At 64.0% G+C, this 50864-nt stretch carries 48 protein-coding genes and 2 pseudogenes; 21 read left to right on the top strand and 29 right to left on the bottom strand.

Annotated elements, in window-relative coordinates; all coding sequences use genetic code 11:
• On the bottom strand, positions 1-1049 hold a 1049-nt coding region (locus ACHQ4I_RS09455), incomplete at its 3' end, for a helix-turn-helix domain-containing protein (protein WP_420771304.1).
• A gap of 283 nt (positions 1050-1332) precedes the next feature.
• Here ACHQ4I_RS09455 and ACHQ4I_RS09450 point away from each other — a divergent pair.
• A complete protein-coding gene (locus ACHQ4I_RS09450; RefSeq protein WP_420771303.1) occupies positions 1333-1896 on the top strand; it encodes a peptide deformylase in 564 nt (187 codons plus the stop codon).
• Positions 1897-2377: 481 nt separating this feature from the next.
• Here the strand turns inward: ACHQ4I_RS09450 and ACHQ4I_RS09445 are convergent, their stop codons facing one another.
• The 4 genes and pseudogenes from ACHQ4I_RS09445 to ACHQ4I_RS09430 form a co-directional block, all read right to left on the bottom strand.
• Positions 2378-2503 (bottom strand): hypothetical protein, encoded by a 126-nt coding sequence (locus tag ACHQ4I_RS09445; RefSeq protein ID WP_420771308.1) that lies wholly within the window; start codon positions 2501-2503, stop codon positions 2378-2380.
• 34 nt (positions 2504-2537) lie between these two features.
• Positions 2538-2870: pseudogene (locus ACHQ4I_RS09440) on the bottom strand (GNAT family N-acetyltransferase); the annotation flags it as partial.
• A gap of 303 nt (positions 2871-3173) precedes the next feature.
• Complete coding sequence (locus ACHQ4I_RS09435; RefSeq protein ID WP_420771302.1) at positions 3174-4520, bottom strand: phosphotransferase; 1347 nt, start codon at positions 4518-4520, stop codon at positions 3174-3176.
• 231 nt (positions 4521-4751) lie between these two features.
• Complete coding sequence (locus ACHQ4I_RS09430; RefSeq protein WP_420771301.1) at positions 4752-5375, bottom strand: P-loop nucleotide/nucleoside kinase family protein; 624 nt, start codon at positions 5373-5375, stop codon at positions 4752-4754.
• 82 nt (positions 5376-5457) lie between these two features.
• Here ACHQ4I_RS09430 and ACHQ4I_RS09425 point away from each other — a divergent pair, with 82 nt between their 5' ends.
• From ACHQ4I_RS09425 to ACHQ4I_RS09410, 4 genes and pseudogenes are all read left to right on the top strand, one after another.
• Positions 5458-6105, top strand: coding sequence for a cysteine hydrolase family protein (locus ACHQ4I_RS09425; protein WP_420771300.1), 648 nt, complete (start codon positions 5458-5460; stop codon positions 6103-6105).
• Between the two features lie 1017 nt (positions 6106-7122).
• Positions 7123-7727: pseudogene (locus ACHQ4I_RS09420) on the top strand (GrpB family protein).
• 17 nt (positions 7728-7744) lie between these two features.
• Complete coding sequence (locus ACHQ4I_RS09415; RefSeq protein ID WP_420771299.1) at positions 7745-8260, top strand: NUDIX domain-containing protein; 516 nt, start codon at positions 7745-7747, stop codon at positions 8258-8260.
• 470 nt (positions 8261-8730) lie between these two features.
• On the top strand, positions 8731-9549 hold the full coding sequence (locus tag ACHQ4I_RS09410; RefSeq protein ID WP_420771298.1) for an inositol monophosphatase family protein: 819 nt from the start codon (positions 8731-8733) through the stop codon (positions 9547-9549).
• 218 nt (positions 9550-9767) lie between these two features.
• Here ACHQ4I_RS09410 and ACHQ4I_RS09405 read toward each other — a convergent pair whose 3' ends face one another.
• The 6 genes from ACHQ4I_RS09405 to ACHQ4I_RS09380 form a co-directional block, all read right to left on the bottom strand.
• A complete protein-coding gene (locus ACHQ4I_RS09405) occupies positions 9768-9926 on the bottom strand; it encodes a hypothetical protein (RefSeq protein ID WP_420771297.1) in 159 nt (52 codons plus the stop codon).
• Between the two features lie 225 nt (positions 9927-10151).
• Positions 10152-11240, bottom strand: coding sequence for a DUF4238 domain-containing protein (locus ACHQ4I_RS09400; RefSeq protein ID WP_420771296.1), 1089 nt, complete (start codon positions 11238-11240; stop codon positions 10152-10154).
• Positions 11233-11700, bottom strand: coding sequence for an LbetaH domain-containing protein (locus tag ACHQ4I_RS09395; RefSeq protein WP_420771295.1), 468 nt, complete (start codon positions 11698-11700; stop codon positions 11233-11235). Before ACHQ4I_RS09395 ends, ACHQ4I_RS09400 begins: the two co-directional genes overlap by 8 nt.
• A gap of 209 nt (positions 11701-11909) precedes the next feature.
• A complete protein-coding gene (locus ACHQ4I_RS09390) occupies positions 11910-12104 on the bottom strand; it encodes a hypothetical protein (protein WP_420771294.1) in 195 nt (64 codons plus the stop codon).
• 16 nt (positions 12105-12120) lie between these two features.
• Positions 12121-12702, bottom strand: a complete 582-nt coding sequence (locus ACHQ4I_RS09385; RefSeq protein ID WP_420771293.1) for a GNAT family N-acetyltransferase — start codon at positions 12700-12702, stop codon at positions 12121-12123.
• Positions 12703-12712: 10 nt separating this feature from the next.
• Positions 12713-14011: an NsdA family TPR-like regulatory protein gene (locus ACHQ4I_RS09380; RefSeq protein ID WP_420771292.1), complete on the bottom strand. Its 1299-nt coding sequence runs from the start codon at positions 14009-14011 to the stop codon at positions 12713-12715.
• A 599-nt stretch (positions 14012-14610) separates the two neighbouring features.
• Here ACHQ4I_RS09380 and ACHQ4I_RS09375 point away from each other — a divergent pair.
• The 7 genes from ACHQ4I_RS09375 (at position 14611) to ACHQ4I_RS09345 (ending at position 20733) form a co-directional block, all read left to right on the top strand.
• Positions 14611-15915, top strand: coding sequence for a JmjC domain-containing protein (locus tag ACHQ4I_RS09375; protein WP_420771291.1), 1305 nt, complete (start codon positions 14611-14613; stop codon positions 15913-15915).
• 2 nt (positions 15916-15917) lie between these two features.
• Positions 15918-16736, top strand: a complete 819-nt coding sequence (locus ACHQ4I_RS09370) for a DUF3865 domain-containing protein (protein WP_420771307.1) — start codon at positions 15918-15920, stop codon at positions 16734-16736.
• A gap of 42 nt (positions 16737-16778) precedes the next feature.
• Complete coding sequence (locus ACHQ4I_RS09365; protein WP_420771290.1) at positions 16779-16934, top strand: hypothetical protein; 156 nt, start codon at positions 16779-16781, stop codon at positions 16932-16934.
• Between the two features lie 164 nt (positions 16935-17098).
• Positions 17099-18130 (top strand): fatty acid desaturase family protein, encoded by a 1032-nt coding sequence (locus ACHQ4I_RS09360; protein ID WP_420771289.1) that lies wholly within the window; start codon positions 17099-17101, stop codon positions 18128-18130.
• Between the two features lie 59 nt (positions 18131-18189).
• Positions 18190-19293 (top strand): inosamine-phosphate amidinotransferase 1, encoded by a 1104-nt coding sequence (locus ACHQ4I_RS09355; RefSeq protein ID WP_420771288.1) that lies wholly within the window; start codon positions 18190-18192, stop codon positions 19291-19293.
• A complete protein-coding gene (locus ACHQ4I_RS09350) occupies positions 19290-20207 on the top strand; it encodes an amino acid--tRNA ligase-related protein (protein ID WP_420771287.1) in 918 nt (305 codons plus the stop codon). The genes ACHQ4I_RS09355 and ACHQ4I_RS09350 overlap by 4 nt, the downstream gene beginning before the upstream one ends.
• 142 nt (positions 20208-20349) lie before the next feature.
• Positions 20350-20733 carry a GFA family protein gene (locus tag ACHQ4I_RS09345; RefSeq protein ID WP_420771286.1) on the top strand — a complete coding sequence of 128 codons (384 nt, stop codon included), beginning with the start codon at positions 20350-20352 and terminating at the stop codon, positions 20731-20733.
• A gap of 51 nt (positions 20734-20784) precedes the next feature.
• On the opposite strand, the gene ACHQ4I_RS09340 is transcribed toward ACHQ4I_RS09345, so the two are convergent.
• The gene (locus tag ACHQ4I_RS09340) at positions 20785-21633 is read right to left on the bottom strand and encodes a TauD/TfdA dioxygenase family protein (protein WP_420771285.1); all 849 of its coding nucleotides are present in this window, start codon (positions 21631-21633) and stop codon (positions 20785-20787) included.
• 150 nt (positions 21634-21783) lie between these two features.
• Between ACHQ4I_RS09340 and ACHQ4I_RS09335 the strand changes: the two genes are divergently transcribed.
• Positions 21784-22920 (top strand): hypothetical protein, encoded by a 1137-nt coding sequence (locus ACHQ4I_RS09335; RefSeq protein WP_420771284.1) that lies wholly within the window; start codon positions 21784-21786, stop codon positions 22918-22920.
• Here ACHQ4I_RS09335 and ACHQ4I_RS09330 read toward each other — a convergent pair.
• Positions 22917-23810, bottom strand: coding sequence for a dimethylarginine dimethylaminohydrolase family protein (locus ACHQ4I_RS09330; RefSeq protein ID WP_420771283.1), 894 nt, complete (start codon positions 23808-23810; stop codon positions 22917-22919). The genes ACHQ4I_RS09335 and ACHQ4I_RS09330 overlap by 4 nt on opposite strands.
• A gap of 648 nt (positions 23811-24458) precedes the next feature.
• Here ACHQ4I_RS09330 and ACHQ4I_RS09325 point away from each other — a divergent pair.
• Together ACHQ4I_RS09325 and ACHQ4I_RS09320 are read left to right on the top strand one after the other, a co-directional pair.
• Positions 24459-24857 carry a VOC family protein gene (locus ACHQ4I_RS09325; RefSeq protein WP_420771282.1) on the top strand — a complete coding sequence of 133 codons (399 nt, stop codon included), beginning with the start codon at positions 24459-24461 and terminating at the stop codon, positions 24855-24857.
• Between the two features lie 209 nt (positions 24858-25066).
• Positions 25067-25606 carry a hypothetical protein gene (locus tag ACHQ4I_RS09320; protein WP_420771281.1) on the top strand — a complete coding sequence of 180 codons (540 nt, stop codon included), beginning with the start codon at positions 25067-25069 and terminating at the stop codon, positions 25604-25606.
• Positions 25607-25732: 126 nt separating this feature from the next.
• Here the strand turns inward: ACHQ4I_RS09320 and ACHQ4I_RS09315 are convergent, their stop codons facing one another.
• Positions 25733-26026, bottom strand: a complete 294-nt coding sequence (locus tag ACHQ4I_RS09315) for an ATP dependent DNA ligase (protein WP_420771306.1) — start codon at positions 26024-26026, stop codon at positions 25733-25735.
• 19 nt (positions 26027-26045) lie between these two features.
• Here ACHQ4I_RS09315 and ACHQ4I_RS09310 point away from each other — a divergent pair, with 19 nt between their 5' ends.
• Positions 26046-26240: a hypothetical protein gene (locus ACHQ4I_RS09310; RefSeq protein ID WP_420771280.1), complete on the top strand. Its 195-nt coding sequence runs from the start codon at positions 26046-26048 to the stop codon at positions 26238-26240.
• Positions 26241-26425: 185 nt separating this feature from the next.
• Here the strand turns inward: ACHQ4I_RS09310 and ACHQ4I_RS09305 are convergent, their stop codons facing one another.
• Positions 26426-27295 carry a hypothetical protein gene (locus ACHQ4I_RS09305; protein WP_420771279.1) on the bottom strand — a complete coding sequence of 290 codons (870 nt, stop codon included), beginning with the start codon at positions 27293-27295 and terminating at the stop codon, positions 26426-26428.
• A gap of 356 nt (positions 27296-27651) precedes the next feature.
• Here ACHQ4I_RS09305 and ACHQ4I_RS09300 point away from each other — a divergent pair, with 356 nt between their 5' ends.
• The 3 genes from ACHQ4I_RS09300 to ACHQ4I_RS09290 all read left to right on the top strand — a co-directional run bounded on the left by ACHQ4I_RS09300 (position 27652) and on the right by ACHQ4I_RS09290 (position 31649).
• Positions 27652-28182 carry a GNAT family N-acetyltransferase gene (locus ACHQ4I_RS09300; protein ID WP_420771278.1) on the top strand — a complete coding sequence of 177 codons (531 nt, stop codon included), beginning with the start codon at positions 27652-27654 and terminating at the stop codon, positions 28180-28182.
• Between the two features lie 84 nt (positions 28183-28266).
• A complete protein-coding gene (locus ACHQ4I_RS09295) occupies positions 28267-31431 on the top strand; it encodes a GNAT family N-acetyltransferase (protein WP_420771277.1) in 3165 nt (1054 codons plus the stop codon).
• A 56-nt stretch (positions 31432-31487) separates the two neighbouring features.
• Positions 31488-31649, top strand: a complete 162-nt coding sequence (locus tag ACHQ4I_RS09290) for a hypothetical protein (RefSeq protein ID WP_420771276.1) — start codon at positions 31488-31490, stop codon at positions 31647-31649.
• Between the two features lie 59 nt (positions 31650-31708).
• On the opposite strand, the gene ACHQ4I_RS09285 is transcribed toward ACHQ4I_RS09290, so the two are convergent.
• The 12 genes from ACHQ4I_RS09285 to ACHQ4I_RS09230 all read right to left on the bottom strand — a co-directional run bounded on the left by ACHQ4I_RS09285 (position 31709) and on the right by ACHQ4I_RS09230 (position 41538).
• Positions 31709-32137: a hypothetical protein gene (locus tag ACHQ4I_RS09285; RefSeq protein ID WP_420771275.1), complete on the bottom strand. Its 429-nt coding sequence runs from the start codon at positions 32135-32137 to the stop codon at positions 31709-31711.
• Between the two features lie 395 nt (positions 32138-32532).
• Entirely contained in the window at positions 32533-32979 is a 447-nt protein-coding gene (locus tag ACHQ4I_RS09280; RefSeq protein WP_420771274.1) for an NUDIX domain-containing protein, read from the bottom strand.
• A 282-nt stretch (positions 32980-33261) separates the two neighbouring features.
• Positions 33262-34068, bottom strand: a complete 807-nt coding sequence (locus ACHQ4I_RS09275; RefSeq protein ID WP_420771273.1) for a GNAT family N-acetyltransferase — start codon at positions 34066-34068, stop codon at positions 33262-33264.
• Between the two features lie 239 nt (positions 34069-34307).
• A complete protein-coding gene (locus ACHQ4I_RS09270; protein ID WP_420771272.1) occupies positions 34308-35240 on the bottom strand; it encodes an aKG-HExxH-type peptide beta-hydroxylase in 933 nt (310 codons plus the stop codon).
• 94 nt (positions 35241-35334) lie between these two features.
• Positions 35335-35460: a hypothetical protein gene (locus ACHQ4I_RS09265; protein WP_420771271.1), complete on the bottom strand. Its 126-nt coding sequence runs from the start codon at positions 35458-35460 to the stop codon at positions 35335-35337.
• Between the two features lie 97 nt (positions 35461-35557).
• A complete protein-coding gene (locus tag ACHQ4I_RS09260) occupies positions 35558-36448 on the bottom strand; it encodes a protein kinase domain-containing protein (protein WP_420771270.1) in 891 nt (296 codons plus the stop codon).
• Complete coding sequence (locus ACHQ4I_RS09255; protein WP_420771269.1) at positions 36448-37077, bottom strand: nucleoside/nucleotide kinase family protein; 630 nt, start codon at positions 37075-37077, stop codon at positions 36448-36450. Before ACHQ4I_RS09255 ends, ACHQ4I_RS09260 begins: the two co-directional genes overlap by 1 nt.
• A 20-nt stretch (positions 37078-37097) precedes the next feature.
• Entirely contained in the window at positions 37098-37835 is a 738-nt protein-coding gene (locus ACHQ4I_RS09250) for a hypothetical protein (protein ID WP_420771268.1), read from the bottom strand.
• Positions 37804-38451 (bottom strand): hypothetical protein, encoded by a 648-nt coding sequence (locus tag ACHQ4I_RS09245; protein ID WP_420771267.1) that lies wholly within the window; start codon positions 38449-38451, stop codon positions 37804-37806. The genes ACHQ4I_RS09250 and ACHQ4I_RS09245 overlap by 32 nt, the downstream gene beginning before the upstream one ends.
• Positions 38448-40307, bottom strand: coding sequence for a radical SAM protein (locus ACHQ4I_RS09240; protein WP_420771266.1), 1860 nt, complete (start codon positions 40305-40307; stop codon positions 38448-38450). Before ACHQ4I_RS09240 ends, ACHQ4I_RS09245 begins: the two co-directional genes overlap by 4 nt.
• Before the next feature lie 40 nt (positions 40308-40347).
• Positions 40348-40782 carry an NUDIX hydrolase gene (locus ACHQ4I_RS09235; protein WP_420771265.1) on the bottom strand — a complete coding sequence of 145 codons (435 nt, stop codon included), beginning with the start codon at positions 40780-40782 and terminating at the stop codon, positions 40348-40350.
• A 132-nt stretch (positions 40783-40914) separates the two neighbouring features.
• Positions 40915-41538 carry a hypothetical protein gene (locus ACHQ4I_RS09230; RefSeq protein WP_420771264.1) on the bottom strand — a complete coding sequence of 208 codons (624 nt, stop codon included), beginning with the start codon at positions 41536-41538 and terminating at the stop codon, positions 40915-40917.
• A gap of 384 nt (positions 41539-41922) precedes the next feature.
• Here ACHQ4I_RS09230 and ACHQ4I_RS09225 point away from each other — a divergent pair, with 384 nt between their 5' ends.
• Both ACHQ4I_RS09225 and ACHQ4I_RS09220 read left to right on the top strand, forming a co-directional pair.
• Positions 41923-45072, top strand: a complete 3150-nt coding sequence (locus ACHQ4I_RS09225) for an orotidine 5'-phosphate decarboxylase / HUMPS family protein (protein ID WP_420771263.1) — start codon at positions 41923-41925, stop codon at positions 45070-45072.
• Positions 45069-45554: a GNAT family N-acetyltransferase gene (locus ACHQ4I_RS09220; protein WP_420771262.1), complete on the top strand. Its 486-nt coding sequence runs from the start codon at positions 45069-45071 to the stop codon at positions 45552-45554. Before ACHQ4I_RS09225 ends, ACHQ4I_RS09220 begins: the two co-directional genes overlap by 4 nt.
• A 732-nt stretch (positions 45555-46286) precedes the next feature.
• Here ACHQ4I_RS09220 and ACHQ4I_RS09215 read toward each other — a convergent pair.
• On the bottom strand, positions 46287-49463 hold the full coding sequence (locus tag ACHQ4I_RS09215) for an AAA family ATPase (RefSeq protein ID WP_420771261.1): 3177 nt from the start codon (positions 49461-49463) through the stop codon (positions 46287-46289).
• The gene (locus ACHQ4I_RS09210) at positions 49460-50770 is read right to left on the bottom strand and encodes a metallophosphoesterase family protein (protein WP_420771305.1); all 1311 of its coding nucleotides are present in this window, start codon (positions 50768-50770) and stop codon (positions 49460-49462) included. Before ACHQ4I_RS09210 ends, ACHQ4I_RS09215 begins: the two co-directional genes overlap by 4 nt.
• Positions 50771-50864: the final 94 nt, after the last annotated feature.

Raw genomic sequence — 50864 nt, 5'->3', positions numbered from 1 at the left:
TCCCTGGGTTGATGGTGCTTCTGAATAGCTGTGCCGATGAGCCGCAACGCGGGCTCCAGAACATCTAGTATCACGACCGATCTTTGCGGTTCGAGCGTGTCACCGTCCCCGACGGGGTTTTCGAACCTGAAGTTGAGATTGAGAACGCCGACCGCATCAGACGATCCAGGTTCCGGAGATCGGATCGCCGCAGCGAGCAACGCCCCGAAGTAGCACTCCTCGCGCCAATAGTCGTACCTCGCTTGGATTTCCGACACGACCTTCGGGGCCAGACCGTACTCGGATGCGGTGTAAAGCCCACGGAACGATCCGACATAGTCGATACCCCGCGACAGGAACGCATTCCCGCTTCCACGCCACGGGGTCCCGTTCACCTGGATCGGAATCAGAGTCGGCCGCGTGGTCCGCCGGACGCCGCTGGCCCACACCTGCAGCCACCCGAGCTCGCTCACCAATCCCTCCACAAGCGGGACTGCTGCGGCGGACCCCAACGCGCCTACCGGCACCACAACGTCGAGCCATGCAGCGTCCTGGCACACCAGCGCGGCGATAACCCGGTTCAATACCGCCAGCAGCTCGTCGATCTCTTCGCAGTAGTACGTTCCGCGTTCCACGATAGCCACACAGCAGTTCACGTAGGCCACCCAGCCGCTCATGGTGTCTGCGGTTGCACCCGTGATCGCCGCCCCCGGCAGGGCCCCGTCCGCCGTGTTGTCGTCGCGTGCACGAAGCGCGACCCGCTCAGTGCGAGTCATCGCTTCGTAGTCCGCAAAATCCACAAGCAGGTGCGGCTGCGTGCCGAAAAGCTGCGCCAGCACCGACAGCGTGTGCAGCGTCGGCTTAACCCCACCCATCGGCCACGCCTCGAAGTCCGATATCCGCTTGCCGCTCATCGGCGCTTGAGGATCGCCGATCAACGCGTTGTATTCAGCAGCGACCTCATCCTGTGTCATCCCGTGCCCGTGGCGCCACGCCTGGCGCGGACGAAATCCCCACCGCACAGCGAACTCAACGACGATCTGCTCCAGCGAAAAATCCTCCCGCTGCATCGCGCGCCGAAGACGCTCGCGCGCCGCCCGACCACCTGTCTCGTGCCTCACACTAGGTCACCCCCAACACACGACCACCTCACGACACCATACCCAGCCGTCAACCTCCCGACAGCAGCACACCAGATCCACTGTGCGCCAACGACTCATCCAGGACGAAGTCGACCACCTCTTATATGGCGCTGCAACGGATTTCGAGTATGTTTGCGCAGTTCAGACGTCGCCGGTATGCCGCTGACGTGGTCGATCTGAACCCCTTGTCCACTACTTCCAGGAGGTGCCAGTGGCGGAGCCGACCATTACTGAGCTGATGCGGCATGCCGGCATCGTGCAGGAGGGCGATCCGCGGCTTTCACGAATGGCTCGCCGGTTCGAACTGCCTGCGGACCGAGAGGAAGCGCTGTCGGTGATCGACGCGCTCGATGCCGCCGCGGACCGGGTGAGCGCTGTCCACGAGTTCGCGAAAGGGGTTGGCGTTGCGGCGCCGCAGATCGGGATCGACAGGGCGGCCGCGATCGTCCGGCTCCCGGGCGGCCACTCGCTGATCCTGCTCAATCCGGTGGTCGTCGAGGAGTCGAAGGAGACCGACGAGCAGTTCGAGGGCTGCCTCAGTTTCTTCGATGTGCGCGGTCGCGTTCCTCGGCCGCTGATGATGCGCGTCGCTCACGATCGGTTCGACGGATCACAGCAGGTGTCGACGTTCGAGCACGGAACCGCGCGGCTCGTGGCCCATGAGATCGATCATCTGGCTGGAAGGTTGTTCAGGGAGAAAATGCGGCCGGGTGCGGTACCGATCCCGCTGTCGGAGTATCGGGGAACCGGATCCGCGTGGCAGTACTCAAAATAGGGAGGCGCTTGGCGGTTTTCGGACCGGCGGTGAGGTTCACTGATTGCCATGGCTCTCCTGCGCAGAAGCAATAGTTCTCCGTGCGCGGTTTCGAGCGCCGCGCGTAGTTCGGCGACTTGCTGTTGATGTTGGCTAGGCGGACGGTGGCCAGCTGCTGCGTGAGCCTCCTGACCAGGTGCTCTCGACGGCGTGGGCGTCCGCCGGGAAGTCGACGCCGGTTCGAGTCGGGGTTCTTGCTCGACGCAATGCGTCGACCCGGGGTCGCAGCGCTGGGTGCCGGAAGATGAAATCGGGTGACACGCCAGCGGACGGCGGCGTTTCGGGCCTGAGCGAGGGCCTTTTCGACTGCCTTCACGGTGCTCTGCGGCATCGGGCATGACGGCTATCGATGACGAGTGCGGCTCGAATCCCGCCCATTGCAGCAGATTGATGTTTTCACAAGAATTTTCGCGACGGTCGCGCTCGTGGTTCCGTGCCGGACCTAGATGATCGGCCGGACCATGACCAGCGATGTCACGCCCAGCTCGGGATGACGGCTGTGCGCGACCACGCGGAAGTCCTGACGGCGGTACAGCTGGATCCGCTTGGGTGTTGGAATCGCGGACATGCAAACCGAGCCAGTGGACACCGGCTTCCTCAGCGGCCCACTTGTATAGCTCGGCGCACAAGCCATCGGCCACGCCCTGTCCGCGGCGGGTCGGATCAACATAGGTCCCCCACACCATTGCCCACCGATCACCAGGAGAGACAGGCGGATTCGGAAGATCGAACTCGTCGCTGTCGCGCTCGGAATCCAGGAACGCGCCCGCCATGCCTACCCACGTGTGGTCCCTTATGTCCTCCGCGACCACAAGAACCTGACGCCCGCGCCGGCTGCTGCGGGCTATCCGCGCTTCCCAGGCAGCAGCATCGATCGTTGCCGCCTCGTCGATTGTTTCCAGGAACGCATACCCAGCATCACGCAGCGCCTGCATGCGCAGTGCACGCAGCCGCGGCCCATCACCTGCACGCGCATGCCGGACAGTCCACATCGGTCGACTCATGCCCGCCTCGTGTCGTTGGCGCGTTGGTTGTATTTGGTTTCCAGGCGAGCGCACGAGTTGCCGAAAGCCCGTGCACAGGCGGTCGCAACTCGGTGCGGCCCCGCGCACTCCCTGCACGAAGGGCTGCCACTATTGCCACTGGTGATGACCAGGATCGAAACCATGTGCAGATTTCCCATCCGGTGGTTCGGTCGTCGATGACCGCGGCCGATTAGGAACATATCCAGTACTGGTTCATCGCTGCCAACGACTTTCATGACGGAGGGCGGCTTCGATTTCCGGTTCGTCCAGCGGTGTGTCCAGGTTCCACAGTGGCGCCGTGTCTTGAAGCTTTTTCGTCAGGCTTGTCACCAGAACCTGCTCGTTCTCGGGTGTGCGACTACGGTCGGCGATGACCTTGGCGTAGCGAACGGTGTCGAGGACCGCAGACTTTATCTGCTCGTGAACCAGGTAGATACGCAGGTCGTGTTCCCAGTCTCCTTCGGCGGCTTCCGGTTCGGCTGCTGTCCAGGCGGTGATGAATCGCTGCTGCTCGTCGGGGAGGTAACTCATTTTGTGCAGGTGGATCGCGACATCGCAGACCGGGTCGCCGTAGAGGGCCAGTTCCCAGTCCAGGAACACTGTCTCGTGTCCGCGGATGATCATATTCTTGCGATGCAGATCGCAGTGGATGAGTCGAAATGATCTGGGCTCCAACCCCTTCCACGCACCGTCCAGAGGCGCGAAAGGGTCATCCGGGACACGCAGTTGCCGGTAGAGGCGGTCGAACGATTCGCGGCACTCGAGATAGGCCCGTCGAGTGGTATCCCACAGCTGTCGCGCGAACCGTTGCGGATCGTCGTCGAGTCCGGCTGGTGTCGGAGGGAGCGCGCTGCGCGGGATCGCCCGCAGCTGGGAGAACAGTCGAGCCACGTCGGTGGGCACGTGCACTGGTACGGCCTGTCCGCGTGGTGCCAGACGATCCAGTGGCTGGCCTTCGATGAATTCGTGGATCTGATACAGCGGCTGTGTGGACTCGCGGTACAGGCGCGGAGCGGCGGTGACGAAGGGCGCGATGGCGGTGAGGATCGCTGGTTCGGGCCATTGGCGGTGGTCCATCATGTCCGCACCAGGGATTGGGATTCGCACATTCACCGCCGCAGCGGAGCCAGTGACGACGCGAACATTGCGGTTGTAGAACCCCGCGGCACCGTCGGGCTGCGCGGACGCCTGTGCGTAGATAGCGTCGCCATCGAAACCCGCGGCGATGTTGCGATCCGGGGCGATGCCGATGTCGGATTCGTTGGGGCGCAGCCACTTGCGTTCGATCACGGCTTGAATGTCGGTCCCGCGGTTATGGGCCATCAACACGACCTGACACAAGACGTCGATGATCTCGTCATCGACTGAAACTTGAAGCTCTTCAGGCGATTTCCCGCGCGATCGGCCCTGGCCGGTCGCCGCCAGGAACTGCTGCATCAATTCCCCTGCCTCCTCGGCCACCTTCATCGCGAACCACTCGGGGGTGCGGTCGATCCCGAACTTGCGCGCGTAGACCCGCGACCGCGCTTCGAGTTGCTTGCCCAAGGTCTCCCAGTCCATCGCAACAGCCTCCCGCATCGATCAACCAGTGAAGCAGAGTCTCACCGACCAGCGTTGCACCGCCGGATTCTTTGTTCCGGCGTCCGATGTCATCCCTGCCGCTCGGGACCATGGTCATGGCGTCAGCGACAGCTGCCGTCGCACTGTGCGTGCACGGCCATCATGTTCGGGTCCTCGGATGCGACTCGTCGCGGCGATAGCCCCACCGCCGTCTGCGGTCATCATGCAGAGTCAACTGCCGATCACGACATCGCACACGGTGTGCGCCAGTTCCCGCACACCACCGACCAGGACATCGCGGCGATATGCATCCCAGTCTGCGAGCTTGGGATGATCACGCTCTGCGCCGCGCGCAACCATCCGCTCACGAATCACTTCCGCAGAGCTGTCGAGCCACACCGTAACGACCGGCAGATCATTCGATGCCCCGGACCGCGCCCGCAGATGTTGCCCCAGCATCACCCCCGCCGCGGACGCTTCCCGGATCGGAGACAGGAACGGCGCGTCCAAAATCACCGGATAGCGCTCAGCCACAACCAATCCCGTGCCGATCAACGAGTCGTAGATCCCCGGCGCGACCACCGACCGGTACATCTCGGAATCACGGTCGACCGGATCCCCGGTCAGTCGAGCCATCACAGACTGCTCGAGCAGCGGTGCCAGCAAGTCTTTATCCAGCACCACAGCACCGGTGACTGCTGCCAAATGCTGTGCGGCGGTGGACTTTCCGGACGCCGGAAACCCACACACCACCAGCGCGCCACACGCTACTATCCGATCCGTGACAGCGTCCTCCAACCCGCTGCGCACCGAATCAGGTAGCGCATCGACCCGCTGATCGTCTTCAGCCCGCACGACACCTAGTCGACCACAGACCACCGACAGTCGCGCTAATCTGATCCGGCACATCGGCGTTGCCGCGTCTGAGGGGGTGGTCATGGGACCGCAGAGCGTAACCGCATACCACCGTTCGGGCTCGCTGCCATTGCTGCTGGCGATCGATGTCCAGAACGGATTCATCGTGCCCGCCTCTGCTCCCGTGGTCCCGGCTGTCGCGGCGTTGATCGATGCCTGGCTCGCCGTCGACGCACCCGTGATCCTCACCCGCTACCTGAACCATTCCGGCTCGCCTTTTCAGCGGCTGCTCGACTGGCACGCCATGACATCGGCCCCCGACACCGATATCGTCACCGAACTCGCACACCACGCCCGCGACCCCCGCGTCCAGGTCATCGACAAGACCACCTACAGCGCGCTCACTCCCGAGACCGCCGAAACCATCACCCACCACCGGGTCAACGACGTATTTCTGTGCGGAATCGCCACCGACGCTTGCGTTCTCGCGACCACGCTCGCACTGTTCGACCACGGCCTGACACCGTGGATCATCACCGACGCCTGCGCGTCGAACGCCAGCCGACATCCACCACAGCAAGTCCACGACGCCGCCCTGCTATTGATGTCGCGGCTGCTCGGCACCCGCCAGCTCATCGACATCGACAGCGCCCGCACAATGCTGCGGCAGATCCTGACACGGCAACAGATTCCGGCACCACCGATCGCGGTACGGCCAGAGTCGAGCTGAAGCCGCGTGTGCGAGTTGCTGTCCGTCAACGTCCTTGAGCGGACAGGGCGAGCTGACTTTCGCTCAACGATGGGTATCGAATTCGCCGCCGCCACTGGCTGGCGGAATCTGTGGATCACGGCCAGGACCCCGCTCGGATTGCGTATGCGCGTGGCCATCCGGGAGGCACTGGCAGGGCAGCGATTTGGAACCGGCGTAGGGCTATCAGTCCAGGCTGGTAAGCTCGGAACCCAAGCGCGGCTCATCTTTCCACCTTCGTGGCACAGAGCATCCGCTCGCCGCGGTCTTCGACGAAACCCACCTGTACCTTGGCCTACGACATGAGACACTGACTAAGGCAATTCACGACGAGCATGCTGCGTGTGAGCGACAGTGGTCCGTCGCCTCCGGTGAATTCGTCGCACACCCGCCATAAACGAGGACGCAAGCGCCGTCGGCCGGTCAGCGAGATTCTTTATACCGAGGCTGGATTCACAAGCGGGGCCTGAATCCGGTCGATTCCGCGGAATTCCTGGCTGGGGGCCGCTGGCTATCTCGCCGAATACGACGCCGCCGGAAAGGACCAACGGCGCCTCAAGCCTCAGTGGATCCTACCGATATCCATTGTGCCGCAAGCACATCACCCACCGTGGCTGACCAAACACTCACCACCTGAGACCGCCTGGCGCGGACAGCAACCCGTACTAGCGCACCCGAGCTCCGACACCGTCGCTCCGGTCATGACCAGTGCATGAACCTGACTGCTGCGGCCACGTCGACGCCGTTGTCGGCGGACGAATTGGGCGAGGCCAAATGCCAGACCATCGATTGGTGGCGATGTCGTCCGGGCGTGCCGTAGACTGATGGGTCGGGTCAATATGGTTGTGCTGCAGCAGAATTCGCTGAGGGGAACAGTCGTCCCGAGCACCTGCGTGCGAGAAACGTCTTCACTCCCACGGGCCGGGAGGGCACTATCTCCCCCTACGATCCACGACGAGAATTCGAGATGATCCAGACCAATCCAAAGGCGCCACCGTGATGATCCTCGACTACGACGTGGCCTGGCCGGTTCGTGCGGAACGGTTGTTGCAGATCGTGCGCTCGGCCCTTCGAGACTTGGACAACTCCGATGTGTTCGTTTATGAACATATCGGTTCGACCGCAGTGCCCGGCTTGGCTGCCAAACTATCGTGGATCTACAGGTGTGTATGCCCGCCCTGCCACCGCTGGATGAGCTCGCAGGACTGCTGGCGCACACAGGTTTCGTGCCCGCGTCCGGTGCGCGGCCCGACTCGCCAGGTGTGTACCGCGACATCCCGCGCCCAGGCGACGAAGATCACGCCGAAGCGCACGGGAAACGGTTGTTCCATTCACCTGAGCAGTCGGCCATCTTGCACATTCGTCGGCTGGATTCTCCGTTCGCCGCTTTCGTTGTTCTCGTCCGGGATTGGCTGCGTGCGCATCCGGATGAGGCGCGGCGCTACGCCGAACTCAAATGTGAGCTCGCCGTTCAACATGCGGCAGATCCCGACTACGACGACTACACCCGCTCCAAGTCGTTGTTCTTCGACGAAGTCGAGCCGCGAATGCGGCAGTGGGCAACCGGCCAAGGTCACCAGCAGCCCGAACGACGGTGGATGTAGCGGTTAGGGTGTCGCAGGTGACGACGTCGCACGACGGTCCCGCCGTGACCGGGACACTGCCTGTCGAGCAGTACGTAGCCGGGCTGCCGCGCAAACGCATGGCCGCCGGGGTGCTGTTTCGGGACAGCTCGGACCGGGTGCTCGTGGTCGAGCCGTCCTACAAGCATTACTGGGAAATGCCGGGCGGTTCGGTCGAGGCGGATGAGGCGCCCTGGGCGGCAGCCGAGCGCGAACTGCTCGAGGAACTGGGGTGGAACTACAGGCTCGGCAGGCTTCTGGTGGTGGATTATGTCCGTCCCCAGGACTCGCGGCCCGAGGGGGTGATCTTCGTCTTCGACGGCGGCGTGCTCACCGAAGGCGATCTTGCCCGGATGACACTGAATACCAACGAGATTCGTTCGGCGGGCTTCTGCACCGTCCAGGAGCTTGCAGGCAAGATGAAACCGTTACTCATCGATCGTTTCACTGCCGCGCTGAATGCCGTGCGAGAGGGCGCGATCGTCCTGTGCGAGCAGGGGCGGCGTATCGCATGACCGATACTCCCCCGCTCGCATGGTGTTGATGCCGAGCGGGCAGTGACTGCAGGACACGCCGCGGGCTCGTCGCTGTGTCGGTGCGGGCGGTGTACGGTTTGCCGGCGGCGCGGGTAGAAGCTGCCGTGGATGCCATTGGCGTACAACCATCCTGCGAGGTCTCGCCAGATCTTGGCCATCTGGCGATCCGGACCGAACCCCGCCGCGCCCAGTTGCAACACCAGATCGACGGCGGCCTGATTGGCGACATCTATCCCAGGGGCTTTCGTCATGGCACTTGCGATCCACCTGCAGCCCGATGCCGACAAAGGTGCAGGCTGTGCTCGGAGGGTCGATATCGTTGACGCTCATCACTTCCGAGCCCGCTCAGCGCGAGGAACGCCCGTCATTCCGACGCCCTCATCGGTCACGGCGACGGTACTGGCGCAGGTCGCGGGCAGGGTGTTGCTGTCTAGAATTTCATCCTTGTGGTGGCGTGCGACGACCTGACACTTGTCCATCAGCTCGCCGAGGCGGCCGATCGCATCTCCATGCGGTATTTCTCGTCAGGGGACGTGTCCGCTCAGACCAAGGCCGACGGCAGCCCTGTCACGGCCGCGGACCGCGCAGTGGAGCAAGCCATCCGCCGTCGGCTCGTCGACGTCCGTCCGCACGACTGCGTTGTCGGTGAGGAATTCGGCCAACAGGGTGACAGCGCTCGCCGATGGGTGGTCGATCCTATCGACGGCACAGCCAACTTCGCTGCTGGAAAGCCGCAATGGAGCACGTTGATCGCCGTTGAAGAGAACGGCGAGGTACTGACCGGGATCATCACCGCGCCAGCCCTGCGGCGCCGTTGGTGGGCGACGCGAAATGCAGGTGCGTGGACCAGTGCCTGCGTAGCCGGGCACCTCGGCCCCCGGGAACGGCTCACGGTAACGACAACCCGGACGCTCAGCGGTGCCACTGCCGCGATTTGGCCCGTCAGATCCGGGATGCCTGCTCTACGTGTTGCCATGGGCGCTGCATTTCTCGCCCGATGCGCCGATGGCGGCCCGCTGACCAGCTGGGCTGATACCTGCCAGGGCGCCATGCTCGTCGCTGCCGGTCGAACTGACGTCTTCCTTCATCTGGCCGCTGGCCCCTGGGACATCGCGGCCGCTGTCCCAATCGTCGAAGAAGCGGGAGGCCGATTCAGCGACTTGCAAGGCAAGCGCCGCATCGGGTCGGGCGCCGCGGTATTCACCAACGGTCACCTGCACGAGGAAGTACTCGACTTCCTGAAACACACAGCACATACTCAGCCATAGGTTCCCGGCCGCACCATCGGCGCTTTCCGGTTCGCACGTCCGGCACCGGCGTCTCCTGATAGCCCTTGCAGCGCAAATGATCCCGGACAGCCTGGATCAACAGCAGGCGGCGAATGGCCAGTACGCGCTCCTGCTTGTGATGGCGAGAAACCGGCGGTACTGCACTGGTCGGCGCTGGCGAGAACGGCCATGGAGCTACCCCAGTTTGTAGTGTTCGTTTATTGGCTCACCCACGGTCCAACGATCTGCAGCGGCGTCAAGTCGTCGGTGTCGATGCACACCCGCGCACCAATGGGCAGGGTGTATTTGGTGCTGGTGTGGCCGAACGGCAGGCCGGTCAGGATCGGGAAACCGTAGTCCTCGCACAGCCGAAACATGGGTCAGCGAGGTCGGCCAGCGAAACACCTACGCCGCCGACTTCTCCCGACGCTCAACCATCCCAACCGGCTGATACCTCGATCGCACACAGGCACCACCCTCCGAGTGAACGCACGTCGCCGCCTGTGACGACCACGACGGTAGTTCCATTTTGACTTCGTGGGGTCTCCGGGCGGTCACCGATGACGTTCAGCACACGGCGATTGAGCTACCGTCGTGCCCTCTCAGTCGGACGTCCACCGAGACAGCGGCCATTGGGGTGCATGGGACGCCGCGCTCCACCTCGTAGGAAGCGATACCAACTTCGCGAACTGTTGGGCCGTGGTTATAGCATTCGGCAAGTTTTCGCTCGCAGACGGATATGGAGGCACGTTCAGTTGTGAGGCAATCTGGGAACTCGGTTCCTCGAAGACTAGCTCATTGCAGTTGAGCGCGAATTCCCTGTTCAGGAACTTAACTTCGGTCGAATTTAGCTTATGCGGCGGCTTCAGCAGAGCGCCTTTACGACTCATAATAATAAGCCTATCGGGCCCTATCGGGAAGGCGATAAGTTTCGCTTTTCTAAATGACACCGGAAGTTCGCGACTATCCCTTTTTCGAGGGATTCGCAAGACTGGCTCATCGGAGGTTATAAGTGCGCTGTCGGCGCTGACCAGCCACCACATCAGATCATTTTCCAACATTGGAGTTATCGTGTTTTTCCAGACTCCGATTGCGCTGTCGATCATCTTCGGTTTGGCGTCTCGACTAACAGACTTCTGGGCGAGTATATCCGCCACGATCGCGCGATGATCCCTGGCAGAGTAAGGTTTTCCGGCAACTTCGCACAGTATCGGAAGGAACCCTGGAAGGTTCAGAATGCGTTCTGCGCCATAACGATTTATTGCCTCATCTATGTTCGACTCACTTTGACGACCGCGCTTGGTCCGCTGACTTTGTAGTCCAATGAACACGGCCAGGTTGGAGATCAGGTTGCTATCTTTGATTCGTCCATCACTCTGTTGATCAAGCGCGCGCAGCCAGTTGGCGGCCCTGTCTTCGATCCTGCCCATATGTGTCTCGAACCACATATCTGGGTTACCATCGGCATCGATGTCCGGCGCGGCAATCTGGTAGAAGTTCGGTTCTACAGCGATTTCTTCGGGCAGAACTAATTCCGTTTGTTTGGTATCGACGTTTGTATATCTTATTTCGTCGCCTTCTCCGGTTGCCCACCGCTTCAGATACATTCTAGGCACATAATGGTGACGGAAAGTTGTCTGCGAGTTCTTACGCGTTTGTTCTTTCGATCGCTTGATCTCGTCGTCACTCAACCAGCGGTTTGTGGGCACAAGGTCGAGGATAGCGAGCGGCTCCGTCTCTGACATCACAGTGCCGAGGCAGATCCGCAGTGTCAGCGCCACGGTTCGGATTCTCGCCTGACGTCGCGCGGTGCTTTGTCGGGCCGCAGCCCACGCCAGCTCGGATGCCTGAGGCGGCCATCGCTGGTCCATCCACGCGGCGTGTGTTGAGCGAGCTGGTCGAGGAACAGCCCTGTTCTCCAATTGCGGTGCCGCCGTGCACGACCGCGAAGGCGCCGACCACAGCGCCGTCGCCGACCACGATCGGCCGGAGTACACCTAGCTCGTCGGCCGGAATAAAAACAGCGAAGCGGCTGATCCGCGTGTTCGCACCGGCTCGTAGCAGACCCGCGCGGTCGAGTTTGACCGCGGTCATCTCCGGTGCAGCCGTCGAGATCGCCGATGCCGCCGATGAAGTGATGGGGATGGTCATCGTGAATCCTCCATCGCGGCAGGGACGAAGATGGCTGCCGCGACCATTCCAGAACACGACCATCCCGCGCCGGATGCCATCGACATTGCGAGATGTGGGAACGCTTTGCAATTTGTGCAATTGAGTTCCTCGTTCACGGGTACTAGGTAGCGTCGGCGCGGTAGTGCTCGGGGTGGGCGTAGCGGAGGCACCTGACGGCATTGCCCCAGCTAGCGCCTGCCGTCGACGGTCACGAGATGGCTTACGCGTCCATGCTCGATGACCGGAGGCGCGGGTGTGTAGTTCGGAAAGGCCTTGCGCGCAGCCACAGCCAGCAGTGGGGTGTTCCATTCGTCCGGGTGGTCGTTGCCGACCTCGGGGTGGGACAGGACGCTGTCCGTGCACTCGATGTCGTTGTGGCTCATGGGAACTCCGATGGCGTCAGCTGTCGAACGAGGACGAGAGTGGAAGGTCGACGATGAGCACGTCGAAGCGGGGGGCACCGTCCCAGGTGGGTTGGAGCGTGCCGACACGTCGCGCTCCCCAGTGCCGGTAGATCGCATATGCCTCGTTGATGGGATTCACCAGCCAGGTGACCCGCTGCTCGTGTCGGTCGGCGAGCAGGCCCCGGTAGAGCGTGCTGGCGATGCCGCGGCCGGTGAGTTTTTTGTCGACCATAAGTTCACTGAGTCCGAATGTCTTGGTTCCGTCCTCGGCAGAGAACTCTGTGAGAGTGGACTGTCCTGGGTCCAGGACAAGGCCAGACCACCAGGTGGTGTCGGCGGCAAGTGGCCAGCCGAATGCCTGGCCGACGGGTTCGCTGTCGATGGTGGCCAGCATCATCGAGAAGCCCGGCATGGCCGAGTAGACCTCGAAGCGTTCCATGAACGCTTCGGTGGACTCGAACGGGTTGCCGGTGGCGATGGCATCGACGTAACCGCGGGCCTGCACGTCCGCGATAGTGCTGCGGATCGCGCGGGCCTGTTCACCAGAAAACGACTGTAGAGCAACGTCTTCCGCCATCGGACCTCCCTCAGACCTGTATCGAGAGCCGATCGTATCGTTCTCGGAAGTCGGAATGATGCGGTTTGCTTGCCGCGATGCGAACCGGCTCCAACACACGCAAGCTTCGGCTTGAGGACACACCGCTGGCGAGGTTGGTGATGACGTCGGTGGCTTCGGTGATTGCGTCGGCGATGTTGCCCACTTGGGCCAGGGAGCAGGCGAACCAGGCGCGATAGTGGGCGGCGTTGCGTTGCCCGGCGCGCTCAGCGGCTACTTGCTTGAACAACTCCGTGGACTTCGAAGCGTTGCCGAGGTATGCGTTGCCACAAGCCTCATGGTAGCGAACCTCGTTGTGGCACATAAATTTCAACCAGTCAGGGCATTGGTCGAGAGGTTCGTGGTCGTAGGCGAGGTCCATCTCCCGCCACGCGGTTGCGATCGAGCGGTTGAACGCCGAGCGGTCGCCGAGGCAGGAGTGAGCCAGCGCCTGCCTCGCGGCGATCAAGGCATGGATTCGGCCCGAGGCTGCGGGCCGGGCGAGGTCGGCGGCTCGCAGGGTGGATCGCAGCGCGGAGTGGGGGTTGGCTTTCCCGCGTCGGGCCTGCGTGATGGTCTGCAACGACTTGTTCAGGCAGGTGTGGGCAGCCAGTTCGTCATCACCGATCTCGGCGGCCAACGCTAGCGCATCGCGGTAGCAGGCGGTGGCGGCAACCTGGTCATCGGAGTCGTAGAACAACCAGCCCGCCATCACCGCCATATTGCCTACCGCCGAAACGAAAGCCGCCTCCGCGGCACTGTCGATGTCGTGGGTCCGTAACACCATCTCGGCGTGCCTGAGGTCGTTTTGGGCCACGGTCGCCAGCGTGCCTCCGCCGACCCGCTGTTCATCGTTGACGTAGCCGTCCACGCGCGCAGCAAGACGTTTGGCGGCGTCCATGCCGATGCGGGCCGGAAAGCGTTGCGGGCGGTATGTGATGACGGTGAGCCCAGCTGTGGTCCCACCAACGAGCAGTTGTCGCCGTTCCATGTCGTCGTCCTCGTCTAGTCTCGGTTCCCGGGCGACGTGGTGTGTATCGGCGATGATATGCCCAGCGACCGGCGACACGACCGCGGACTCACCCGGTGGGTAGAACCCCAAAGCGGCGTCTGTAGCCGCTCCCAGCACAGCTCGCAACGCGTTTCGGTAGTTGGCGTTGGGCCAGCGCATCGTGCCCCGTTCCAACCTGCCGACATAGTTGCCGGACATGTCCATTGAGACGCCTCGGGCATGTGCCCACGCGTTGGCGGCCTCTGCGACCTCGTCGCGAGACATGGCGTAGCCGGTCACGGGCGAGACGATCGCCTGCCGGGCGGCTCGCAGCTGGACGTTGTTCTCCGACATCGCCTTGATCGTCGCATGAGTCACAGTGCGTGCGTATCGATTTCGGGTGCGACTTGGTGAGCGGACCCGCACTCGAACGGCACCCGATCCGCACTCGAACTGGAATTGGCCTGGCCCGGCGATAGCGGGATTGTTGGCAATGTGGACGCCCGCTCGTGCCGGTCGTGGTGTGTGCCATCCCCGGATCTTTCCTGGGTCCGAGCCTCGGGTGGGTGTCCACGTCGACAGTGATGGGCAGATATCGGTGGTGGATGCGATGAGTCACGAGACGGCGCGATTCTGCGAGGATCGTTCGCGGCCTGATGTCCCGCTCTCGATGCGATGGAATTGCCGCACATCGTATGAGCGGGTGGGTGTTCCCCACCTGATCGAGAACGCCTGCCCGCGCCTTACCCCGACGCGCCGGCTGTCGAATTCGGTGACCGCGTCATGAGTTACTCGCAGCCCGCACCGCATGCTTCCGGTTGCCGATCCTGCGGGTTGCGCAGCAGAACAGGAGAGACCTTGAACACCTGCATGTCCTCACCAGCGACGGGACCGACGTCATGACGACCGCCACGAATCCCGTGATCAATTGGCCGCCCTCACCGCAGTTCTGGTCGACACAGTTCCCCGAGAAAACCTCCGGCGCGGTCGCGCCGTTCCTGTTCAAGGGCATTGTGCCGGCCGACCGGCTCGGTTCCAACGATGTCCTGGACGGGTTGCACCGGCTGCGCCGCGCGGCCACCGACGGTGAGCCCACCAGCGCCCGCATCCGCGTCTACATCGGGGAAGACCGCCAGGACGAGGCGATCGACACCGTGCTGTCGGCGCCGTGGCAGCCGGGCGAGGACTTCGTGGCCTGGATGCAGACCCTCACCGGCGCTGAACGGTTCTCGCTGGTGATCAACAACCTTGAGACGACCTCCCCGAAGTTGTCGTCGGTACTGGGTGAGCTGCTCGGCTCCGCGCACGCCGGGTGGGGTGTGCCGATCGGCGGCAGCGAGCAGGTCGCGTTCGCCGGGAACTACGCTGGCACGGCATTCGGTGTGCACGAGGGCTTCGAGGACGCCTTCCTGGTGCACCTGGGCCCGGGTGTCAAGCACTTCTACTGCTGGTCCGGTGAGCTCTACCGAGAGCTGACCGGCGGTGATGCTCCGACCTTCGGCGACTACACCGCGCTACTCGAGCGCGGCGAGCGGTTCGACCTCGAACCCGGTGATGTGCTGTTCCTGCCGCGACGGGTGTTCCACGTAGGCGTCCAAGACGAGTTCTCCATCTCGGTCGCGGTCCCGCATTACACCTACCCTGACGCGCGACTGCTGGCCTTGTCGGTCCTGCCGACGCTGCTGGAATCCGCCGCGGCCGCCGACGCGACACCGTCGCCGATGCACCCCCTTGCCGATGGTCCGGGCCCGGTCGCGGCCGCGCTGACGACAGCGGCAACCGGCATGCTCGCCGTAGTGTCGGCGCAGCTGGAAGAGAAGGTGGGCGAGCAAATCAGCGCGCGGTGGCGCACTCTGCTCAGCAACGGCGGCTGGGAGTTCGCCGAACACGACCTCGCGCGCAGCGACGCAGCCCATCAAGCCGTGGCCGCCCTCGCCGCAGGTGGCACTCACTTGCGGGTCGCGCCGCCGTTCGCCCTGCACACCGATCCGGGTATCGATGACAGCCTCAGCATCGGTGTCACAGTCCGCGGCCTGGCATTCAGCGTGCCAGAGTCTCCGGCCTGGTGCCGCGCCCTGGCGGCGCTGGCGGACGCTCAGACCGTGCGCATCACCGACGAACTCGGAGCGGACACGTTGGCGCTGTTGCTCGAAACCGGCGGCATCCAGGTTCTCACCGACGACGAAGCTGGGGAGGTGGCGTGAGCATGTCGAAGGTCCAGCGCTACCTCGGCGAGCACCCCGATACTCGGGCCGCGATCACGAGCATCCTGCTCAACCAGCCTGCGGTCAGTGGTGACGACCTGGTCGACAAACACATGGCACCGATGGTCGCCGCGCTGTTCGAGCAGATCACCGCTGAGGTGTCGCCGACGACTTTGTCGAAAGACCAAGCGGCCCTCTACATCCTGGAGCTGAGCGTGTTCGCCCGCTACAACTCCGACTTCCTGCGCCAGGCCGCCGACACCGTGCAGGGCGGATGCATGGAGCTGGCGCACGAGTTCCGCCGCAACCACCTCGAGGAAGGTGGTGAACGGGGAAAGGTGCCCGCGCACTACACCCTGTACTCCGGGGCGCTGCTGGCCGATCTCGGGCTGCTGGTCAACGGCCACATCCCCGCGTCGGAGACAGAAACTCTGGTGTCGCTGCACGACTGGCTCGTCATCGGGTCATCGGTAAGCCGCATCTGCGGCGGCTACTACGCCACCGAAGGCGTGGCCATCGACGAGACCGAACTGCTGCGCAAGATCACCGACCGCTATGCCGCGCTGACCGTCGGCGCCGAGGCGAAGCTGCCGCACCTGGACTACTACTACTCGCTGCACCTGGACGAAGGCCACGACGCCGCGGCCGTGGAGGGCCTGAGCGTCGAGGCCGCCCACATCGAAGGCATCGCCCGATTCATCCGCGACCACCGCACTTTCGGCCTGGACCTGCCGCAGATCGTCGACGGCTGGCTCCAAATCCTCGAGGGCATGACGTTCTGGTGGTCGCAGCTGGCCACCCGCGCAGCCACCCTCCCCTGACCACCTTTCCCGCAGTAACCCAACAAAAAGAAGGAGATCACGATGTCGCCAATGCTCAAGGACGGCGTCCGCCCCGACGCGCTCAAAGCCGGTGTCCGGCCCGACGCGCTCAAAACCGGTGTGCGCCCGGACGCGGGACTCAAGGCCGGTGTGCGGCCGGACGCGCTCAAAACCGGTGTGCGCCCGGACGCCTCCTGACATCTGAGCGCAGCACCTGCGCGGGGCCACGTGACGGCACGCCTGTGCTCGTCACGTGGCCCCTCCACCTCCGATCCGACCTGATCGAGGCATACAGCTCGCGGCGGGCCCGGCTCCTGCCGCAGGCCGTTGCCCTCGTCCCGACCTCAGCGTGGAGATTGAGTATGACCATCGCGGCGCGCGAGTCCACCCAGCGGCATCCCTCGGCAGGAGCATCCGGCACGGTCCGGCGCGCCTTCGGCCCCGACCTGATCACACGCATGGACGCACTGTGCGCTCGGGGCCGCGCCGACGGCCCCCGTGATCTGGCCCGGGACTATCTCGCGGCCGCCGCGACGGCCGCGGTCGGGATCGCCGTCGGGCATCCGGTCCTGACCGTGGTGTGCGTGATCTACATCGGTATCCGGCAGCGGCACTTGTCGAATCTGACTCACGAGGCGATCCACACAAAGCTCACCCGCTCCCGTCGCGCGAACACGATCCTGGGGCATCTGAACTGCTTAGCGCTCGGCGAGCCGTTCACCCCGTACCGGCGCAGCCACCGTATTCACCACGCCAAGCTCGGCAGTCCCGAGGACCCGATGTTGCGCTCGTACATCTCCCGCCAGGCGCACGCGCCGTGGCCGGACAAGCGCGCCTTCGTCACCCACGTGATCATCCGCAACTCGCTGTGGCAGCTGCCCAAGTACGGATTCCTCACCCTGGCAGGCAAAGCCCGTGACGAGAGCTGGAAGGCAGCGGGAACCCGGTGGGCGGCATGGGCTTCCGCAGCTTGCGCGGCCACCATGCTTGGGCACGGAGTCGACTTCGCGCTGTACTGGGCGCTGCCGTTGATTGTGGTCCGCCCCATCGTCACCTGGATGACCGACCTGGGTAACCACGCCGGCCTGATCCACAACACCGATGTCGTCCGCCAGACGCGGGGCTGGAGCTCCCACGCGCTGACCCGCCACCTGCTCGGCGGTCACAACGACGACATGTTCCACCCTATCCACCACTGGTTCCCCAACATCGGCTGGCGTGAACTGCCCGAAGCCGCCGCGATCCTGCGCGAGAACTATCCCCGCTGGGACGAGGTGCCCTGGTGCTCCGGGTTCTTCTTCCGGCGTCGCGCCACTGCGCACATTCCCTCGGTGCTCGACGACATCGTGGCCGCGCTGCATCTGCAGCTCGCCGAACGTCGGCCCAACACGTGATTCCCGTGGACAGCTATCCCGCGCCTATCAGCTCTACAACCGAACAGGAACACATCCGAATGTCTTTGCTCGTCAACAGCTTCGATGAGTGGACCACGCTGCGTGAAGTCATCGTCGGCGAACCCCACGGCTACAACTCACACGACATCGATGCCAGCTTCCGTCTGTTCTATCTCGACAACGTCACCCCCACCGCTGTCAACGGCAGCCGAGAACTCGCGATCCCGCCGCAGCTGGTCGACGAGCTTGAGGAGGACGTGGAAGGCTTCTGCGACGTCCTTACCGAGGCCGGGGTACGGGTTCTTCGTCCCGAACCGGTCACCGAGCGAACCACGATCGGCTCGCCCTGGTGGTCTGCCCGGGAGACGCCGCCGCTGAACGTGCGCGATCAGACGATCATCTTCGGTGACACCATCGTCGAGACCGCACCCCACATCCGCGGCCGCGTGTTCGAAAACGACTACCTCAAGCCACACTTCTACCGCTACCTGCACGCCGGATCCGGGTGGGTGTCGATGCCGCGGCCCGCGCTGGCGCGCCAATCGCTGGATTCGAGCTACTTCGACGGCCAGCCGGTCGACCTGTCGGCAGTCACCAACGACACCGACACCCGCGTGCTACCTGGGCTGGGGCATGAGCTGATCTTCGACGGTGCCCAATGCATACGCCTGGGCCGCGACATCCTCGTGAATGTCGCCAATATCAATCACGAATTCGGTTTGACCTGGTTGCGGCGCGCCTTCCCCCAGTTGCGGTTCCACAGGCTCGACGCTATCGCCGACAGCCACATCGACAGCATAGTAGTTCCGCTGCGCCCGGGAATGTTGATGCTGCGCTCCATGCACTACCTCGACGCGCTGCCCGAGCCGCTGCACGGCTGGGACATCATCGTCCCGCCCGAACAGGACGAAGACGCCTTTCCCGACTACAGCGGCTTCGGATTCAATTTGGCGAGCCGATACATCGACATCAATGTGCTCTCCCTCGACACGGACACCGTGGTCGTCAACAGCCTGTGCCCGGACCTGATGCGGACCCTGGAGAAAAAGGGGCTGACCGTCGTGCCTGTCCAGCACCGCCACCGCCGCCTCTTCGGCGGCGGCTTTCACTGCTTCAGTTTGGACACCGTGCGCACCGGCGGATGCGAGGACTACTTCGCATGAGTCCCGACACCCCTGCCGAAGGCATGCTCAGCGTGCACGAGGCCATCGACGTCAAATCCGAGTTGCTGTTCAAGATCCGAACCCTGTTGCGCGAGGAAGGCTTCGCCGAGGTCATCACTCCAGCGTTCCGCCAGGCCAACGACCTGACCGGCAAACGCGCGAGCGCTGCCGTCGGCGGCCGCGACGGGTGGCTGCGCAGCATGATCGGCCCCGCGCTGCGCTACCAACTCGCGCACGCGCCCCGCGTGTTCGAAATCGGCGCCTGCTTCCGCAACGATGCCCCCGACGCCACCCACATCAGCGAATTCACGATGCTGGACCTCTACGCCGCCGACTCCAGCCTCGACTACCTGACCGAGCTCGCCGAGAGCTTGATCCGACTCGCCTACTCCGGCACCTCGCGCCGGATCTCGGTCGCCGAGCACCTGAACGCCACCCTTGAGGTCGACCTGACCCGAGAGGCCCTCGAACCGCACACCGGCGCACTCGCCCGCCACCTCGGCCGACCAGCCGATACACCCCTGCACGCTCTGCTCGACGCCTACATCGCCGCCGAGCTCGAGCCGCAGAGCAGCGGGGCGGCGACATTCCTGGTCGATATGCCGCTCGGCGGCAACGAGCCGTGCGCCAAACTCCGCGACGGCACCGCCGCGATCCTCAACCGGTTCGAGGTGTTCATCGACGGTGTCGAGGTCGTCCACGGCTACGAGGACGAAACCGACGCCGAGGCGTTCATCGCCCGCGCCAGCGCGATCGGCCTCTACAACCCTGAGCAGTCGTTGGTGCAGAAAGCGATCCTCGCCGGCGCCTTACCCGCCCGTAGCGTCGGCCTGGGTATCGGCATCGAACGGCTCTGCATGGCCGCCACCGGTGTCCGCGACATCCGTCTGTTTCAGCAGTCCGCATGCTTCTGACCCGGCCGGGCGCGGCGCACCCCCGAATTCCCCGCCCGGCTGGCCGTGCTGCTCTACGCTAGCCGGGTCCGATACCCAAACGAGAAACACGAGCTTCAATTCACTTCTGTCACAACGAAATTCAAAGAAAGGGGAACGATTGATGTATGAGGGTGGCTGTCTGTGCGGGAAGCTCCGGTTCCGCGCCGATGCGGAGCCGATCTGGCCGCACCTTTGCTCGTGCCCGCACTGCCAGAAGCTGGCCGGGGGCCCGGTCGCCGCCTGGGTCGATTTCCCGCTCGAGAAGTTCGAATGGACTGGCGAGGGCGGTGAACCGACCTGGTACAACACGTACCCGACCACCCGCCGAGGGTTCTGCCCCGCATGCGGCTCGCTCGTCGCCGCGGTCGACGATGGCGGCGCATTCATGGGTATCACGATGATGGCATTGGATGACCACAGTGGCCTGACCCCAGTTCACCAGGGCTCCAAGGAGAACGCGGTCGCGTGGCTGCCGACGATCGAAACCATCGACGCCGGCGCCTGATCTGGGCGGGTCGCCGCGCCGAGCGTGTTCGCACGGCGCGGCGATCGCAACTCACATAACTGTGGTGCGGTAGAGCAGGCGTTGATGACGGGTGTGATCGCATGGTGAGGCGGTGTGCATCGTGGCCCGGTTGTCCCAGATGACCAGGTCGCCTACAGCCCACCGGTGCGAGTACACGTATCGCTCGGCGGTCACGTGAGCGTGCAACTGATCGAGCAACTGCCCGGACTCAGCTTCATCGACGCCGACGATGCCGCGGATGATCATGTCGCCCAACAGCAGCGACCGGCGTCCGGTCTGTGGGTGCAGCCGCACCAGCGGATGCACCACATCCGGCACCTGCGCGCGCTGAGTTTCGGTGAGCGGTACCTTTGCCGGGTTGTCCGCGGCCTGCCGCTCGAACAAGTGCACCATCGAGTGCACCGCATCGAGCCCGTCGACCCTGGTCCGCAACTCGGCCGAAAGATCGTCGTAGGCCGCGGTTGTGTCGGCGAAGCGGGTTTCACCGCCGACCCCGGGCGCGATCACCGAGTACAGCAGTGACACCGCACTCATCGCTGGCTTCCACGACAGGTCGGTGTGCCACTCCTGCTCGTTGTCTCCGTCGTACATGCCTATCGGTACGCCGTTGCGATGAATATTGCTGATCGTCACGATTTGACCGAAACCAGGAACCGTGTACTGATCCTGCACATGAATTTCCGGCTCGCCGAACATTCGGCTCACCCGGATATGATCCTCATGGGACAAGATCTGATCTCGCACCACCAGGACCCGAAATTTCAGCAGATCGTCGACGAGGCAGGACGCATCCGAATCGTCCAGCGGCCGAGAAAGATCGATACCTGAAACGAGACCACCGAATGCTGAGTTCAGGGGGACGATTTGATAGCGACTCACCGCAGAATTCTATCAACATCGTGCCGAACTGATGACCCGATTCAAATAGAGTCGACGGGCCGAACACCCAGTGCCGCAGCAGTGTTGGTGATCTCTTCTGCACGCTCGTAGTTACGGGATCAGCCGGGGCGGATGGGCTATCATTCCGGCATGAGTCAGGGGATTCCGCTGAAAGAATCTGCCATGAACCGGGCGCGCGTCGAATCGCTTGCCGCCGACCTCTCGCGCGCCGTACCGCGGTTCGATGCCGTCGGGTTCGTCGCGGCCGTGATGGCACAGCTACCCGACCTGGAGCTCAAGGCCAGAATCGCCTGTGTCGCAGACACATTAGCGTCCTATCTGCCCGTCGACATCGGTGCCGCGACCGCAGCCATCCTTGCCGCGCTGCCCCCGCACGACGATGCCACTTTCACCGGCAGCGACTTCGGCATCTATACCTACGCACCGTACTCGGACTTCGTCGCCCGCTACGGCTGCACACCCGCAAACCTCGAGTCATCTCTGAATGCGTTGAAAGAACTGACAAAACACTTCACCACCGAAGACGCATTGCGCTATTTCCTTAACGCGTTCCCCGATGAAACCATGGAGGCCGTCATGGAATGGAGCCGGGATCCCGATTATCACGTTCGTCGCCTGGCCAGCGAAGGAACACGCCCGATCCTGCCCTGGTCACCCCGAATCACCCTCCCAGTCGATGCAGCAATCCCGGTGTTGGACAACCTCTACACCGACACTTCACGATTCGTCACGCAATCGGTGGCCAATCACATCAACGACATCACCCGCACCGACCCACACCTCGCATTAACTGTGCTGGACCGGTGGCGAGCATCGAACAAACAACGTCCGACCGAAATGAACTTCATCATCAAACAATCGCTACGCACGCTCGTCAAAAAAGGCCACTCCGGCGCCTTCGAATTCCTCGGACTATCCACCTCACCCGCTGTCGAAGTGTCCAGCCTGCGCATCGATGCACCCGCCGTCGCGATCGGGGAAGCCCTGGTCTTCGACTGCACCATCCGCGCAACCGGCCCCAGCACGCAACGCGTCATCATCGACTACGTCGTGCAATACCCCCGCGCCCGCTCCGGACACGGCGAAGCAGTATTCAAATGGACCACCACCGAACTCGCGCCCGGTGAATCCCGAGCACTGACCCGGACACAGAAGTTGCGCTCCACGGCCAGCCGCAACCTCACCCCCGGGCCAGGCCGGTTGCACATCCAAATCAACGGCGCCCGCGTCGCTGAAGCGCCGTTCCAACTACTCCCCGCGGCCTAGCCGCCACCGGGCGCTGCGGTGTGCGACCGGGCCAGTGGCAATGTTGAACAGCGGAATGCCCCCGGGATCTTGGTGACTTCGGAATAGTCGACCGGAACCACCTCGATCCCCCGCGTCTCCAACTCAGCGGCGATCCGTTCACTGCGTTCGGCGACGACCACGACTCCCGGGGCGAGCGCGAGCGCGTTCACCTCCACCGCCAAGGCTTCCTCGCCCGTCACCGCAATCAGATCGAAATGTGCGGCGAACCAGCGCATCTGCGCGTCGTCGAACACCGCCGGATGCACCAGCGCCACCTCGGGCGCGATGATATTGAAATGGTCGTCCAGGTGCACGATGCCATCGCAGACGAACTCGATCGGTTTGACCTCCCGCTCGATACCGAGCTGGCCCAGCCGATACCGCAGCGCGTCGACGCCGGCCAGCGAGGTTTCCTCGCTCAGCCCGACCAGCACGTAGCCCTCGTGGAGCATGACGTCGCCGCCCTCGATCGTCCCGGCATCCAGGTAGGCGACCCGACCGATCTGCTCGACCATACGCCGCACCCCCGCGAACTCCCCCTGACGCTTCCCCGAGTTCAACCGGGCCACAACGAACACGTCATCGACCACGAACCCCAAGTCACGGGTGTAATGCTGGGCATAAGACCCGGGTCCCTGGTCGGCGAGCACCACTTCGACACCACGGCCGCGCAGCAGCCCGATGAAGCTCTGCTGCTGGGCTCGAACAACCTCCAACGAGTAGGGGGCCCACCGGCTGGTCTCAAGCTGTCGCCGAACCACCGGATCCAACTCCTGCGAGCACGACAGATCCAACGTGGCCGACCCTGCATACCGCATCAACACCGATCGCAGCTCGCCGAACTCACTGGTCACACTGACCCGCATCATCCGCACCCCTTGATCCCAAGATCGTTGCTGCACCGTTCAATTCGCTTCCAGCAATCTACGCCGGACGAGACCGAGCAGGGGCAGCGTCAGCACTCTGCTGGAAGGCACTAAGCGGATAGGCCGCGCCATCGTGGCGTCGACTGATCACACCGATCACACCCGCCGTCGTCAGCAACGCAATGACCACCAGCAGCAACGCTGGCATGTTCTCGACGTCGGCGTTCGCCCTGGTACCGGGCTCATCACGCACGTGGCCACTGCACGGACCGGAATCGGTCCCCGCGCAACGCACTTGGCCGCCAATCTCCGCCGCCCACAGCCCGCAGCTACCTACGCCGCCGCCATGCCCCTGTATCCGGCGACATGCATCGCCTGTTGCCATGTCGACCAAGCACAACGTGCCGACATCATTCTCGGCCGCCACCATTGGCTCGCCACCGAGCTGCAGGGGCCACCTCGGTCAATGGGTGGCATCTCAACCCCGCCGAGACCGACGACCATGTATACCTATCCGATACCGGACTCTCTATCGGCATGGCAGCGTCCACACCTCGCGTCGCTCTCGACCGGGTACGCCTGCTCACCGAGCCTTACGCCTTCACAACCAGCTGCACCGAAATTGTTGCCACGGAATGAAAAAGGAACCCGATGACCAAACTGCACCATCTCGCCGTCACCACCGCCGACCAAGCCAAGAGCGCGCCGTTCTACGACACGGTTCTCGGCGCCCTGGGCTATACACGCGGACACACCTCTGAACAGCTGTGCACCTGGGTCGGCCCTGTCCCGGAGATCCTGCTCTACACCGTGGAAGGCGACGACAACAGCCAGCACACCCATGGCCGCCCCGGCTGGCACCATGCCGCCATGGAAGTCGAGGACCGCGAGACCGTCGAAGCCGTGCACCGCGCGGTCAACGACGGAGGTTGGACCGTTGTCAACCCGCCGCGCGAATATGACTACAGCGAAGGCTATTTCGCCGTTTTCGTGACCGACCCCGACGGAGTGCGTTGGGAAGTCGCGCACATCCCAACGCCAACCCACTGAGCTCGCCTAGCTCGTCGGCACAGTTTGATCGGCCAGCGGCTTGCGGCTCGCCCCACGGGCTGGCTGCTGGCCTGACAATCCGATGCTGTTCGGGTACGACCACACCCGCCGAGGAGATCACGATGAGCGAACCCAATTCGCCCCAGCCAGAAGCACACAACCCGGTTCTTGTGACCCGAACGCGCACGAGACCATCGAACGAGATGCCGGTGGCGATACCTGTCGAGCGCATATTGGTACGCACCGACGATGTCGTCGCAGCCCTGGTCGGCGCTCGCGCCTACCGCGAGGGAATCGAACTGTCGTTCCACCTGTATGTCCGACCAGGAAGTGAACATCCAGCGATCGGAAGCTTCACAAGCTACGACGGTGGTATGACCGAGCAATTCTTGGTCGGTGTCGAGTTCGCCGATGGGCGAACTGCAACCAACATTGATCGCTGGAGGCTCGACGAACACCCCGACAGTCCGGTCCTTATGAATGGCGGGGCCAGTGCGTCCGACTACCTGAGCACCACCAGCTACTACCTCACACCGCTGCCACCGCCGGGACCGCTGACGGTAATCGTCGCATGGCCAGCGGTCGGCATCGCCGAGCATCATGTCGAGCTCGACGCCGACTCGTTCCTACGTGCCACAGAACTCGCAGAAGCGCTGTGGCCGTTGGAAACCGAGACTACGACGCGCGAGATACCACGAGTACTTCCCGATCTCGCGCCAGGTGGATGGTTCGAGCATGCCGTGAGCTGATTCGAGCCCTGCACCGATGACACCACCGACACCATTCGCGAGCATGTACTTCAACCTGGCCATCACCGTGTGAATCAGCGGGACAGCGATCCGAGTGCTTTGTGGATTCGGAACAGCGGTCACGGCTCAGGTGTCGCGGGGAGCGTTCTCGCGCTGGACGTGGTCAGGCCGTTTGTCCGGCCGTAGCCCGCGCCAGCTGGGGTGCCGCAGGATGCCCTCGCGGGTCCACTCGGTGAAGGCGACTTCACCGACGTAGCGGGGCTCGACCCAGACCACGCCCCCAATGCTTGCTCCGCCGACCGCGGATGCTGTATCACGTTGCAACGGAGTCAGTTTCGCCTCCAGGTCGTCGAGCATCACCCGTGTGAAGCCGGTTCCGGCGGTGCCGATGTAGACAAGTTTCCCGCCAGAATCGGGGATAGCCAGGACCAGCGATCCTATGCGCCCGGCGCGACCGCCGGTTCCCGGGTTTCAGCCGACGCAACGCGTCGAGCTCGACACCGAGGCGTTCCGGCGTGCCGCCGAGCGCACGGAAGTCCTATGGCCCGCCGACAGCGACACGAAGTCGCGCGAGCTGCCGCGCGTGGTTCCGGATTTCGCACCCGGCGGATGGTTCGAACGTGCCCTGAACTGAATCGATCTCCCAACGTCCGCCGCGCGAAATCCGCTGTGATTGTCGTGTTCACCGCAGATGGCGATCCGAAATCACTAATATAACAATGCGATTCGCGCGCCACGACCTCACGTGGAAGGCGCCACTCTCTCATGACGTGATCAGGCCTGCTGGGTTCGACCGCTGCGATATGTTGTTCGCAGCGGTCAGGCGGCGAGGTGGTTCATCAGTGTCTGGAATTCGTCAGTGGGGTACAGCTTGAGTGCCTTGTCGGCTGATTCGACGTGCGCCGCTAGCTCGATATGGCCGTCATACCATCGGTACAGGTGCGGACTGGTCGGCCACGGATCGTTCGCGAAGTGGTGCGCGGCCAGCGAGGCCAGAATCTCCCCGGCCGCGAGCGCTTCCACACCGTCGATCGGGGCAGCGTAGATGCTGAGTTCCGCGGGAACGGTGAATATCGCACCGGCTCGGCCGATGACGTCGGGATAGTCGCCGAGCCATAACGCATGGGCACTGGTGTAATCGTTGCCCTTGAGCAGGAACCAGGGCGGGGCGCCCTCGGGAAAGTCGGCCCGCTCGACCTCCAGCGGACCATCGGTACACGTGTTCCGCTCACCGAGTGCGAAGAGATCGGCCTCATCGACCTGCCAGCTCGCCATTAGCTGGTAGGTCACCGGGGCGATAGTGTGCACACTGTCGAGTACCACGCGCTGCACCAGTCCTGGGGCCAGCGGTCTGCATACGCACGCAATCTGGTTGTGAACGCTGTCGGGGTAGAGCCGGGTGCGCACCAATGCCTGCACATTCGCGAAATCCATCATCTCTAGCGGTTCGCAGTCATCGATCTCGTCGTGGACCAAGCCGGTGGCAAGGTGGTCGGCGACCAACGCCGTCCAGTCTCCTGCCGGCGCGGCGGCGACCTCGCGCATCAGGTTCTCCAGGTAATAGACCGTAGGCCCGGTCGGGCCGGACACCGTGACTTCGCCGTCGGCAGTCGCTTGCGCGGTGTAACCGTGCAATTCGGCTGCGGTGCAGAACAACTCCGTGATCTGTTTGCGAGCATCGCTCACCACTGGCCCTCCCACCACTCGGTGCAGACCATGCGATCGAAGTAGCCTGCCGGGGGACGAGCGTATCGGCTTACACCGACACAATCCCGAACGTGGAAAGTCGGCGGCAGCCTTGGAACCACGTTTGGCGTCGCGCGTGTCAAAACCAATTCGAGGACCGCGCCGATACATTCGTGCAGCCGCTCAAGAGCGCGTAACCTTCGTCTTGATCGAAAATCTCGACGCCTAAGCCGATTACACGCTGAAGGCGGGCCTCGCCGCGTGGACTTCGCGGACCGGGCGCCCGCCATGGCAGTGAACCTCGATGTGCCGGGGGAAAAGCGATCGACTGCGCACTCGCGTGGACTTACCGTTCTGCCATGTTCGTCAACGGTCTCAGCATCGGTAACGTGATTCTCCGCGCGCCTCGCATGGGCGACGAGCAGGTCGTACGCGCCGCCCATCAGTTGATGGCTGCCGAGGACGGCTTCGACTTCGCTCTCGGTCTGGAACCTGCGATGGACTGGAAGCAGTACCTCGAGATGCTCGAGGACTACCGTCGGGGCCGCAACCTGCCGGACGGAATCGTTCCCGCGACCTTTCTGATCGCCACCGTCAACGACGAAATCGTCGGCCGCGCCGACATCCGGCACACGCTCAACGACTACCTGGCTCGCAGAGGCGGACATATCGGCTACGCCGTCCTCGCCGAACACCGACGCCGAGGCCACGGCCGCGCTATCCTGCAGCAGAGTCTCGACCTCGCGCACCGGATGGGCATCGAGCGTGTTTTCATCACGTGCGACGACGACAATGATGGAAGCCGCCGGATCATCGAATCCTGCGGCGGCACACTGGAATCGGTTGAGCCGTGGAGTGACGGGACGCTGATCCGACGCTACTGGATCTGATGCGGGGCAATTGGCATTCAAATTCAGGGACGTGTCAGCTCGGGGCACGTCGACGGGCGGCAACTGTAGGTGGGAGGCAGGGCGTTGTCGGAGTTCGACCGTCATTTGGACGAGTTCACGTCATACCAGGAGACGCCGTGGGGTCGATTGCGGTATGAGCAGGTGTTCTCTAACCTGGCCCGGCACTTGCCGGATCGTCGGGCGCGAGTGCTGGACGCGGGCGGCGGCAACGGTATCGACGCGGTGCGGCTGGCCCTAGCGGGTCACCACGTGACGGTCCTGGACGACTCGAGCCGGTCCTTGCACGCCACGCGCGGACGGGCCGCGGAAGCCGGCGTCGAAGACCGAATCGACTGCTATGCAGCCGATATACGCCAGGCGGCATCGGATCTGCGTGACCGGCAATACGACATCGTCCTGCTGCACAACGTGGTTCAGTACCTCGCCGAACCCGCGTCTGTGATCGGGGAGCTGGTGGGACTGCTCAGCATCGGTGGGCTGATATCGATTCTGGCGCCGAATCCCTCATGCGACCCACTGGCCGCCGCGGTCCGCCGAAGCGATCTCAACGAGGCGCTGCGCCTGTTGAACACCACCGAGCGCGAGTCGGCCACCTACGGTCTGGAATACATCTCCCGCACAGCAGACGAAGTCGTCGGATATGTCCTTGGCGCGGGGATGAACCCGCCGCTGCGTTACGGGGTCCGTGCGGTGTGCGACCTTATCGCCGACGACGAAGCCAAGCACGACCCCGTGTTCTTCGACAAGCTGCTGCGGTTGGAGAACGCTGTGGCCGACCGCCGCCCGTATCTGGACTGCGCCCGGTTCTTCCATCTGATCGCCACCAAACCCGAGGCGTCAACGGACACCGCAGCCGAGATGCGGCGGCGACGCGTCCCGATGGACATCGCGGGCTACGAGACACGGGTGCGCACGGGACCGTGTTTCATCTGCGAGTTCCTTGCCGGGACGCCTGGTTTCGAGCATGAGATGGTCTATGACGACGGCGAACACGTGGGTTTCCTGAACAAGTACCCGACGCTGCCCGGCTATGTGTTGGTGGTGCCCCGCCGACACGTCGAGGACCTCGCCCGGGACCTGACGTCGCAGGACTATCTTCGACTGCAATCAGCTATCCACACAGTGGCCAGGGGTGTCGCCGAAGCGATGAATCCTGAACGCCTGTACCTGTTCTCGATGGGGTCGGCTGACGGCAACGCGCACATTCACTGGCACATCGCGCCGTTGCCGCCCGGCGTACCCTACCGGGAACAGCAGTTCCACGCTGTGGCGGCAGAGAACGGGATTCTGGTGTACTCGCCGCCGGAGCTCGCAGCACTGGCCGACCGCATCCGGACCGCGATCGCGGCGCAAACGCCAGCCGGTTCACCGGGCACCCCATCGCAGCCGTGCATTACATCCGATTCCGCGAAAAGCGGTCGGCTTGTAGTTATTCGCGGGAACTCCGGCTCCGGAAAGACGACCGTGGCCCGCCAGTTGCAGTGCCGGTTCGACCGCGGGCGGTGCCTGGTCATCGGTCAGGATGTCGTGCGCCGGGAGTTCCTGCGCGAATCCGATGTCACCGCCGGTTACAACATCGACCTCCTGCGCGGCATCGCCACGCTCGGCCTCGAACGCGGACTCACCGTCGTCGTGGAGGGCATCCTCACCGCACGCCGCTACGGCACCATGCTGGCACAGCTCGCCGCTATGGCGGAGCGGACATGCTTCTACGCCTTCGACCTCACCTTCGCCGACACCTTGCAGCGTCACTGCGGGCGGCGCGCCAAGACAGCCGAGTTCGACCGCGACGATATGCGCAAGTGGTACCACGGGTGGGACCCCCTCGGGTTCGTCGACGAGGTACGCATCGACGCGGCCCACAGTCTCGAAGACATCGTCAACACGATCTACGCCGACATCACCCTGGACTCCCCACACCAGACCGTGGCGAACGGCTCACCGCCGATCGCAATGGCCTTCGATTCCGACGCCGACCGGCGGCTAGCACAGGCCGGACCACCCGGCCAACCTGTGGTGCTCCGCTGCTGGGGCTCAAGCCACACCGAGCACCTGGTCGCGACCTCGTCCCGGTTGACCGACCTCGCGGATCTGCCGGAAACCGGCGCCACGGTGAGCGTCGATGGTCGACACAACGCCGGGTTCGTGGCTCGGCTGGAAACCGTTCTGGCACTGAAGCTTCCCGACGTGGCGTTCACGATCCACAATCACGGCCGGGGCGGTGCCACCAGCCGGGACCTATTGGCCGACGTCGTCGGGGTAGATCTCGACCAGGACCTGGCCCTGCTGGAGTGCGGAACCAACGACTTGCTCCGTAGAGCGCAAGGCCGCGATCATGAAGCTGTCGATATCGAAGAGTTCACCCGAAACTATCGAGCGATCCTCGAACACCTGCAGGTACGGGCCCGGCGGGTGATCTGCCTTGCCGCACCTCCAGTCGGCGTTGAATCCGGTCTGGACGCGGTATCGATCAACCAGGACCTGTTCGCCTACAACCTCGCCGCACAGAACGCGGCCCGAGACAGCGGCGCGATGTTCGTGGACTACTGGGGCGCGTTCGTGACTACCGCCGCGCTACTGCGCGAGCGCGACGGTGACCACGGCCCGTGGCTTGCCGACGGAATCCATCTCTCCGACGTCGGCGATGAACTGATCCTGCGCAGTCTCGAAGCCACCCTCATCGGAAAGAACGTCGTCACCGGCCTGTTGCCGACGCGCACGAACGCCAAGAAACCCAGTGCGGAGGTGTTGATCCGGCCCGCCCGCGTCGAGGACGTGCCGTCGATGGTCCGGTTGCGCGTCGCAGTAGCGGCCGAACAGAAATGGATCGGCGCCGAACCTCCAATAGACGAAGACAAGGCCGCCGCCCGACTGTCCGAGCAGATCGCCGCGGACACCGCTGGCGCCCTCGTCGGCGACCACCACACCGCCGGTGTCATAGCAATCGCAACCGCCGACTTCACGACACCAGGCGTCGCCGAGATCACCATGATGATCGCCGCCGACTACCGAGGCGTCGGCGTCGGCAGCACCTTGCTCGACCATCTCCTCGACTGGTGCAAACACCAACACGCCCACAAAGCGACACTGAAAGTCTGGCCACACAACCTACCCGCGATCAAGCTCTACCATCGCGCCGGCTTCGAAACCGAAGGCACACTGCGCGCCCACTACCGGCGGCGCAACGGTGAACTCTGGGACGCGATCATCATGAGTCGGCTGTTGTAGAAGCCTTGACCGAGGCCCGGACACAATTGCGGGGTCGCCGAACTAGCGGGATCGGGGTGTCGACACGGGGATCGAGCGCCCGGCTGGTCGACACGGCAGTGAACGGGACAGGTCTGCACACCAGCGGCTCGCCCGTCCATGCCGGTGAGACCAGCGATATCGACACCTTCGGCGACAACGACTCCGTTGCGTCGCAGACGGTGGTCCCAGCGCCGTGACGAATTCGGTCCAGACGGGGTAATTCCCATGTGGTCGCCCCGGGGCCGGGCGTGGGCGGTTACAGCCGGGGAGGTGGTGGTGCCGGGAGGTACTCACAAACCCGGTACACCGTGCCGTCATCGGTGACTCGTTCCTGCCATGGTCCCATCACTCGTAGGTTCGGCAGGAACCAGCAGTGTTGTTCCTGCCGCAGCGGCACCGCACCTGTCAGGCATTCGGCGATGGTGCCGCCGTCGTCGTGTTCGTGGCCGGTCATCAACCGCTCCGCGAACGCCGCCAGCTCCCATGCCGTGCGGATCGGTCCCACCACGACGCCGGGGCTATCACCGAAGCAGTATTCGGGGAATTCCAGCGGTCCGGCGATACGCCATCGGATAGGCGGTGGCGGGTCGCTTTTCAATCTGTCGAAACCGACGAACCATGCCGCATCGTCGAGTTCGCGCGCCTCGGCACCGGCCGGTTTGGCGTCCTCGAGATGATCCGACAACGTCGGCGCGTCACATTCGTCCTCATCCCACGTCCCAAGAATTCTCGACTCTTTCGGACGTGGTGTCGCATAGAACCGCGTCAGGCAACGCTCGTCATCGCACAACACGCACATCAATCCTCACCCCCGCGCTGGTTGTCGGTCGCGTAGCTACGTGGCGCACCGGCAAGTGCCGTCGCTGCCAGTTCACCGGCTGCCTGCATCAGTGCCCAGACAGCCGGATGGCTCGGGTCTACCAGTGCCGCAACTTCTTCGGTGAGTGCAGCGATGTCAGCGCGTATCCGCCGCGACTCAGCCGTATGACGCCTCACCCGTTCGACTCCTAACTTCCGTTCTGGTACTCATCCACGTTCCCGTTCGGTGCCGCGTTCGCCGCCTCGTTCCTCCCTCGGTATTCACTTCTCGAAGCCCATGTAGATGTCCTTGCCGGTACGCCACTGGCCCTTCTTCAGGAATTGCGGGTAGATGTGTTCGGCGGCCTGCACTTCGGCCGGGGTGAAGAACCGCATGTGTTCGACCGGGCCGTCGAGGTCGGCCCAATCCTGGTCCAGCTCACCGGATTCCAGGTGCGCGATGAAGTAGCACTCCACTTTGTGGCGGTGGTGTTCGGCCTCCCAGTACTCGAAGACGTGCACCAACTCACCAGCGGTGACATGGAGTCCGGTTTCCTCGCGGACTTCGCGGCGGACGCAGTCGTGCAACGATTCGCCGGGCTTCAGGCGACCGCCGGGGGTGTACCAGATCCGCCCGTCGTTGGAGACCAGCAACAGATTCTCACCCCTGGTGACCAGGGCGCGTGCGGTGACCTGGATCTGGAACTGGTTGGTGGCGTCGCTCTCCATGGCGTCCTTCCGTGGTGGGTTGATCGTCGGCGGGCCATCGCCGGATGCTCGACCACAGCGTCGTGCGTCGTAGCTGCCCTCGGCAGCGAGGTCGGCCAGCCGACAATCGGTGAGGCGAAGTACGACCGACTTCCTGCGCTGGGCCGCCACTGCCTGCTGTGCTCTTCCCCGACGCCGGAACCAGACAGCAACACCACCCCGTGTCCGTCGAGGTGCCGCGCGCGCTGCTGTAGCGGGTGCTCGCCGCTGGCGCGAGAACACTTGTGTTCAGGCCAGGCGCGTTCAGTTCCCCTCAACGCCGTCCAGCCGCAAGAACTGCCCGGTGGCACGCATCGGCCATCGATCGTAGAACCCGGCCACCGCATCGTCGGCGACCAGGCCAATGTGGGCGATCCGGCTCCGAGTCGCCCAGCCGACAATCGAATCCATCATCGATCCGCCGATGCCGCACCGCTGGTAGCCATCGGTGACGACGACATCCACAACGACCGCATACACGCCATCGCCGATTACCCGGGCCATCCCGACCGCCGTCCCGTCGATCTCGGCTACCACGCTGTACAGCGAAGCGGCCAACGCGGACTCGCAGTCGGAGGCTGCCGGGGCCCTCCAGCCGACCGAGGCGCGCAGTGCGCGGTACTCGACGACCGTCGGCACGCGTTCAACAATCCGCACCGGCTCCCCCACCTCGGCGCATGGAAGGTCGGGATCCTCGGCCACCATCGTCACTGCCGGTGCTTCTGGATGATTGTCCGTGCGATGCAGCCATTTTCGGTCGATCACCGCCTGGACATCGGTGCCGCGGTGGTGCGCCAACAGCAGGGCATGACAGATCACGTCCGCGATCTCGTCATCGACCGCCTCCTCGAGCTCGGCAGGTGATTTGCCGCGCGGGCGGCCTTGCCGGGACGCGGCCAGAAACCACTGCACCAACTCGCCCGCTTCCTCGGCGACCTTCAGCATCAGCCATTCGCCGGTCCGACGAAACCCGTGCCGCTGCGCGTATCGCAGCGACACCGCATCCAATTCGGCGCCCAACCGCACCCAATCCATACCGCCATCTCCCCGAGTCAGTTGCTGCGTGTTCACGCTCCTCCTCATCTATCTGACAGGTCCCGAGTTCGGGGCCGACGCGTGATGGCTCCGGAAGGCGATCCTGCCGATCTGTGACAATGCCACCGAGGGACGTGCCGTTCCGCCTCCGATCGCCGCCCACGACACCTACCGCTTGCTACAGCAGCCGGAGTCGTTGTCTTTCGGGTGGTCTATGACCGCCGCCCGTGGCGCGCAACGCCGATGATGCAGGCGGTTCGGCCATGACGGCGGTTTCAGGCTGTCTTTGCGGGCGATGCGATCGTCGATGCGGCGGCATAGATGGCGCCGAGCCGTTCTCGCAGTTCGGCGTCGGTGACCAGATGTAGTGCTTGTTCGTGGATTTCGTTGACCGTGGCTAGTGTGTCGCACTGCTGGGCTAGGTAGGCGGCGAGAATCTGGCGGCTCGGCTCCGCCGCGGTGGCGGCCGCGCGGGTCGCGAAGAGCATGGTGAGCGGAAACGCCCAGCAGGCGTGGAGCAGGCCGAACGCGGGACGTTGAGTCTTCTTCCATGGTGAGTAGAAACTGACCTCGTCGCTGATCGTGGTGCCGGTGGCCGCGAGTGCGTCGTTGAGCCAGTTGTGGCCGGCTTCGTGGATTATGTCTCTGGCCAGGATGGACGGGTCCGCGGTGTGATCGAGGAACACGGTGCCCGGTAGCCGGCTGATGGTCCAGCTGTTGAGAGTGGCGTCGGGGCTTTTGGTTTCGAGCAAGCACACGATGGGTGCGTGGTTGTCAACGAGTTGGCCGAAGCCATGCTCTGCGGCTATGCGCAGGGCCTGGTCGGTGAGTTCGACCAGACCTGGGGGCGCCGCCTGGGTTTCGGGGCCGAGTAGGTAGTACGGGGTTTCGGCGATGGGCGAGGCGTGCATACCGGCGCGGTTTGGATCCTGGATGACTTTCGGTCCGCGAGAGGTGGATTCGAACCATGCTGCTGGTGGGGCGATGGTTGCGGCGCGGTACCACGCGAATCGGTCCTGGTCCCCGGTGCGAGCGGCTTGTTCTGCGCCTTCGAGGCAATGGTGGGCGAGGGCGTAGTTCATCTCGAGATGAGGATCCTGGCTGACACCAGCGCCGACAGCTCCGACGAGCCGCTGGATGGTGTCGGTTCGGGAACGATGAAGCATGGTGATGCGGGGAAGTTCGAAGATCGCATCCAACTCGTTCACTCGGGCACCTCTTTCCGTTCTGGCTGTGGTCAGCGCGGTGACTGCGGTGGCATGTGCGCCGCCGCAGTCACCGCGCAGTTCTCTGCGGCGTCGTTTACCGCTCGGCGACGGTCCAGCCGTCGGAGATGATGCTGGAGGTGTGAGCGGTGGTGCGGATCCGAGAGTCGTCCGCACGCAGTTCCTCGACCGCCTGCAGGAAGTCGGTCATCTCATCGGTCATGTTGGCCATTGTTGTGAAATCCATTCTGTTGCAATCTAATACGTTGTCAGCGTTGTCTCTGGTGTTGTCTGATTGGCGTTCTCCTGTCCTGGATCGGTCACGGCGTTTTCGCCGTGGTGGCGCGGATGGCGGCCCGCTGCAGCGCATTTCGGAATTCCGTCATGCTTGGCCGGTCTGCCGGGGTGTGTGAGAGTGCGGATGGGAGCGCAGTGGTCAAGGGGTCGGGGATGCTCGCGAAGGATGGGGGTACCGCGAGTCGGGGGATGTCGCCGAGTAGCACTCGATGGGTGAGTACCGCCAGGCTGAATACGTCGGCGGCCGGTCCGGCCGTCTGGTAGTCGGTGAGGTATTCGGGTGGCCAGTGGACTTCGGGGCCGCGGTAGCGGGGACCGTGTGGGGTGTGGAGGCGGCGGGCGGCGCCGAGGTCGGTGATGAGGCCGCGTCCGTGGTCGATCAGGATGTTCTCTTGGTAGACGTCGCGGTGTACGACTCCGCGGCTGTGGAGTTCAGCGAGTCCTTCGGCGATGTCGGCCAGGATGGATAGTTGCCCGGCGAGTGCCGATGGTTCGGTTCCGGTGGCGGCCATAAGGGTGGCGAAGTTGCCGTCGGGATAGTGCGGCATGGTGTACCAGTCGAAGTCCTCACAGTGGCCTTCGGCGAGCAGCGGGACCATGTGGGCTGCTCCGGTGCATTCGCGGGCGAGGTCGCGTTCGTGGCGGAAGTCGCTGCGAGCCATGGTTCGTTCGGCGGGGCTCATCTGCTGGTACCAGTAGAAGCCGTAAGCGGCGGGCCGATCGTGTTCGGGCATCGCGGCGAGCACGTGGTTGCTGCCGAATCCGGCCTTCACCACGACCGGTTCCTCTCCGTCGCGGTGCGCGAGGACCAGGGTGCTCGAGCGGGTGAAGGCGAGGAGGTCTTGTATGTGCCAGTCGTGGCGGCGAAGTTGGTCCAGGACCCATCGCGCCGGATGCAGAGGGTGCAGTTCCATTACAACGCTCCCGGGATGGGCGGGTGCAGGTGGTCGAGGATCTCGTCGGCAACGCGGTCGGTGTCGCGGGGAGTGAGCAGTCGTCTGCGCCAGAGCGGGCGGTTGACCGTGTGCTGCCAGGCATTTGCGGCCTGCTTGTAGAGGCGGTGCTGTTCGAGGGCAACGTCTGGGGCATCGCAGGGGCGGGCAGCGGTAGGTCTGGTGGCGAGTCTGCGGCGGCGGATCTCGGGTGGGGTGGTCAACACGACGGTGAGATCCGGTTGGACACCGGATGCTGCCGTTAGGGTGCTGAGGTAGTGCTCGACGGGGCGAGTGTGGGTGGCGGCGAGCAGACATGCCGAGGAGAGGATGAGTCGGTCGGTGACGACATGCTGTGCTCGGGCGGCGGGGCCGATATTGTGCCGGGCGTGCAGGACCAGATCGTCGAGAACTGCTGTGGTGGCGGTGTTTTCATCGATAAGGGCGTGACCGGCGCGTAGCGCGACCAAGGTTCGTGTGGCTGGCAGTGACAGCCACGAGAACTGGCCGAGGTGGGTGATTGCGATGCCGCGGTCGGCCGCGCGGGTGAGTATTCGATCACGGAGCGTGGATTTGCCTGTGCCGGCGGCACCTTCGAGGGCGATCAGCATGGTTTCTCCGAAGCGAGATGTCAGTTGGCATCGGCGAATAGCCAGCTGATGAATTTGCGGGCGCGGCCGGTGATTACCGGGGTCGTGCCGTGGGTGAGCTGTGATCCGTACATCAGGGCGGTGCCGGGTTCGGGATCGACGCTCCAGCGGGTGCGTGCCATTTCCCGGAACCAGGGCGAGGAGTTGTCCGCGCCGTCGTGGGCGAACATCATCCCCGGCGCGTATCCGGGGCAGGCCGAGGGCAGGGCGAGGTTCCACAACCGGGGATCGGAGGTGGTCTCGACGTAGAAGTGCCCGCCATCGCATCGCGCACCGATGCTGACGCCGATGCCCGCGATCTGGCGGGGCCAACGCCGGGGGTCGGGGGCGATTCCGTCCAGGTGCGGTGTGATGTGTTGTCCGGCACTGTATTCCACGTATGTCCACGGTCGGCACGAGGTCACCGACGGCAGGATTCGTGCCAGGGTTGGTTCGGCTCGTTCGAAGGCGTTTTGCAGGATCTTCTCGGCCGCTGCGGGGATGTCGGGGATCTCGAGTCGTCCGGCGGGCTCGTAGACCGACATCGCCTCCTGGGTGCTGTGGCCGGGGATTTCGTGGATCGACATGGTCCGGTTGTGTTCGAGTTCAGCGCGGTCGGCGCTGGCCAGGTAGTCGTCCATGATGGCGATGAGCTGGCGGTCGTCGGCGGTGGTGAGAAATTCTTCGATGCTGCCGATGGCCAGAGTTTCACCGAGTCCGATCAACGATGCCTCGTTCATGTCCCCTCCAGGTGTGTACGACTCGGGTGATGTCGCCGAGGTCGGCGCAATGGTTGAGCCAGCTGGTCACCGGCTCATGCCCGATCGGCCGATGCCAGAGCGTCATTAGTTCGCAGACCAGGGGAAACCGGTCTCTCGGTGGATCATCGCCGCAGCGGATATCCGGATGTTCGAGGCCGCAGGCGCCGCCGAACTCCTCGTCGAAGACCATAGCGAGCTGGGCGCCGATCCTCGCGCACCATCGGGCGCGTTGCTGCGGGGGCGGTGCGAGATCGGCGTAGGTGGTGGTCTCGACCTCGAGCCAGGCGTCGGCGAGCGCCGCGGCGCTGTGCTGGATCAGGCAGTGCGCGCAGCAGGAGATCAGTTCGGGCCGACACATGCGTACCCCTAGCGAGGTGGCGATATCAATCGGCACCGCCCACGCGGTATCAGCCAGGTCTGGCGACAAGGGCGTGTTTTGTTCTGCCCTGTCGAGGTGGTGGTGACAGCAGGGCTGGACCGGCGTTGGGGGCGCTGCCCGCGGTTTGTTGGCTAGGGCGGGTTCGATGAATGCGATGTGGAAGTAGGCGATCCGGCCGAGGAGTTGGTGCACGGTGATCATCTCATCGACGTTCATGCCGCGCCGCCATCGGCGTGAGGCGCTGTGCTGCAACCACATTCGATAAGAGCGTCCAGTGACGTGGAGGTAAGCGCATCCACCATCACGGAGGTCGCGGTATCGAGGTCGGCGAAGTAGGTAGTCCAGTCGTAGCCCTCGGTGCGTTCGAACCGCACATCCAGCACCGGGAACCGGGCGTCGGTCGTGGTGCACGACAGGTCGGCGCGGCCGATGACGACCTGAATCGATTCCGGCGCACGGGATTCGATCGAGCCGACGGCGCGGCACAGCGCGGTGGCGACGGTGGCGTATTCGTCGGCGGTCCGGGGAAGGATCCCGACGCGACGTTCGGCCGGGGTGAGCGCCAGTCCGGTGTAGGGATGGCCCTGGCAGCTGTCGTAGGTCACCAACCCCCACCCGGTGGTGATCGCCTCGACCAGCGGCCATACGCCGGGTTCGATAGCCTCACGCCACAGCGGATGCAGCGGATCCAGATCATCGGCCTCGTGCGTGCCCGGGGCGCCGACGGTGTTGACGTTGCCGTGCGTGCTGACCTCCAACCGTACGGGCTGGTGGGGAGCCTGCGGGTCAAGCCAGCGGGCGAGGAACCCGGCGACATCTGCCATTGCGTTGATCTGTCGAGGACGCGCATGCACCCGTCGGCAGAATACGGCCGAAGGAGTGGCGGGGGTGGCGATCAGGGCCGCGACACCGTCGATCAGCCGCATCCGATATCGGCAGTAGTCCTCGTCACTGCCGACGGCGGCGACAGCACGCAGCCGCGTAGCCAAACAGCCGCCGCCACAGCTGTTTCGGTAGCGACAGGTAGCGCATTTGCCGGTCAGGGACCGGCCCTTCACCAACAGCGGAAGTTGCCGCTGCGCCGCGGCGACCTCCCGTGCTGCCGAGAACTCGGGTAGCTGGCCTAATTGTGCGTCGGGCCAGGGCAATTCGTCGCAGCTGCCGAACCTGCCGTCGGGATAGAGGGTGAACACATGGTCGCACTTGAGGTTGGAGAAGTGGCAGAACCCGGTGTCAGCGCCTCGCAGCCGCCGAATCGCCGAGACGACCGGCTCCAGTTTCACTCTGCGGTGCGCGCCGCCGTGCACCCACCGCACCGCGGCGGCGAGAACGAAATCGGTGTACTCGTCGGGGGTGATCGCCCATGCCGGTCCTGCATCGGATATGTTGGCGCGCTGCGAAATCCGACTGGGTGAGGTCCGGTAGCCCGCGGTGGCGGTCTGTTTCGTGATCAATGAATCGAAGCAAGGGACGAAACTGATCGCGTCCACTGCGGGGAAGCTCGTCAGATGATCCAGAACGGCCGCCGCCCGGCCGAGTACGGCAGGGGTCACCGCGGTGATGATGCCGACCTTTCGGCCGCGGGCACCGCATCGGTCCAGTGCGGCGACGATGGCGGGGTAGATTTCCTCGCCGTCGTAGCCGACGCGCCAGATGTTTCCGCGGCGGTCGCCGTCGAGGGAGATCCCGATCCGCAGTTCGGGATACACCTTGTCGAACAGGTCCAACCACGAATCATCGAGGCGGATTCCGTTGGTTTGCAACGTCGCGCGTTGCACCAGCGGCTGTTCGGCCAAGGCCGCGAGCACCTCACGCAGGTAGGGCTGCCCGGCGGTCAGGGGTTCCCCGCCGTGCAGCTCCACCACCAACCGACGTCCGCCGAACAGCTGCGGCAACCGCGCGATGTCCTCAACACTGATACGGGCGCCGCCTGGGGATTCTTTGCGTTTCTCGTAGCAGTAGAGACAGTCGATGTCGCAGGTCTCTCCGCGCAGCTTGAGGATGACCGACACCGCTGTCTCGGTTCCGGTTTGCGTCATCGTCAAGTACGCGCTGTCGTTGTCCCCGTTCACAGGGCTCACTCCCAACCAGAATCGGTGGCTTGTGGTCTGCTCAGTCGACGAGGCGGCCGAGCAGAGCGCCCTGTCCCGATTGCAGGACGTGGGCGGCTTCGAGCGGAATCCAGAAGCATTCGAACCGTGTCGGCTCTGACTCGCCGTCGTGGTCTTCCTGGCTTGCCCACCGGTCCGTCGCGTCCTGGCACAACTCCAGCTCAAAGAAGTGCCGGTGCTGGATCTCGAACCGATAGGGGCTGATGTCGTACTCGGCTTCTCCGAGCTTGCGTACGACCTTGAACTCCGACAGCCCGGTCTCCTCCCGCGCTTCGCGCAGCGCCGCATCCTCGGGCGTTTCCCCGGCGCGAATGCTGCCGGCGGGCACCTGGATCCCGACTTCCTCCCACGAGTAGTCGGTGTGCCGGAACACCAGCAGCCTCCCGTCGCGAACGACGTAAACCAGTACCTTCTCCTTGACGACCTTCTCGGGCATCAGGGGCAATCCTTCCTACGAATCATGGAATCAAGGTGGCGTGCAATGAGCGAGCGGCCAGACCGAGCCCAGCTCTGCGACGGCACGTACGGCCGTCTCCAGCCAGGCAGTCTAGTAGCGGACCCCATATGTTCACCCTGGCGCCACGCCGCCGGTTCTATCGTGAAATAGCCTGTGTTCCAAGTGTTTTCGCGATTGTGCAACTAATGGATCGGTGTCTTGCGGTCTACTGCCTGCCTCGGCGCGAGTGATCAGAGCGTCCAGCAGATCCGCGAGGCTGTCGGGCACTGTGGGTGCAGCACTGGCATGGAAGCGACGACACTCGCTGATCAGCGCGGACAACTCCGGATGCTCAGCCCAGTACGACGCTTCATCACCGCTGGTAGCCGCTCGATCGAGAATCGCGGTCAGTGTCACCGAGTTCTCGGCGGCTGTAATCACGTTGGTCATCGGCCCGGCCGAGCCCAGCATGGTCATCAGGCATGCGATATCGTGGGCAGAGCATCCGGTTGCCAGTTCGTCGAGGTCGGCGCCATCGGCTGGCGGATGGATCTCACCGGCTCGGTGCAGCAGGGCAGCGGCGATCCACTCCGGCTCCGCCCCGGGGGCGTGATCACCGATCGTATTGGCCACAGCGACCGCATGCGCCAGGGCGGTAGTGCCGGTCACCTGGTTGTAGTGGCCCGCATACCTGGTGCGCGCCATTCGCAGCGCCGCAACGACAAGCGGGTGCTGATGCATCGGCAGCATAGGCATTGCGTTCGGGCACCTTTCGGGCATGCGAGCGGTCTGAGGAGTGCAGCGCTGGCAGCGTCTTCTGGCTGCGGGGAGGGTGTCGAACCGCCCGAACGTCCGCCGCGAAAGAACGGGCCAGCGACGATCACCGCCGCCTGTGGCGGACGAGCCATCGCGTACACCACGAGCGGAACTCCCTTCGATCCAGGTTGCGCCCCAACGCTATTCACACCATCCAGGGGGTCTGCGCTCTTCACGGACTGGACGTGCCAGCTGTTCGGAGCGAATACATTCACGCTGTCATGGGCGAAGCGCCGCGAACAGGGGCCGTCGTCCTAGTTGTGCCCTAGTTCTGTGGTCGAACGGCTACCGTAGGTGCGCGAGGACGACGGATACGGATGGGGGATGATTCGGCGTATGGGTTCGGTGGTGGCGCGGTGGACCGGGCGGGAGGCACGTGCCCTGCGCGAGGCCAAACGAATGAGCGTCCGGGAGTTCGCAGCCCATCTCGGAATCAACGACGCCGCCGTATCGAACTGGGAGCGTCGGGGCGCCGACGCAAGGCTGCGGAACGAGACCCAGCAGATCCTCGACATGGACCTCACCCGGTCCGGACCCGAAGTAGGCGATCGGTTCGAACTCATCCTGCGAACCGAGACGCCCGACAAGCCGACGACGCCTGCGGAAGCACAGGCGCAGGGGCCATCAGCGCGAGCGTATCTCGGTGATCGCTCCAGGCAGCGGACAACAGTGCTTCTCGATGCCGTCGGATCGGACCTCACACAAGCGAGCTACCGGCCGGATCGAGCCGCCGTCGAGCGATTCGAACAGTTCCTCGATTCCCCGGCCAGGGCCTTCGTACTAGCCGGACGCGCCGGGAGCGGGAAAACCCGATTCACCCAGCACGTGGCACACACAATGTCGACCAAAGCCGATTTCCAATTCCACACCTGCTCAACGTGGAACCCGACCAGCACCGACCTCGCCACCGAGATACTCCGATACGCCTCTTTAAGCAGCGGAGACGACGCCCTGCTCAGTCTGGAACAGGCATCTGGCTCGCTCGACCATCCATGTGTCGTCGTCATCGACGGAGTCGACTCCGACAATCAACTCGTCGTTGTCGGCCGCCAGGTCGACAGCATTCTGCGACAGGCGAATTCGAAGAATCTGCGCTTCGTCATCGTCGCCCGCACCCCGCCGGAACTCGATCTTTCGGCCTACCCGGTCCTAGCAGCAGCAACCTTCGGCCCCCCGGGTACCGCAAGCGCGGCCTCATACGCACTGACTGCGTGGACCCCGGCCGAGGCCCGGCAGGTGTGGGAACAGCAGCGCCACGACGATCATGTGCCGTTCACGGTCCTGCCGGAGTCGGTGCAATCGCTCGCGAGAATCCCCCTGTACATGCAAATGCTGTGTAGTGCAGAAGATTCCGCAGAGGCAGGCGCCGAGGTCAACGGGGCGTTTCATCTGGTCGATCATTGCCTACGAACACTTCTCGCCCGCGGCGGACACCCTGTCGAGGTTGTCATCAACCATCTGACGCAGATCGCGTGTGAACTCATGCCCGACGTCATCCCCGAGTCGCTGACCGATGCGGTACTGGTCCCCAGCGACCCCTCCCCCATCGATCTCCGACGAGCTGCAGTGCCGGTCGTCGAGCAGGCGCCCGGCGGAGGAATTCGGTTCAGCCATGACGTATTCCGCGAGTATTTCCTGGCGACCCGGATCGTCGAGGAGATGACCGCGCGCGGCCGATCCGCGGCGACAGTCACCGCCTTCAACGAACTCGCCGTGCACGCCACCCGGTCCGCAGTGGTGCAAGGCGTATTCGATTTCGTCGTCTGCGCCCTGAGCACATCCGCGCCGAACCTCATTGACATGATCGCTCTGGCACCATCGACCGCTGCAGATGTCGCGCTGCCTATGTTGATCGAATCAGCAGCGGCACAAGGCATATCCGTCTCCGATGATGTTCTGCGCGCCTGCGCGCACCGCTGCAACCAGGCCCCGGCACGCCAGCTCGCCCGTGCCCTGTTTGCCACACCGAATCTTGCCGCAGGGCTTGCCGATCAGCACGCCCACTGGGTGATCAAGCAACTCCAGATCCATGGCGCGCAGATGTGGGAAGACATCGCCAGCCATATCGAACATATCCTCGATATTCGGATCAGCAGCCGCATACTCGACGGCATCGATCTCGACCATGTGGGGGAAGCCGCGTTTGTCGCCCGCCACTTCGATCTGTTCACCACAGCTGGCCACGACGGCGGAGACCTTCTCGAACAGCTTCTGACGCATCTGGATTGGCGGGTACGCGCCGCGCTCGCCGAAGCGCTACTTGGACACCGCACAATCGCCCGAGTGCACGTCGGCCGGATCGTCGACCGACTCGTTCGCGACGACGACTACAAAGTCCGAGCAGCCGTCGCCCATGTAGTCGGAACGGTCGACACCACCTCAGCGCTGACTTGCCTGCGAACTCTGCTCACCGATCGCAACTGGCACGTCCGCGAACGTGCCGTGCAGGGACTCCTGTCCGGAACACGAACGCCGCTACCGGATCCCACGCTCACCAGCACCGTTATCGCCACTGCTGCCAGCGAAACGGACTGGGCTACGCCGCCAGCGTCGGCAAACAAACTCCTGACACGAATCCGTCTACTGGGCACCGACAGCAGCCTCGAGCCGTCGGCAGCGGTGGACGACGCCCTCTTCGGGTTGCTCAGAGAAATGCAGACCGGCTGGATCACGCTTCCGCCTGACCTCGAACAATCCCTCATCGCTCAAGGCGAATCATCCACGCACTGGCTCACCACCCATGAGGCCCGCGCAACTCGACAACGGTACGCTCAGTCGGACATAGAAAGCGTCCGCGAACAGTACCGGCGCCGGCGCGGCCGCAGATCCCTCCAGGTCGCTCTCGACGTCCATTCGCTCGACCGTGCTGTCACGATCGCCCGAGCCGCTGTCGACGCCGGAACCGATTTCATCGAGGTCGGCGACCCTTTGATCAAACGCTCTGGCGTCGGGGCGATCGCCGCGATCAAACGCGCCGCACCCGATACGACGGTTGTGGCCGAAATGATGTCCGCCGACTGGGGCCGCGACCAAGTCGAACTCGCCGCCGAAGCCGGCGCCGACGTCGTGCTCCTCATCGGCCCAGCATCCACTGCCAGCGTCTCCGCCGCAGTGACCGCCGCACGCCGCCTCGGCGTCGCGCTCGTCCTCGACACACCACGCGCCCACGTCAACACCGCGTGGCTCCGCGACATGGAACGCACTGGAATCGACGGCTTCGCCGTCACCACCAACATCGACCTCGGCGTCGGCAGCGACCACCCGCTCGCGACCGCCCAAACGATCCGCAACTGCAGCCAGCTCCCCGTCGCGGTATCCGGCGGATTCAGCACCGCCGACGACGAACTCACCGACAGCCCCCACTGGGACATCGCCATCATCGGCCGCAGCATCGCCGACGCCGTCGCCCCCGCCGACCTTACATACCAGTTGACCAGCATCGTCCGAAAAATCCATGCACAGGAGCGCACATGATCATCACGCCTCTGCACGTCCAGCACATCAACGACATCCACCACCTCATGGAACTCGGCGAGCCCTACATCCGCGCCCGCGGCCTGTCCGACTACTGGCTCTACGCCGAACTGTTCTCCTCCACCTGCCCCGTCATGACCGACGAGGACAACACCATCACCGGCGCCGTGATCGCGTTCCGCAGCCAAGACAACCCGGCAGAGGTCTACATTCAGGACGTCATGATCCATCCCGAGCACCGGCAACGCGGCATCGCCCGAGCGCTCCTGAACAACATCCGCACCCAAGCCGAAAAATGGGACTGTCAGCGGATATACCTGACATCCGAGCCGGAAAACCACGCAGCACACGCCACATGGACCACCCTCGGATTCGTCAACGTACCCGGCGACCACCAGATCGACGGTGTCTCAGTCATCACCGACTACAAAGGGCCCGGACGCAGCCGGGCCGTCTACGAATTGCTCTTGAGCCATTCATGAGCTTCTCGCCGCGCTCGGACACTCGGCGCTGCGCTCGATGACCTGAGATTGTCTCGTGAAACACAAGGGAGCCTTACAACGCCTAGCTGAGCGTCAACGGCAACGAGTGGGCCTAACGCCAAGGCCGGGCCGACATCTTCCGAAGTCAGTGCCCTCGGCGGCGATTTGCATGGAAGCGGTGATCGCGTTCAACCAGACCGACGATATCCTCGCAGGCATCCCGACTCAACGACGTCGAAAAAACCATCGCCGAGGATGGCGTTCATGAGTTGCCAAGGGTCGGATCCGACGAAATCCACAGCGGGGTCGACACATTCGACGAGCTGAGCGTGCTCGTGCATGAGCAGGTTTTCGGCTCCAAGTGAATCCCGGGGACGACCCCTCCTCCTACCTGGCTATGCCGAGCCGCATGGGTAACCCTCCCCGCCCCGCGCGGCGAGCGTGAGTGAGGCCCTCGGATATACCAGCGCCGTCACACCCGGCTGTTCGCGAACGTCGACAACACCCCAACGGACCGAGGACGGCCAGTGGCTCGAAAACCATTGCGGCGCTGCATTATACGAGCAGGCCGGATCAAGGCTTGGTGCTGTCGACATTCGTGAACATCGAACCCGCCAGTTGGGTGTCTCCGTCGGTGTTCGTGAACATGTGCCGTCGCAGATGGCGGACAGAGCCACCTCGGCGACTTCAGATTAGAAACCCTCCAAGACCGTACGCCGCGGGATCAGCGCGCTACGTCAGCGACTGCAGGCCGCTGGCGAGGTCGGCGTTAATCAGCGCATCACGCTCATCAACGGTGAGCCACCGTGCCGTCGAGCTGCCGCCCGTCGGCCGCTCGACCCACAGCACCTCGTCGACGGCTTCCGCGACTGCGTGCAGGTGGCTGATCACCATGACCATCCGGTCCTCACCGGTCTGAGTCCGCAAGACTTCGAGAGCCGAATGCAATGCCTCGGTGTCCAGCGTCGCGAAGCCCTCGTCGAGGAACAGAGACCCGAGTCGGGGCCCGCTGAGCGAATGCAGTTCGGCCAGGGCGAGAGCCAACGCCAACGAGGCCAGGAACTTCTCACCTCCAGACAGTCGATTGGCGCTGTGCGCTACTTGACTGCCGCGACTGACGATGTCGCAGTTGGGGGCGAAGCCGAACTGCTCCTCGGTCAGTTTCCCGAGCAGCGAACTGGCGATTCCGAGGAGCGTCTTGGTGTTCAGAGTGGTTAGGTGGCCCAGGAACTTTGCGTCAACCAATTCCCTCTTGAGTACTTCGAGGGCTGCGTGGCGAGCCTGGCCGGCGGCGATCGCGAAGTCGAGGTCGGCTGCCTGCTGTACCTGCGCTGCGGCCTCGCCTTGTGCCGCACGCAACCGTTCGGCATCCTTGCGTGCATTCGCCATCGCGACGATGAGCGGGCGAACAGCCTGGGACACGGTCCAGTCGACCGTCGCCGCGACCTCGGGTATGTCGGGCAGCTTCTCCACCTCGACTTTGATACTGGCGACGGCGTTATTGGCTACTAGAGTGTGAGCAGCGCTCGCACCGGTCAGCTTCGAGTTGGCCGCAGCCGTCGCGTCGTTCAGTCTGGCGACGAACTCACGTGCGTCACCTATCCCGAGACCCTTTGGGGCATCCGGAATTAGGCAGTGGCCATCCTCGAGATAGTCAACCGCGCGACCTAACGCTCTTGCCCAGTTGCCAAGCGCATTGCGCAGGTCCGACAGCGGATTGTCCAGAAGCTGGTTGGCTTCCTGGTCCAGTCGGCGCTGCTGGTTGAGCACATGAGCAGCCTCTCGGCGTACCCGTTCGAGGGATTCGGCCAGACTCTCCATTTCAGCGTTCGAGGCGGCAACTGCGGCGGTTGCCTCGCGAACGGATTCAGCAGTGATGTCGATCACTTCGCTCGGCAGCATGTTGCGGAGACCGACGGGCAGGCCGTTGATCTCGGCTGCGGTCCGGGCGACCGCCGCGTTCTCACGGGCCTCCGCTTGTTGAACCTCGTCGACACGCGAAACATGGGCCTTCTGTCGGTCGACTAGCGCCTTGCGGTCGGCGTCGATGCCGATGGTGGCTTGTGACGCTCTGTCGCGCTGCAGGTTGACGTCGGCTGCGACAGCCGTCTCACACGTGGCGATCGCCTCGATAATTGGGTCTGTCGCAGTCTTGTCCGGTGCCGAGTCGCTGGGCAGAACGGCGAGTTGCAGAGCGGCAGTGAGCGTCGCCCAGGATTCTGCGTCGAAGTATCCACCGACTTTACCGGCTGCGGCGGCGAACTCTTTGAGCTGCGTGCACGACGCGTCGGCGGATCGTTGCGCTTCGAGCTCCGCGTCACGGTGCTTCTTCGCACTGATTGAGACTGTCCGTTCAGCGGATGCGACTGCGGCTTTGGCATCGGCGATGTCGTCGCTGATCTTCTCCCGCAGCGCCGTGGCCTTGCCGAGCGCGGTCTGGACCTTGCGGATCTCGTCCGAGGTCGCGGTCCCGCCCGCTTCGAAGGGATCCGGTACTTGCTGGTGGCAGACCGGGCAATCGTCTCCGGGATGGATGTCCGCGGCGATCAGTGCGGCCCGATTCTGCAGTTCCAGTGCACTTTTTCGCGCCTCCGCGAGGGTGACCGCGTCCTTGGCGGCCACGAGTTCCTGCGTGAGATCTGCGAACAGTTTGTTGGCCCTTGCCAGTTCGTCGTTGGCTTCCTGCCGCGCATTGGTTGTTTCGGCGACATGGAAGGCCGCCTCGAGCGCCTCGCGGACTTTCATTCGAAGTTCGTTGGCGCGGCTGCGGACGTCGTCACCGACTGCGGCGGCCGTGTCGGCGGCGTCGATGAGTGGCTGAGTCTTCTCGCTCCGCTCGTTCAATTCGGCTTCATCGGCAGCGATTTGGCTGGACTCCTCGGCCAGGGTCGTCGTGCGGTCGTCGAGGCTTCGCCGCTCCTGGCGATGGCCTTCAGCGCGCTCAACGAGGCGCGCCAAGATCCCTGCGGCGTTGCCCAACGAACTAAGGCCCTCACCTGCCTGTTCACGCAGTCGGATCTGCTCGACCACACTCTGCTCACGAGTGTCGATCTCGGCAGCGCTCTCGACGAGCGATGCCCGTTGTTGCCCTATTCTCTCGGCGATCGGTCCCAGCTTGTCCAGGGTGGGGATCGCCTCATGCACAATCCCTTCGGCGAGGTTGTCGGTGGCAGTCCGAGCCGCGATTGCTGCCGCATGAGCCGCCGAAACCGTCTCCTGCAGTGCGGATATCGTGCCGATGGTCGTGTCCAGTTGGTCTGCCAATGCTTCAGCGACCGAGGCCTTCGAGCCGTATTCCGCTGCGGTCTGTGCCGGATCCCGCCACATGCCCTTGCGTTTCTCCGTCGCTGTTGCGAGAAGCTTTGCGAGGTCCGTCGCCCTGTCCCGGGCGGTTTCCTGGACCTTCACCAGCGATTCCGCGCCGAACAGCTCACGGAGGTGCCTCTTGCGCTCGCTCGCCTTCGAGGTCAGAAGCTGGTCGAACTTTCCTTGTGGCAGCAGTCCCACTCGAAGGAACGTGTCGTAGCCCAGCTGCAGGATGCCTTCGATGCGCTTGGTCACCGCCGTAGCGCCATCGACTTCTTCGCCGGAATCGAGGTTCTTCAGGTGGTGTCGCCCGGCATTGGGATTGGTGGCATGAATTGTGCGGTGCACCCGCCAGCGGACGCCACCGTGGATGAAGGTGAGTTCCACGCTGCCGACGCTGGCCTTGTCGGCGATGAGAGGCTTCGTCTCTCGGCCGTCCCACGAACTCTTGTTGAACAGCGCGAAGGTGACCCCTTCGAGAATGCTGCTCTTCCCGGCTCCGGTGTCGCCGAGTACCGCGGTCAAGCCCTTGCCAGCGAAGTCGATGGTCGCGGATTCCGGGTAGCTGCGGAACCCTTTCATGGAGAGCGTGACCGGCTTCATCGCAGTGCCTCCGAATCTGTCGTGTGTCCGGTTGTCAGCACGCCAGCGCGGTCGATGTTCTCTGGGGCATGGCCGTCTATCGCGGCAGCCAGCAGGCTCATCTCGCAGCAGCGCGTGCCGTCGGCGGGGTCAGGGTCGGATTGAATGTCAGCGAGGGTGGCCATGACGTGGTCCAGCGCTCGCCCTGCCACGCGACCGTCTGCTAGGTACTCGCGCAGGATCTCTTCGACACTGGGGAGGTCGTCGGCAGTCGTGGTCCTGTCCATGATCTGCTTTTCGGCCCCTGGCCAGTATTCGTCGATCCCCACGATCGTCGCCTTGGGCAGCATCTCGGAGAGGGTTTCCGAGAGTCCGAGCACGGGGCTGTCAGTGTGGACGCTGACTTTCACCCACGCATCGCCGACTCGGCTCGCATCCGCCCTAATCTGATCCAACGTTCCGGCGAGCCTCACCAGGCGGCGGCCGGACTCCAGTGGCACGAGCTCGATTCGAGGTTCCCGTCCAGGCGCGATCTCAGCGAGAACCACGCTCTTGGTGTCCCTTATCTCACCGAAGTCCATCTGAAGCGGACTGCCCGCGTAGCGCGCGCTGAAGCCGACCCCGTCGATTCGTTGTGGCTTATGGATATGACCGAGCGCACCATAGTCGACCTCCGGCAGCCCCATTGCACTCGAAGCGAAGTCCGGCCCAATGGAGATCTTTCGCTCGGAATGCGACGGCGTGGCACCCTCAACGAACAGGTGTGCGGCGTACACCAGTACGTCCCGAGGACCACGGTCGTGAGCGAGGCAACGGTAGACGTCGGCCTGCACGGCCCGCATCCGTTCGGCGTAGGTCGCGGTCGCCGTCGCTGGGTCAGAGAAGTCGTAGGCGAACCGGTTAGGGTGCAGATACGGCAGCCCACCCACCCGAACCGTCAATTCTCCTTCCGCTGCTGGATACTCGGCGATCAGCAGGCCGTCGGGACGAGCGTCGGTCGCGAATCGCACCCTGGATTCCGTGCATGTACGGGCGCCCAGGTCGCTGATCATGAATTCCAGGAACGACAGGACGTGCCGGGTGTCGTGGTTGCCCGCGACGACTACCACGGGTGCGATGTCGCCAAGCCGTCGAAGTGCCAGCGCGGCACGGCGCATGTCGTCCAAACTGGGTCGATGACCGTCGAATAGGTCTCCGCTGTGAACGATCACGTCAGGAGCGAAATCAGCTGCGACACCTACGATCTCATTCAGTACGGCGTCGAACTCTGCGTCGCGTCGATGACGTCCGATTTGGCGCCCCAAATGCCAATCGGAGGTGTGGAACACGCGTGCTGTCACGGGGTTCTCCGAAGAAGGTAACGGGCGGGCATCCCATGCGCCGCCGCGGTCGAGTGGAGTCGAGCGACACCGAGACTACACC

Origin of the sequence: Nocardia nepalensis (assembly GCF_048910785.1) — a bacterium.
GTDB lineage: Bacteria > Actinomycetota > Actinomycetes > Mycobacteriales > Mycobacteriaceae > Nocardia > Nocardia nepalensis.
This window is presented reverse-complemented; position numbering and strand designations above follow the sequence as displayed.

Bases quoted from the DNA above. Each gene is read 5' to 3' on its own strand.
- ACHQ4I_RS09435 (WP_420771302.1), bottom strand. From the start codon at position 4,520: ATGGACTGGGAGACCTTGGGCAAGCAACTCGAAGCGCGGTCGCGGGTC.
- ACHQ4I_RS09225 (WP_420771263.1), top strand. From the start codon at position 41,923: ATGATTCGGCGTATGGGTTCGGTGGTGGCGCGGTGGACCGGGCGGGAG.
- ACHQ4I_RS09215 (WP_420771261.1), bottom strand. From the start codon at position 49,463: ATGAAGCCGGTCACGCTCTCCATGAAAGGGTTCCGCAGCTACCCGGAA.
- ACHQ4I_RS09390 (WP_420771294.1), bottom strand. From the start codon at position 12,104: ATGAGCCACAACGACATCGAGTGCACGGACAGCGTCCTGTCCCACCCC.
- ACHQ4I_RS09395 (WP_420771295.1), bottom strand. From the start codon at position 11,700: ATGACCATCCCCATCACTTCATCGGCGGCATCGGCGATCTCGACGGCT.
- ACHQ4I_RS09360 (WP_420771289.1), top strand. From the start codon at position 17,099: ATGACCATCGCGGCGCGCGAGTCCACCCAGCGGCATCCCTCGGCAGGA.
- ACHQ4I_RS09375 (WP_420771291.1), top strand. From the start codon at position 14,611: ATGACGACCGCCACGAATCCCGTGATCAATTGGCCGCCCTCACCGCAG.
- ACHQ4I_RS09235 (WP_420771265.1), bottom strand. From the start codon at position 40,782: ATGCCCGAGAAGGTCGTCAAGGAGAAGGTACTGGTTTACGTCGTTCGC.
- ACHQ4I_RS09335 (WP_420771284.1), top strand. From the start codon at position 21,784: ATGAGTCAGGGGATTCCGCTGAAAGAATCTGCCATGAACCGGGCGCGC.
- ACHQ4I_RS09300 (WP_420771278.1), top strand. From the start codon at position 27,652: ATGTTCGTCAACGGTCTCAGCATCGGTAACGTGATTCTCCGCGCGCCT.
- ACHQ4I_RS09260 (WP_420771270.1), bottom strand. From the start codon at position 36,448: ATGGAACTGCACCCTCTGCATCCGGCGCGATGGGTCCTGGACCAACTT.
- ACHQ4I_RS09265 (WP_420771271.1), bottom strand. From the start codon at position 35,460: ATGACCGATGAGATGACCGACTTCCTGCAGGCGGTCGAGGAACTGCGT.
- ACHQ4I_RS09370 (WP_420771307.1), top strand. From the start codon at position 15,918: ATGTCGAAGGTCCAGCGCTACCTCGGCGAGCACCCCGATACTCGGGCC.
- ACHQ4I_RS09445 (WP_420771308.1), bottom strand. From the start codon at position 2,503: ATGTCCGCGATTCCAACACCCAAGCGGATCCAGCTGTACCGCCGTCAG.
- ACHQ4I_RS09325 (WP_420771282.1), top strand. From the start codon at position 24,459: ATGACCAAACTGCACCATCTCGCCGTCACCACCGCCGACCAAGCCAAG.
- ACHQ4I_RS09355 (WP_420771288.1), top strand. From the start codon at position 18,190: ATGTCTTTGCTCGTCAACAGCTTCGATGAGTGGACCACGCTGCGTGAA.
- ACHQ4I_RS09365 (WP_420771290.1), top strand. From the start codon at position 16,779: ATGTCGCCAATGCTCAAGGACGGCGTCCGCCCCGACGCGCTCAAAGCC.
- ACHQ4I_RS09330 (WP_420771283.1), bottom strand. From the start codon at position 23,810: ATGATGCGGGTCAGTGTGACCAGTGAGTTCGGCGAGCTGCGATCGGTG.
- ACHQ4I_RS09245 (WP_420771267.1), bottom strand. From the start codon at position 38,451: ATGAACGTCGATGAGATGATCACCGTGCACCAACTCCTCGGCCGGATC.
- ACHQ4I_RS09280 (WP_420771274.1), bottom strand. From the start codon at position 32,979: ATGGAGAGCGACGCCACCAACCAGTTCCAGATCCAGGTCACCGCACGC.
- ACHQ4I_RS09345 (WP_420771286.1), top strand. From the start codon at position 20,350: ATGTATGAGGGTGGCTGTCTGTGCGGGAAGCTCCGGTTCCGCGCCGAT.
- ACHQ4I_RS09350 (WP_420771287.1), top strand. From the start codon at position 19,290: ATGAGTCCCGACACCCCTGCCGAAGGCATGCTCAGCGTGCACGAGGCC.
- ACHQ4I_RS09425 (WP_420771300.1), top strand. From the start codon at position 5,458: ATGGGACCGCAGAGCGTAACCGCATACCACCGTTCGGGCTCGCTGCCA.
- ACHQ4I_RS09220 (WP_420771262.1), top strand. From the start codon at position 45,069: ATGATCATCACGCCTCTGCACGTCCAGCACATCAACGACATCCACCAC.
- ACHQ4I_RS09405 (WP_420771297.1), bottom strand. From the start codon at position 9,926: ATGTTTCGGCTGTGCGAGGACTACGGTTTCCCGATCCTGACCGGCCTG.
- ACHQ4I_RS09385 (WP_420771293.1), bottom strand. From the start codon at position 12,702: ATGGCGGAAGACGTTGCTCTACAGTCGTTTTCTGGTGAACAGGCCCGC.
- ACHQ4I_RS09255 (WP_420771269.1), bottom strand. From the start codon at position 37,077: ATGCTGATCGCCCTCGAAGGTGCCGCCGGCACAGGCAAATCCACGCTC.
- ACHQ4I_RS09250 (WP_420771268.1), bottom strand. From the start codon at position 37,835: ATGAACGAGGCATCGTTGATCGGACTCGGTGAAACTCTGGCCATCGGC.
- ACHQ4I_RS09230 (WP_420771264.1), bottom strand. From the start codon at position 41,538: ATGCCTATGCTGCCGATGCATCAGCACCCGCTTGTCGTTGCGGCGCTG.
- ACHQ4I_RS09310 (WP_420771280.1), top strand. From the start codon at position 26,046: ATGCGCCCGGCGCGACCGCCGGTTCCCGGGTTTCAGCCGACGCAACGC.